At 52.1% G+C, this 56,666-nt stretch carries 58 protein-coding genes and 1 other annotated feature (2 of these 59 running past the window's edge); of the genes, 26 read left to right on the top strand and 32 right to left on the bottom strand.

Translation table 11 applies throughout. The features are described 5' to 3' along the window. The 5 genes from trpB to trpL all read right to left on the bottom strand — a co-directional run. Positions 1 to 512: the 5' portion of a tryptophan synthase subunit beta gene (gene trpB, locus SOM82_RS11405; RefSeq protein WP_320461561.1), read on the bottom strand. The gene continues 682 nt to the left of window position 1, outside the view; only the first 512 of its 1,194 coding nucleotides appear in the window; its start codon is at positions 510 to 512; its stop codon lies beyond the left edge, outside the window. 9 nt (positions 513 to 521) lie between these two features. Continuing rightward, positions 522 to 1,880, bottom strand: a complete 1,359-nt coding sequence (gene trpCF / locus SOM82_RS11400) for a bifunctional indole-3-glycerol-phosphate synthase TrpC/phosphoribosylanthranilate isomerase TrpF (protein WP_320461560.1) — start codon at positions 1,878 to 1,880, stop codon at positions 522 to 524. A 3-nt stretch (positions 1,881 to 1,883) separates the two neighbouring features. Next, positions 1,884 to 3,479: a bifunctional anthranilate synthase glutamate amidotransferase component TrpG/anthranilate phosphoribosyltransferase TrpD gene (gene trpD / locus SOM82_RS11395; RefSeq protein WP_320461559.1), complete on the bottom strand. Its 1,596-nt coding sequence runs from the start codon at positions 3,477 to 3,479 to the stop codon at positions 1,884 to 1,886. After that, a complete protein-coding gene (locus SOM82_RS11390) occupies positions 3,479 to 5,041 on the bottom strand; it encodes an anthranilate synthase component 1 (protein WP_320461569.1) in 1,563 nt (520 codons plus the stop codon). The genes trpD and SOM82_RS11390 overlap by 1 nt, the downstream gene beginning before the upstream one ends. Before the next feature lie 25 nt (positions 5,042 to 5,066). Further along, positions 5,067 to 5,161: a sequence feature (Trp leader region), on the bottom strand. After that, entirely contained in the window at positions 5,138 to 5,182 is a 45-nt protein-coding gene (trpL, locus tag SOM82_RS11385; protein ID WP_154125929.1) for a trp operon leader peptide, read from the bottom strand. (Overlaps the previous feature by 24 nt.) A 139-nt stretch (positions 5,183 to 5,321) precedes the next feature. Between trpL and rnm the strand changes: the two genes are divergently transcribed. From rnm to SOM82_RS11370, 3 genes are all read left to right on the top strand, one after another. After that, complete coding sequence (gene rnm / locus SOM82_RS11380) at positions 5,322 to 6,206, top strand: RNase RNM (protein ID WP_154125650.1); 885 nt, start codon at positions 5,322 to 5,324, stop codon at positions 6,204 to 6,206. Continuing rightward, positions 6,203 to 6,823: an L-threonylcarbamoyladenylate synthase gene (locus SOM82_RS11375; RefSeq protein ID WP_154125649.1), complete on the top strand. Its 621-nt coding sequence runs from the start codon at positions 6,203 to 6,205 to the stop codon at positions 6,821 to 6,823. Before rnm ends, SOM82_RS11375 begins: the two co-directional genes overlap by 4 nt. Positions 6,824 to 7,234: 411 nt before the next feature. Further along, complete coding sequence (locus SOM82_RS11370; protein ID WP_320461558.1) at positions 7,235 to 8,620, top strand: HNH endonuclease; 1,386 nt, start codon at positions 7,235 to 7,237, stop codon at positions 8,618 to 8,620. 15 nt (positions 8,621 to 8,635) lie between these two features. On the opposite strand, the gene SOM82_RS11365 is transcribed toward SOM82_RS11370, so the two are convergent. The 10 genes from SOM82_RS11365 to SOM82_RS11320 form a co-directional block, all read right to left on the bottom strand. Beyond that, positions 8,636 to 9,076, bottom strand: coding sequence for a hypothetical protein (locus SOM82_RS11365; RefSeq protein WP_213327752.1), 441 nt, complete (start codon positions 9,074 to 9,076; stop codon positions 8,636 to 8,638). Between the two features lie 19 nt (positions 9,077 to 9,095). Further along, a complete protein-coding gene (locus SOM82_RS11360; protein WP_290366830.1) occupies positions 9,096 to 9,932 on the bottom strand; it encodes a DUF4393 domain-containing protein in 837 nt (278 codons plus the stop codon). Between the two features lie 282 nt (positions 9,933 to 10,214). Continuing rightward, positions 10,215 to 10,772, bottom strand: a complete 558-nt coding sequence (locus SOM82_RS11355) for a recombinase family protein (protein ID WP_320461557.1) — start codon at positions 10,770 to 10,772, stop codon at positions 10,215 to 10,217. 145 nt (positions 10,773 to 10,917) lie between these two features. Next, a complete protein-coding gene (locus SOM82_RS11350; protein WP_213327749.1) occupies positions 10,918 to 11,310 on the bottom strand; it encodes a hypothetical protein in 393 nt (130 codons plus the stop codon). 385 nt (positions 11,311 to 11,695) lie between these two features. Further along, positions 11,696 to 12,919: a primase-helicase family protein gene (locus SOM82_RS11345; RefSeq protein WP_213327748.1), complete on the bottom strand. Its 1,224-nt coding sequence runs from the start codon at positions 12,917 to 12,919 to the stop codon at positions 11,696 to 11,698. A gap of 117 nt (positions 12,920 to 13,036) precedes the next feature. After that, positions 13,037 to 13,243 carry a hypothetical protein gene (locus tag SOM82_RS11340; RefSeq protein ID WP_043876083.1) on the bottom strand — a complete coding sequence of 69 codons (207 nt, stop codon included), beginning with the start codon at positions 13,241 to 13,243 and terminating at the stop codon, positions 13,037 to 13,039. Next, a complete protein-coding gene (locus SOM82_RS11335; protein ID WP_213327747.1) occupies positions 13,240 to 13,674 on the bottom strand; it encodes a hypothetical protein in 435 nt (144 codons plus the stop codon). Before SOM82_RS11335 ends, SOM82_RS11340 begins: the two co-directional genes overlap by 4 nt. A 7-nt stretch (positions 13,675 to 13,681) precedes the next feature. Further along, positions 13,682 to 14,146 (bottom strand): hypothetical protein, encoded by a 465-nt coding sequence (locus SOM82_RS11330; protein WP_320461556.1) that lies wholly within the window; start codon positions 14,144 to 14,146, stop codon positions 13,682 to 13,684. Next, a complete protein-coding gene (locus SOM82_RS11325; RefSeq protein ID WP_320461555.1) occupies positions 14,139 to 14,513 on the bottom strand; it encodes a hypothetical protein in 375 nt (124 codons plus the stop codon). Before SOM82_RS11325 ends, SOM82_RS11330 begins: the two co-directional genes overlap by 8 nt. A 1,187-nt stretch (positions 14,514 to 15,700) precedes the next feature. Continuing rightward, positions 15,701 to 17,233 carry a tyrosine-type recombinase/integrase gene (locus SOM82_RS11320; protein ID WP_213327744.1) on the bottom strand — a complete coding sequence of 511 codons (1,533 nt, stop codon included), beginning with the start codon at positions 17,231 to 17,233 and terminating at the stop codon, positions 15,701 to 15,703. 254 nt (positions 17,234 to 17,487) lie between these two features. Here SOM82_RS11320 and rluB point away from each other — a divergent pair, with 254 nt between their 5' ends. Next, positions 17,488 to 18,363, top strand: coding sequence for a 23S rRNA pseudouridine(2605) synthase RluB (gene rluB / locus SOM82_RS11315; RefSeq protein ID WP_100779964.1), 876 nt, complete (start codon positions 17,488 to 17,490; stop codon positions 18,361 to 18,363). Positions 18,364 to 18,396: 33 nt separating this feature from the next. Here the strand turns inward: rluB and cobO are convergent, their stop codons facing one another. Further along, on the bottom strand, positions 18,397 to 18,987 hold the full coding sequence (gene cobO / locus SOM82_RS11310) for a cob(I)yrinic acid a,c-diamide adenosyltransferase (protein WP_320461554.1): 591 nt from the start codon (positions 18,985 to 18,987) through the stop codon (positions 18,397 to 18,399). Next, positions 18,984 to 19,745, bottom strand: coding sequence for a YciK family oxidoreductase (locus SOM82_RS11305; protein ID WP_320461553.1), 762 nt, complete (start codon positions 19,743 to 19,745; stop codon positions 18,984 to 18,986). Before SOM82_RS11305 ends, cobO begins: the two co-directional genes overlap by 4 nt. Positions 19,746 to 19,998: 253 nt before the next feature. On the opposite strand from SOM82_RS11305, the gene sohB reads away from it, so the two are divergent. Beyond that, on the top strand, positions 19,999 to 21,042 hold the full coding sequence (gene sohB, locus SOM82_RS11300; RefSeq protein WP_320461552.1) for a protease SohB: 1,044 nt from the start codon (positions 19,999 to 20,001) through the stop codon (positions 21,040 to 21,042). Between the two features lie 34 nt (positions 21,043 to 21,076). On the opposite strand, the gene SOM82_RS11295 is transcribed toward sohB, so the two are convergent. Continuing rightward, on the bottom strand, positions 21,077 to 21,328 hold the full coding sequence (locus tag SOM82_RS11295; RefSeq protein ID WP_154125647.1) for a YciN family protein: 252 nt from the start codon (positions 21,326 to 21,328) through the stop codon (positions 21,077 to 21,079). 398 nt (positions 21,329 to 21,726) lie between these two features. Here SOM82_RS11295 and topA point away from each other — a divergent pair, with 398 nt between their 5' ends. The 6 genes from topA to acnA all read left to right on the top strand — a co-directional run bounded on the left by topA (position 21,727) and on the right by acnA (position 29,211). After that, a complete protein-coding gene (topA, locus tag SOM82_RS11290; protein WP_154125646.1) occupies positions 21,727 to 24,324 on the top strand; it encodes a type I DNA topoisomerase in 2,598 nt (865 codons plus the stop codon). A 186-nt stretch (positions 24,325 to 24,510) separates the two neighbouring features. Further along, positions 24,511 to 25,485, top strand: a complete 975-nt coding sequence (gene cysB / locus SOM82_RS11285) for an HTH-type transcriptional regulator CysB (RefSeq protein ID WP_320461551.1) — start codon at positions 24,511 to 24,513, stop codon at positions 25,483 to 25,485. A 338-nt stretch (positions 25,486 to 25,823) separates the two neighbouring features. Continuing rightward, a complete protein-coding gene (locus SOM82_RS11280; RefSeq protein WP_096168876.1) occupies positions 25,824 to 25,964 on the top strand; it encodes a YmiA family putative membrane protein in 141 nt (46 codons plus the stop codon). A 2-nt stretch (positions 25,965 to 25,966) separates the two neighbouring features. Then, positions 25,967 to 26,137 (top strand): YciX family protein, encoded by a 171-nt coding sequence (locus tag SOM82_RS11275; protein ID WP_320461550.1) that lies wholly within the window; start codon positions 25,967 to 25,969, stop codon positions 26,135 to 26,137. Positions 26,138 to 26,272: 135 nt separating this feature from the next. Beyond that, on the top strand, positions 26,273 to 26,371 hold the full coding sequence (gene ymiC / locus SOM82_RS11270; protein ID WP_320461549.1) for a small membrane protein YmiC: 99 nt from the start codon (positions 26,273 to 26,275) through the stop codon (positions 26,369 to 26,371). Between the two features lie 164 nt (positions 26,372 to 26,535). Further along, complete coding sequence (gene acnA, locus SOM82_RS11265; protein WP_320461548.1) at positions 26,536 to 29,211, top strand: aconitate hydratase AcnA; 2,676 nt, start codon at positions 26,536 to 26,538, stop codon at positions 29,209 to 29,211. Between the two features lie 40 nt (positions 29,212 to 29,251). Here acnA and ribA read toward each other — a convergent pair whose 3' ends face one another. Next, positions 29,252 to 29,842 (bottom strand): GTP cyclohydrolase II, encoded by a 591-nt coding sequence (gene ribA, locus SOM82_RS11260; RefSeq protein WP_320461547.1) that lies wholly within the window; start codon positions 29,840 to 29,842, stop codon positions 29,252 to 29,254. Between the two features lie 195 nt (positions 29,843 to 30,037). Here ribA and pgpB point away from each other — a divergent pair, with 195 nt between their 5' ends. The 5 genes from pgpB (at position 30,038) to yciH (ending at position 33,688) form a co-directional block, all read left to right on the top strand. Continuing rightward, on the top strand, positions 30,038 to 30,805 hold the full coding sequence (gene pgpB / locus SOM82_RS11255; protein ID WP_320461546.1) for a phosphatidylglycerophosphatase B: 768 nt from the start codon (positions 30,038 to 30,040) through the stop codon (positions 30,803 to 30,805). A gap of 148 nt (positions 30,806 to 30,953) precedes the next feature. Beyond that, a complete protein-coding gene (locus SOM82_RS11250) occupies positions 30,954 to 31,262 on the top strand; it encodes a LapA family protein (protein ID WP_320461545.1) in 309 nt (102 codons plus the stop codon). Between the two features lie 6 nt (positions 31,263 to 31,268). Then, complete coding sequence (gene lapB, locus SOM82_RS11245; RefSeq protein ID WP_154125641.1) at positions 31,269 to 32,438, top strand: lipopolysaccharide assembly protein LapB; 1,170 nt, start codon at positions 31,269 to 31,271, stop codon at positions 32,436 to 32,438. A gap of 186 nt (positions 32,439 to 32,624) precedes the next feature. Further along, positions 32,625 to 33,362 carry an orotidine-5'-phosphate decarboxylase gene (gene pyrF / locus SOM82_RS11240; protein WP_320461544.1) on the top strand — a complete coding sequence of 246 codons (738 nt, stop codon included), beginning with the start codon at positions 32,625 to 32,627 and terminating at the stop codon, positions 33,360 to 33,362. Beyond that, entirely contained in the window at positions 33,362 to 33,688 is a 327-nt protein-coding gene (yciH, locus tag SOM82_RS11235) for a stress response translation initiation inhibitor YciH (protein ID WP_154125639.1), read from the top strand. Before pyrF ends, yciH begins: the two co-directional genes overlap by 1 nt. A 100-nt stretch (positions 33,689 to 33,788) precedes the next feature. Here yciH and osmB read toward each other — a convergent pair whose 3' ends face one another. The 3 genes from osmB to SOM82_RS11220 form a co-directional block, all read right to left on the bottom strand. After that, positions 33,789 to 34,007 (bottom strand): osmotically-inducible lipoprotein OsmB, encoded by a 219-nt coding sequence (gene osmB, locus SOM82_RS11230; protein WP_154125925.1) that lies wholly within the window; start codon positions 34,005 to 34,007, stop codon positions 33,789 to 33,791. A gap of 267 nt (positions 34,008 to 34,274) precedes the next feature. Continuing rightward, entirely contained in the window at positions 34,275 to 35,027 is a 753-nt protein-coding gene (gene yciT / locus SOM82_RS11225; protein WP_320461543.1) for a DNA-binding transcriptional regulator YciT, read from the bottom strand. Positions 35,028 to 35,093: 66 nt separating this feature from the next. Beyond that, complete coding sequence (locus SOM82_RS11220; protein ID WP_320461542.1) at positions 35,094 to 35,276, bottom strand: YciZ family protein; 183 nt, start codon at positions 35,274 to 35,276, stop codon at positions 35,094 to 35,096. A 194-nt stretch (positions 35,277 to 35,470) separates the two neighbouring features. Here SOM82_RS11220 and SOM82_RS11215 point away from each other — a divergent pair, with 194 nt between their 5' ends. Continuing rightward, positions 35,471 to 36,340, top strand: a complete 870-nt coding sequence (locus tag SOM82_RS11215) for a crotonase/enoyl-CoA hydratase family protein (RefSeq protein ID WP_154125636.1) — start codon at positions 35,471 to 35,473, stop codon at positions 36,338 to 36,340. On the opposite strand, the gene pdeR is transcribed toward SOM82_RS11215, so the two are convergent. The 10 genes from pdeR to pspF form a co-directional block, all read right to left on the bottom strand. Beyond that, positions 36,337 to 38,328: a cyclic di-GMP phosphodiesterase gene (gene pdeR / locus SOM82_RS11210; RefSeq protein WP_154125635.1), complete on the bottom strand. Its 1,992-nt coding sequence runs from the start codon at positions 38,326 to 38,328 to the stop codon at positions 36,337 to 36,339. The two genes, SOM82_RS11215 and pdeR, sit on opposite strands and share 4 nt — an antisense overlap. Positions 38,329 to 38,648: 320 nt before the next feature. Beyond that, positions 38,649 to 40,583 carry an exoribonuclease II gene (locus SOM82_RS11205; protein ID WP_320461541.1) on the bottom strand — a complete coding sequence of 645 codons (1,935 nt, stop codon included), beginning with the start codon at positions 40,581 to 40,583 and terminating at the stop codon, positions 38,649 to 38,651. 88 nt (positions 40,584 to 40,671) lie between these two features. Then, complete coding sequence (locus tag SOM82_RS11200) at positions 40,672 to 41,673, bottom strand: CMD domain-containing protein (RefSeq protein WP_320461540.1); 1,002 nt, start codon at positions 41,671 to 41,673, stop codon at positions 40,672 to 40,674. Positions 41,674 to 41,845: 172 nt separating this feature from the next. Further along, positions 41,846 to 42,634 carry an enoyl-ACP reductase FabI gene (gene fabI, locus SOM82_RS11195; protein ID WP_012017568.1) on the bottom strand — a complete coding sequence of 263 codons (789 nt, stop codon included), beginning with the start codon at positions 42,632 to 42,634 and terminating at the stop codon, positions 41,846 to 41,848. 124 nt (positions 42,635 to 42,758) lie between these two features. Next, entirely contained in the window at positions 42,759 to 43,565 is an 807-nt protein-coding gene (gene sapF / locus SOM82_RS11190; RefSeq protein ID WP_154125632.1) for a putrescine export ABC transporter ATP-binding protein SapF, read from the bottom strand. A 1-nt stretch (position 43,566) separates the two neighbouring features. Further along, positions 43,567 to 44,559, bottom strand: coding sequence for a putrescine export ABC transporter ATP-binding protein SapD (gene sapD, locus SOM82_RS11185; RefSeq protein ID WP_154125631.1), 993 nt, complete (start codon positions 44,557 to 44,559; stop codon positions 43,567 to 43,569). Then, entirely contained in the window at positions 44,559 to 45,449 is an 891-nt protein-coding gene (gene sapC, locus SOM82_RS11180) for a putrescine export ABC transporter permease SapC (RefSeq protein ID WP_320461539.1), read from the bottom strand. The genes sapD and sapC overlap by 1 nt, the downstream gene beginning before the upstream one ends. Further along, positions 45,436 to 46,401, bottom strand: coding sequence for a putrescine export ABC transporter permease SapB (gene sapB, locus SOM82_RS11175; protein ID WP_154125629.1), 966 nt, complete (start codon positions 46,399 to 46,401; stop codon positions 45,436 to 45,438). Before sapB ends, sapC begins: the two co-directional genes overlap by 14 nt. After that, on the bottom strand, positions 46,398 to 48,038 hold the full coding sequence (gene sapA, locus SOM82_RS11170; RefSeq protein WP_320461538.1) for an ABC transporter substrate-binding protein SapA: 1,641 nt from the start codon (positions 48,036 to 48,038) through the stop codon (positions 46,398 to 46,400). Before sapA ends, sapB begins: the two co-directional genes overlap by 4 nt. An 88-nt stretch (positions 48,039 to 48,126) precedes the next feature. Next, positions 48,127 to 49,104, bottom strand: a complete 978-nt coding sequence (pspF, locus tag SOM82_RS11165; RefSeq protein ID WP_320461537.1) for a phage shock protein operon transcriptional activator — start codon at positions 49,102 to 49,104, stop codon at positions 48,127 to 48,129. A gap of 166 nt (positions 49,105 to 49,270) precedes the next feature. On the opposite strand from pspF, the gene pspA reads away from it, so the two are divergent. The 9 genes from pspA to ycjQ all read left to right on the top strand — a co-directional run. Then, positions 49,271 to 49,939 carry a phage shock protein PspA gene (pspA, locus tag SOM82_RS11160; protein ID WP_154125626.1) on the top strand — a complete coding sequence of 223 codons (669 nt, stop codon included), beginning with the start codon at positions 49,271 to 49,273 and terminating at the stop codon, positions 49,937 to 49,939. Between the two features lie 54 nt (positions 49,940 to 49,993). Then, positions 49,994 to 50,218 carry an envelope stress response membrane protein PspB gene (pspB, locus tag SOM82_RS11155; RefSeq protein ID WP_154125625.1) on the top strand — a complete coding sequence of 75 codons (225 nt, stop codon included), beginning with the start codon at positions 49,994 to 49,996 and terminating at the stop codon, positions 50,216 to 50,218. Then, the gene (gene pspC, locus SOM82_RS11150) at positions 50,218 to 50,577 is read left to right on the top strand and encodes an envelope stress response membrane protein PspC (protein WP_154125624.1); all 360 of its coding nucleotides are present in this window, start codon (positions 50,218 to 50,220) and stop codon (positions 50,575 to 50,577) included. The genes pspB and pspC overlap by 1 nt, the downstream gene beginning before the upstream one ends. Before the next feature lie 15 nt (positions 50,578 to 50,592). After that, complete coding sequence (gene pspD, locus SOM82_RS11145; RefSeq protein WP_320461536.1) at positions 50,593 to 50,814, top strand: phage shock protein PspD; 222 nt, start codon at positions 50,593 to 50,595, stop codon at positions 50,812 to 50,814. A gap of 200 nt (positions 50,815 to 51,014) precedes the next feature. Beyond that, positions 51,015 to 52,712 (top strand): sugar phosphorylase, encoded by a 1,698-nt coding sequence (locus tag SOM82_RS11140; protein ID WP_320461535.1) that lies wholly within the window; start codon positions 51,015 to 51,017, stop codon positions 52,710 to 52,712. Positions 52,713 to 52,725: 13 nt separating this feature from the next. Then, entirely contained in the window at positions 52,726 to 54,018 is a 1,293-nt protein-coding gene (locus SOM82_RS11135; protein WP_320461534.1) for an ABC transporter substrate-binding protein, read from the top strand. A gap of 18 nt (positions 54,019 to 54,036) precedes the next feature. After that, positions 54,037 to 54,918, top strand: a complete 882-nt coding sequence (locus tag SOM82_RS11130; protein ID WP_320461568.1) for a carbohydrate ABC transporter permease — start codon at positions 54,037 to 54,039, stop codon at positions 54,916 to 54,918. Next, positions 54,905 to 55,747, top strand: a complete 843-nt coding sequence (locus SOM82_RS11125) for a carbohydrate ABC transporter permease (protein ID WP_154125619.1) — start codon at positions 54,905 to 54,907, stop codon at positions 55,745 to 55,747. Before SOM82_RS11130 ends, SOM82_RS11125 begins: the two co-directional genes overlap by 14 nt. A gap of 28 nt (positions 55,748 to 55,775) precedes the next feature. Further along, on the top strand, positions 55,776 to 56,666 hold the 5' portion of the coding sequence (ycjQ, locus tag SOM82_RS11120; RefSeq protein WP_320461533.1) for a D-guloside 3-dehydrogenase. 162 nt of this gene lie beyond the right edge of the window; the window shows 891 of its 1,053 coding nt (coding positions 1-891); it begins with the start codon at positions 55,776 to 55,778; its stop codon lies beyond the right edge, outside the window.

Below are 56,666 nucleotides of genomic sequence, written 5' to 3'. Positions count from 1 at the left end.
TTACAGGCATCTTTCAGCGTGGCGGAACCGCTGTGAACCGGTATCACTTCGGCACCCATCAGGCGCATACGGAATACGTTCGGGGATTGACGCTCAACGTCTTTGGCCCCCATGTAAATACGGCATTTCAGGCCGAGCAGGGCGCTGGCGAGCGCTGATGCAACACCGTGCTGACCCGCTCCCGTTTCGGCGATAATTTCGGTCTTGCCCATCCGTTTGGCCAGCAGCGCCTGACCAAGCACCTGGTTGGTTTTATGCGCACCGCCGTGGAGTAAATCTTCACGCTTCAGATACAGCGTGGTTTTTGTCCCTTTGGTCAGATTGCGGCATTTCGTCAGCGCCGTCGGACGACCGGCGTAGTTTTTCAACAGATCGGTAAATTCAGCCTGAAACGTCGGGTCTTTCTGCGCGCTGACAAAAGCTTCTTCCAGCTGGCGCAGAGCAGGCATCAAAATTTGCGGCACGTACATACCACCGAACTCACCAAAATAGGGATTTAATAACGTTGTCATTTTGCTTCCTTAATATGCGCGCAGCGTCTTGAACACCGAGGCCAGCTTACTGGCATCTTTGATACCGGGTTGAGACTCTACGCCTGAATTGAAATCGAGGCCCGCACAGCCTGCTTTCGCGGCTTCTACACAATTATCGGGGCTTAACCCACCTGCAAGCAGGACGTTATCCAGCTTTTGGCCGTTCAGCAGCGACCAGTCAAATCGTACGCCGGTCCCGCCCTGGCCGTTATCCAGGACATATTTGTCGACGTGCAGGAGATCGCGCGCAGGCAGCGCGTCGCCGACGCTTTGTGCTTTCCAGATTTGCACCTGTTCGGGCAGCGTCTGGCGTAGCGTAGTGATGTAGCTCTGATCTTCCTTGCCGTGCAGTTGCACCGCCGTAAGGGACAGGTTTTCGGCTTTGGCGACCACATCGCTGACGGGGGCATCGCGAAACACCCCTACATAGCTCAGGGGGGCCGCGGCAATCACGTCGCGGGCCTGATCTTGCGTAACGAAGCGCGGGGATGACTCGACGAAAATCAATCCACCGTATATCGCGCCGGCTTCAAGGGCGGCGGCGGCGTCCTGTGCGCGGGTCAAGCCGCAGACTTTGTTCTCACCTAATAACACGCGGCGTACAGCAGCGTTCAGGTCGTCATGCGACATCAGGGCCGAACCAATCAAAAAGCCATTGGCAAAGTGACTCAGTTCGCGGACCTGGGCGTAAGTATTGATGCCCGATTCGCTGATCACCGTCACGCCTGCACCCAGTCGCGGGGCCAGCTGACGTGTGCGATCGAGGTCGATGGACAGATCGCGCAGGTCGCGGTTATTAATGCCAACCACTTTGGCTTTCAGCGCAATCGCGCGTTCCAGCTCCTCTTCGTTGCTCACTTCTGTCAATACGCCCATGTTCAGGCTGTGGGCGACGGCAGCCAGCTGGATATACTGCTCATCGTCCAGCACCGACAGCATCAGCAGGCAGGCGTCAGCCTGATAAAAACGCGCCAGCCAGATTTGGTACGCATCAATAATGAAGTCTTTGCACAGAATCGGTTGCGGGGCGATCTGGCTGACAATCGGCAGAAAGTCAAAACTGCCCTGGAAATACTTCTCATCCGTCAGGACCGAAATGGCTGACGCATGATGCTTATAAACCCCGGCAATTCGCGCAGGATCAAAATCGTCACGGATAACACCTTTTGACGGAGACGCCTTTTTGCACTCCAGAATAAATGCGGTACGCGCGCCCTGAAGGGCATCATAAAAACGACGCTGACTGGGCACCACGTCATTCTGGAAGCTGGCCAGCGGCTGCTGCGCTTTACATGCTTCTACCCAGATGGCCTTGTCAGCAACGATTTTTGCTAAAACGGTCTGCATTTTTTACCCTCTCGCCGCAAGTGCGGTAACGCGGTCGTAAGCTGCGCCAGAGCGCAACACGTCCAGAACTTTTTGCGCGTTAGCCTGTAAGTCTTCTTCACCGTGCAAACGCATCAACATCGCGACATTGGCGGCCACGGCGGCCTCATGCGCGGCCTCACCTTTACCTTGTAGCAAGCGTGTCAGAATGTCACGGTTTTCTTCCGGGGTGCCGCCTGCGAGCTGCTCCTGGCGATAAGGCGTCAGGCCAAAGTCAGCGGCGTTGAGCTGATAGCTCTGGATTTCACCGTCGCGCAGCTCGGCAACCAGCGTTGGCGCATGCAGCGAGACTTCGTCCATTCCGCCGCTGTGGACCACCGCTGCGCGCTGATAGCCCAGCACGCGCAGCGTTTCGGCAATCGGCAGCACCAGCTCTGGGCTGTAAACACCGATCAGGGCCAGCGGCGGATGCGCCGGGTTGATCAGCGGGCCTAATACGTTAAACAGCGTGCGGGTTTTCAACTGCTGGCGAACAGGCATCGCGTGGCGGAAACCGGTGTGATACTTCGGGGCAAACAGGAAGCACACCCCCAGATCGTCCAGCGCTTCACGCGAGCGCTCGGCGTTCATCTCAAGATTAATGCCGAAGGCTGCCAGCAGATCGGATGAACCCGAACGGCTCGAGACGCTGCGGTTACCGTGTTTTGCCACTTTCATGCCGCACGCCGCCGCCACAAAGGCGCTGGCCGTCGAAATATTGATACTGTTACTGCCGTCACCGCCGGTGCCCACGATATCGGCAAAGGTGTAATCCGGACGCGGGAACGGGGCGGCATTTTCCAGCAGGGCGGTGGCAGCACCGGCAATCTCCTGTGGCTGCTCCCCGCGGACTTTCATGCTCACCAGCGCGGCGGCCAGCTGTTCTGGTTTCAGTTCACCGCGAACCACTGCCGAGAAAAGCTGATGGCTCTCCTGCTGGGTCATCGTCTGAGCCTGGTAGAGTTTTTCCAGAATTGGCTGCAGGAAGTTAGTCTGCTCAAGCTTTTGCAGCGCCCAGTTCAATGTCTGTTCCAGCAGGCGCGCGCCGTTGGAGGTCAGAATCGATTCCGGGTGGAATTGCAGGCCACACACGCGATCCGCGTCGTGACGAACGGCCATCACCATGCCTTCAAAGGAGGCGTTGATGGTCAGGCCCGCGGGAATGTTACTCCCGACCAGCGAGTGGTAGCGCGCCACTGGCAGCGGGTTTGGCAGCCCGGCGAACATCGCCTGACCGTCGTGTTCAATACTGGATGCCTTCCCGTGCAGGATTTCACCCGCCTGACCCACGTAACCGCCGTAGGCTTCAACAATCGCCTGATGCCCCAGACAGATACCGATAATCGGCAGTTTACCGCGCATGCGGGTCAGCAGCTCAGGCATACAGCCTGCTTCGCTTGGCGCACCCGGGCCCGGAGAGAGCATCAGCACCGGGTTTTGCATGGTTTCCAGACGCTCAATCAGAGTCTGGGCCGGAACGTGGTTACGGTAGATCACCACGTTATGCCCGTTTGCACGCAGCTGGTCTGCCAGGTTGTAAGTAAAGGAGTCGATATTATCGAGCAGCAGAATGTCAGCCATCAGAAAATCTCCTGTGCGTGGTGTGCGGTGGCAATGGCGCGCAAGACCGCGCGAGCTTTACTGCGGGTTTCATCAGCTTCAGACTGCGGAACGGAATCCAGAACGATGCCTGCGCCCGCCTGGACAGTCGCAATGCCGTCTTCGACATAGGCAGAGCGGATAACGATGCAGGTATCCAAATCACCATGTGCGGTGAAGTAACCGACTGCTCCGCCGTAACTGCCGCGCCGACGGCCTTCTGCGCCCGCGATGAGCTGCATCGCACGGACTTTTGGCGCACCGCTCAGGGTGCCCATATTCATGCAGGCGCGATAGGCGTGCAGCGCATCAAGGTCGTTGCGCAGTTCACCTACCACGCGAGACACCAGATGCATTACGAAGGAGTAACGATCCACTTTGGTCAGGTCTGCCACGTAGCGGGTGCCTGGCGTACAGATGCGCGCCAGATCGTTACGTGCCAGGTCAACCAGCATCAGGTGTTCAGAAAGCTCTTTATGATCGGTACGCATCTCCAGCTCAATCCGGCTGTCCAGATCTCTGTCTAATGAACCATCAGCCCGGCGGCCGCGCGGACGCGTCCCGGCAATCGGGTAAATTTCAATCTGGCGGCTGGTGGCGTCATATTTCAGAGAGCTTTCTGGCGATGCGCCAAACAGCGTGAAATCATTATCCTGCATAAAGAACATGTACGGACTTGGATTGCTTTTCTTCAGCACGTCATAAGCGGCCAGCGGGGAGGGGCAAGGCAGCGAGAAGCGACGTGACGGCACCACCTGGAAAATTTCGCCCGCGCGAATCGCTTTTTGCATCTGGCGTACAACGGCGCCGTACTGGTCGTCAGTCTGGTTCGTTTCACACTGCATATGATCGATGCGTTGTACCGGCAGGGCGGTTGGCTCTTCCGTCATCTGCTGTTTTAGCTGTTCAATGCGCTGCTCAAGACGCTGTTTTTCGGCGGCGGAAGGGGTAAAGAGGCTGGCCTGAATTCGGGTGTTCTTTGTCTGATGGTCAATCACCAGCAGTGTTTCTGCGAGGTAGAAGCAGTAATCCGGGCAGCGATTGCCTTGCTCGGTTTCAGGTAAATTTTCAAATCCTGCGACCAGGTCATAAGCGAACAGCCCGCCAAAGAACATGGCTTCGCGCTCGTTCTCCGGGACGTTGACCAGATTTTGCAGCAGGCGGAACGCGTCAAAAACAGAGAGAGAACACAGGCGCGCATCTTCATCCAGCAGCTGGCTGACCGGCGGAAAGTGCAGAATGCGTTTTTCCGGACGCTGTTCATTTTCAATACCTGCCGGCAAAGCGGCATCGAGCAGCGGCAGCAGCGCAGCGCCGTTCTCGGAGAGCGCCTGAATCGTGACGGTGTCACCCAGCGCGGTAATGCGTAATGCGCTGTCCACCAGCAGCAGACTTTTCAGATCGTCTTTGCTGTCGATATCGGCAGATTCCAGCAGCAGTGTTGCCGGACGCGCGCCGCATAGCTGGTGGAACAGTGCGGTAGGGTTGTGGCGGTAGACCGCGTCGCAGGTCAGCAACTCAAGTTGGGTTTTGGCTGTTTGCATGTTGTTGTTCTCATTTATTCTGTTCATAAAAAAACCCGCATCTTAGCGGGCCAGGTATCTGTTTGCGTTTCGCAGACGAGTGACACTGCCCGATATTCAGGAAGTGCGCCACCAACCCCGCAGAGAGAAATGTGCTTTCATTTTCAGATACCTTCTTGAGTGAACTTGCGTACTAGTTAACTAGTTCGATGGGCTATTGTCAACCCCTGATTTCAGAATTTCCTCGTAAGCCGTTATCATAGTGTTTTTGAAATACGTTAAACCTGTAACGGGAACCGCTTTGAGCGAAACAAAATACGCCGTGATTTATGATTTACACAGCCATACGCAGGCCTCTGATGGGCTGTTGACGCCTGAAGCGCTTGTCCACCGTGCCGTAGAGATGAGAGTCGGGACGCTGGCCATTACCGATCACGACACCACCGACGCGATTCCGGCTGCGCGAGCTGAGATCGCCCGCAGCGAATTACCCTTAAACCTGGTTTCTGGCGTTGAAATTTCCACCGTCTGGGAGAACCACGAGATTCATATCGTGGGATTAAATATTGATATTGAAAATCCGGCGCTGTGTGCTTTCCTTGAAGAGCAAAAGGAACGCCGTAACCAGCGCGCGGTGCTGATTGCCGAACGGCTGGATAAATCGCAGATCCCGGGAGCACTGGAAGGGGCCAGACGTCTTGCTAACGGCGGTGCCGTGACGCGCGGACACTTTGCCCGTTTTCTGGTCGAAGCCGGTAAAGCCAACAACTTTGCCGACGTTTTCAAAAAATATCTGGCGCGTGGTAAAACCGGTTACGTTCCGCCACAGTGGTGTACAATAAAACAAGCTATTGATGTCATTCATCATTCTGGCGGTAAGGCGGTGCTGGCCCATCCAGGTCGGTATAACCTTTCGGCTAAGTGGCTGAAAAGACTGCTGGCTCACTTTGCCGAACAAGGCGGTGAAGCGATGGAAGTCGCCCAGTGTCAGCAGGCCCCCAATGAACGCAGTCAGCTGGCGACTTACGCGCGTCAGTATGGTTTGCTTGCTTCGCAAGGTTCTGATTTTCATCAGCCTTGCGCGTGGATTGAACTGGGGCGCAAGCTCTGGTTACCCGCAGGCGTTGAACCCGTCTGGGCGCTTTGGGAACAGCCGCAGCAACAAACTGAAGAGAGGGAAGTATGAGTCAGTTTTTCTATATTCATCCGGACAACCCGCAGGCGCGTCTGGTTAACCAGGCGGTAGAAATTGTTCGTAAGGGCGGAGTGATTGTCTATCCAACCGATTCCGGCTATGCGCTGGGCTGTAAAATTGAAGACAAAGGGGCAATGGAGCGTATCTGCCGCATTCGCCACTTGCCGGATGGACATAACTTCACCCTGATGTGTCGCGATCTCTCGGAGATCTCAACGTATGCTTACGTCGATAACGTTGCGTTTCGTTTAATCAAAAACAACACCCCAGGCAACTATACGTTTATCCTGAAAGGCACGAAGGAAGTGCCGCGCCGTTTGTTGCAGGAAAAACGCAAAACGATTGGTATGCGCGTGCCGTCAAACCCGATTGCGCAGGCGCTGCTTGAGACGCTCGGTGAGCCGATGCTCTCTACCTCGCTGATGCTGCCAGGAAGTGATTTTACCGAATCCGATCCGGAAGAGATTAAAGACCGCCTCGAGAAACAGGTCGATCTGATTATCCACGGCGGTTATCTCGGCCAGCAGCCGACCACGGTTGTCGATCTCACCGAAGATGCGCCAGAAGTGATTCGTGAAGGCGTGGGTGACGTTAAACCTTTCTTGTAAAGGCTTAAGCAGATATACTACGCGGCCATCAAAATAGCGGCTGGCCGCTTTTTTGACCCTAATTCGACGCCTGTGAAGGCGCGCAAGATAAATATTAAATCATGTATAATCAATGAGTTAATGTATTTCGGTTAGTGGTTGTTACCACCATGTGTGACAGCCATTAGCCGCATCTCGACTCTCATCATGCATGTACACCTTTCCCTGCCGTTCATGTCTTCGTTGGTACGGCCCAATACTCGGTATTAATACGGACAGACTTATTGGCTCGTCTTGTCTAAAATCTGTTAGTTGCGCATTGTATGCACCTTGGTTAACCTAAGATTAATCTGATGGCAGTGGTGGAGATGCGTGATGTACGAAGCTCTGTTAGAGGTTTGTATGGTAGATTTCAAGGAAGGGTAACTGCTGATGAAGAATAGTATTCTTGCTGATGCTTTGTTGAATGCTGCAAAAAATAGCGAACCTGAAAGCGCTATCACCAAACTTGTTGCATCAAGTGCTGGAGAACAGCAAAAACAAACCAAAAGAAAACTTCATGCTCAAGAAATGTCTCTACCTGAATTGATCAGGGTAAAAAATGAATACTCTGAAAAAATAAACGATCCGGTAACGTCTAATGAGAAGAAGAAAGAAATTTCAGAAATCATTAAATCACTTAATTACGAGATCAGGAATAGAACTAAGGATACGCCTGCACGAAGCCTAAAGGAACCTCGCTCAATATTTAAGCAGGAAAGGAGAGTTGCCCGCGAAAATTATAGAAAATCTATTCAGGTTAGATCTTTCAAGAAAACTATCCCACCGAATCAGTTTACCATTAGCCATGAAAATCGTAGTTTCCTGCCATTGAATGAGAAGACTTTGGAGCGAGAAAGATTGCGTAAAGAGTTAATAGCCAAAGAAGCTCAGGCTGAGTTGGAGAGAATGGCTTTAATTTCTCGCGTCACGCATACTAAAATTATTCAAGAAGAAAGAGCTGATACGAGGAAAACATCACCTGTAAAGGTAATCACAATATTAGATACCAATTCAATAACCAAAATTGAAGTGCCTGAATTTTATTTTAATAGCGAACTTTACAGTCAGTTGATAAGGACTATCCCTGTCACGCAAGCGTACAAGATCGCAAAAAGCCGTGAACTATCTTCAAAATATTACGAAAGTAAAGTTGAATCAGGTAAGTATACATATTTTAACACGCTCGCTTACTTAATCTCGTTAAGAGGTAAGAACGAAGCAGATGCGCGTGAAATAGCCAAGGGAAAAGGACAGTCTGAGAGGATTTTGTATGATTTTATCACAGTAGGGTATAAAATTTCTCTTGATCAAAAAGATTCTGGCGCGGTAAGAAAGAAACAAGAGAAAATTAGTTCCTATCCTGAGTTGGTGGATCTGAAATTAATTTCGAGTAATGTTCAGCGTACATTGCAGTTAAGAAGAATCAGTGACCAGCAAAATTTCCGAAGGAGAGTTGAGACCAACTTCAAAGGTAGATGTGCAGTCACGGGGCAGTCAATCCAATCTTTACTCCAAGCCTGTCATCTGGAGGATTACAGCTTTTCATGCAACATGGATACGAGTAATGGCATTCTTCTAACCTCAGATTGCCATCGAATGTTTGACAATGGCCAACTTGGAATAAATCCAGATACCCTAACTATACATTTTAATGTCAAATGTATTTATTCACAAATGTTCGAAGGTAAAATTATTGGTGATCATTCGTTATCACTGGATAAAGATAAATTAAGAAAAAAATGGGAACTATTCTTGAATACGAAGAAAGTGGTTTGACTAAACTGCTATGTTTTAGAGAGTGTATGACACAGCCCAGAAAGCAAGCCCAATTATCATGACGATCCCTATTAGGTAAAATGCATTAATCGTATTTTTAGCTGCCTGAGTGTAGCCTTTTCCCTTTCCAACATTAACATGGCACCAATTATTGAAAGCCTGGTGATGCTTAAGTTTTGTCTCTGATGCGGTTTTGGTGAACTGACCACTACGGGGTTTGTATAGCAAAACCATATCTTCCACGATCACTGTAGCATCTGGTGGAAAATCTTGCGGAATGTCCTTCACCTTTTCAGGGTAGAGCTTGCGGAAATCTTCTGCTAATAGTTTCCGTTCTCCGTAGGCGTAAATTTCGTGTTGGCTTCCATACCATAACTCAATGTTGCTGAACCCACGGCGCACCATGTCATCAAGTTTCGGGGCTATCTTCTCGTATGTTTTAGAGATAGTGACCATTTAAAGCCCCTCCACATATTTAATTTGTTATCCCAACAACCGCTGCAAATTGTGCACCAAATGGGGTCCTTTTTATTAAACCTTTGCCAAGGTTTTTGGGGTAATCTGTGCCATATCCCAAATCATCCTTTAAGTATTCGTCCCTTTCTTTTAAGGTATCGTAGACTTGCTCTTGACCATCTAAGTGTAAATCATATTTAACTTCAATAAGCCCTAATCTGATCCAGTTCTCAATATATGATGGAATATTTTTATTATAAAATGGTTTATTATTACTGGTTATTGGCAATATGTGTGTATATCCTGCAATATAAGAAAGAGTGCCTTGTTTTTGATAGACTACTCTACCAATACATTTTGGTGCGTTGTTTGTCAAATATAGTTTTAACAAATGAGCTTCTAAGTTGGTCAGTTGTTTGATAATCTCAACAAATGCAGGATGCGTATCTTCTGCCGTGTCAGAGTTCATAGAAGAACTTATAAGGTTCAGATACATCTCTTTAAGATTAACCTCTTCGTGACAAAATGCTAACCCTTGCAAGGCAGGCCCAGCGATTGATGCCTTAGGTTCAACAATATTTTCTGCGGGAATAGATTGAGTTTTTTCTTCGAGATCTTTCTTAAATGCCTTTTCAAAATAGGCTTTGGCTTTATCAATCCCATAATTAACGGCAGCTAATGGTAACAGGCAATTTTTAACTGTTTTACTAATTATGACCGCCGATTCACCAAAGTTTTTAGAAGCTGTTACTGTATTTTCATCATTTTTAGCAAGTTCCATCAAATCTTTTGCAACCTGAGCTGTGACCGTCAAGGGCTGTGCGGATTGTGGATTTTCAGCTTTTTCATCAGACATTACGCATACCTATATTATGGGTAATCATTTGTGAAAGTATATTATCAAATGTCTTGAAGCATTTGCACTGTTTGTATGGTCAATGTTTCAAGACGTATGGTTGCTTTTCAAGATGCGCGATTGCTGGAGCTGCTTAATGAGGTTTGATATGGCATTCCCGGTTTTTACCCTCGCAATCCCCAAATATCAAGGGCATGGTGGAGGTTGTACGGTAGCGCATCGAGGAGTCACGGGCGCTGGTGGCCCCGGAACTGGTGATGGGTTGGCTACTTTCGCGGTTTGTTAGGCTGTGGCTTGTTCGGTCTTGATACGCTGGACGGTGCTGGTGGACACGTTGAAATCTTTCGCTATGGTTCGGATAGACTGACCAGCGGCAAGCGCAGACATAATCCCTAAGCGGTCAACCGCTGCGCCATTGCCGCGAGCGCCTTTGCGTCCCGCTGCTTTGGCTGCTGCGTATCCTTCTGCCTGACGTTCGAGGAGCTGCTCACGTTCCATTTGTGACATTGCGGCAAAGATGTTTAGCATCAGGTTGCTGGCGGCGTTGGCTTTTGCTCCTGCTGTAATTCCTTCCTTGTGGAACTGCACGGATGCGCCCTTGTCTTTCACCTGCTCGATAATGTCCAAAACATCACGAATGTTTCGCCCTAAGCGGTCGAGGCTGTGAACATGGATCACGTCATCTTCACGAACATAAGCGATCATCTCTTGGATCTGTGAACGGTTGGCATTCTTGCCGCTCACTTTCTCTTCATACTTCTTATCGAGTGTCACGCCGTCGAGCTGGCGCTCTGTGTATTGTTTATCTGTACTCACTCGCACATAACCGATGTTAGCCATTTTGTTCTCCAATCCGTATCGAAATAGTGTGTATCGATTATTGTCGTATCGATTAAATAGATCAAGCTATTTCGCTACGATTTACAAGGGGTTTTGAGGGGGGAACGGCCCAGATCGGGGTGTGTCGAAGTAGTATGCTATTTCGCTACGCCTGATAGAACGTGTATTTGATGGCGTAGTTTTCTAATCGCCAGGGGAAACGGGAGTTGATTACAAAGTGGTTCCACTGATAGGAAATAAGTTCAGGGTCGCTGGTGGTTCGTTCCTCTGTTACGTCAACAACTTTTTCCCCGTCGCGGTGAGCTTCCCACTCACTGCGGTGGATGTAGTAGCCGGGGAGCCATTCGATGATTGGCGTATTAGGAATGATGCGAGGGAAATGGTCTGCGATGCTCTCAGCGCTTCGCGCCTCTGCTTTAAGCTGGTGCTCTTGCTGGATAGCTTCTCCTGCAAGCTGGCGTTCAACTTCGGCTAACCGCTGTGCTTTGCGTCCGTTCTGGAAAAAGTCTTCGTATACTGCGTTTCTGCGTCGTGCCACGTAATGGCCTCCTAAGTAGAAATTGTGATTATTTTTGAAGCCCTGGCGTTGTGCTGGGGCTCGCTGGGCGGGCATGTGTGCGGCTATACTCGCCGCCCGGATGGGGCGCGAGTACAAATTCGCTGTACGACTGATTTTAAGTTTCAGTTTTGAGAACTTGTTCAGCAGATCGCTACACCATGACGAACGTCACGGCGAGCGGCTGAAATGGGGCGGCTAATGCCTTGCGGGAAACTCTGTCTCCTCTCCCAGTTAGAAAACGGTGAAGTTGATAAAGATCTAAGAATACTTGATAAATAGCCCTGTTAGCCTTGTAGCCCTGATCAGGCCAGTGGCGGCGCGGATTTCAAAATACAGGGCTAAAACCATAGCCCTGTAGCCCTGATCACTGGGCCGGGTAATACTTATCAACAAACCAGGAGAGAACACTCTCCGGGATCTTGCTGCTGCCGTCCTGCGGCGCTTGATACCAGACTGATTTAAGCCCTGCGCGAGTGCTCACTCTGGCGCTCATGTACCCGTTATCACGTAGCCATTGACTCGCATCCTGTGGTCGTGGGAATGATGGGCAAGCGTCATGAAATGCCTGGAATGCAAACGCCGGATTTTCTCCGGTGAAGATCTCCGCTTCGTTCTGCTCTTCCGTGATGCTGGCTTGTTTCATACGCTCAAGTGCCAAACTGAACGGTGGGCGATACGGATTGAAGGATTCCAACGGGTAAGCCATTAGCCAGGCGTGTACGGCTTCCAGACCGCCTACGGCGAGCCAATCAGCAAGACGGGCAATAAACTCTGCTGTTTCTTCCCTGTTCGCCCGGTGGCGTATGTAATGGGTGCAGTAATGGCGGCGATCATTCGCCTCCACTTCAATCGGACTCTCACTGTTGCTGAACGTGAAAAACCGGGTGTAAGTGGCTACCTTTCGAGGCTGCTCATACTTCCTGTTAATCTCGATCATCGGTTCAGTCTGGATGCTTTTTAACCGATCTGCCATGTTACGTCTGGCTGGCGGTGGGTCATCGAACAGGATCAGGATTGTACGGGCCATCGCATCATTGTGGACGCCCGTCAGGGTGCCGTAGTTGGAGTAAAGCGTTGTCTGGTGCATCAGGAGCGGCGAGAGGATTTGATTGAACAAAAAACCTTTGCCTGTCCCGGTATCACTCGGAATAACGATGTGCCAGCTTGGGCGCTGTTCCGGGTGCTGGAACATGTGCGCCATGTATGCGCTCACTGTGTCGCGGTCTGCCTGGTCAGGGAAGAGCCTCGCCAGATACTCAAGCCAGAGAGTCAGATCTGCGGCTGGTGTCTTGTCGCTGTGCCAGCGCCTGAACGTATTCAGGGTTCCATTCTGATCGATACCGTATGGCTTAGCCGGGTTGAAATCGTAAACTTTGATGAATGGAATGTGATCCCAAAGAAGGTTTAAATAATCCCGCCGCCACTTTCTACCAGTTGATAAATGGTATTCCCTTTCGAGAATGTCCAGACAGTGATTTGTATTCGTGGGGATGTGGTGGAGGAGTATTTTACCTTGAGCGCTGATAAACGCGTACTTTTCTGCTTGTAAATGGTCAATCAGTGGTCTTATTTGTTGCTTTTCTGTCATCAGTGCCCTCGTTCATAGCATTTCGTAAAGTTTTAATAATGAATGTTGGGCGGCTGTCCTCGCCCTTATTTGCATCAATCCAGCTGAGCACGTCGCGTGCAATAATGAGTTTCAACATTATTTGTTATCCTTAGTTTTGAAGATGTAGCCTTCGGAAAGTAACCACTGATAGAACTGACCAATGGTGATTTTATCTACTGCTTTGTCGAATAACTCTGGCTTGTTCAGTGGTTCGAGCTTGATTTCTGATTTCTGCATGTCCTGTTGCTGGTGGCTCCAATAGTGCTTTAACCAGGCTAAGGATTGTTGCGGGTTTTTGGTCATCGGTAATACTCCAGGTGGTGAAGTTGGTCAAAGCGGACGGCGTAATACACCGCAAACTGTTTTAAGATAATTCCGAAGTCATCTTCTTTGAGAAAGCCGTTCCTGCGGTCGAGCGCTGCGTCGTATAACTCATCGTACAGATCGCTATAATGACCGAAATAAACTTCCCACAAGAGCGGTGTGAAATCTTCACGATAGGCAATACCGGATAAGATCCGATTAAAATCGCCTTCAATGGCATTCGTCACCCGGTTCAGGATAAGGCGGCAATGTCCCGTTCTGTGGTCGTGGTCAATAACTGGATCTGTCAGTGGTGAGCCTGTTATGAAATCTTTCCCACCCTGCTCGGCGGTCATCATTTCGCGGTAGGCGCTGGCACTTTTCTGAGAGAGCTTCGACGGGTTGCGCTTCTGTGCATATTCTTCAAACATCCCCGCCTCACTTCGCATTCTCGGAAAGGGCGACACGGAGACGGCTGGCGAATGTCTGGGCCTCGGCTGCTGCTGCGGCTTGTGCGGCTGCTTCTGCACGTTGACGGCGTTCCTCTTCGGCTACGGCTTGAGCGTAATATTCTTCTGCCTGGGCTGTCAGGGATGCCATTAGCTGGGCTTCTGCCTCTGCGGTGAGAGTGGCACGGTCTGCCTCGATTTCCCCTTGCTTGCGGTTTAGCACAATGCGAATTGCAGGTTCCCCTGCGTTGTAGAACGGCTGGCGGTCATAGTCGGCTATGGTGTATCCGTCGAGGATGGCGGCTTGTAACGTAGTGAGGATCACGGGGTAAAAATCTGAGATGCTGAACACATCAGACAGATGGGATTCGATGAACTCAGATACATACTGGTCACGCTGGGCCTTGAACTCGGTTTTCACTTCACGCATTAATGCGGCTGGAAGTTTAGTCATGCTTCTGTTTTTCCTTGATTTCTAATAAACGTTTGATGTTGATGCGGTTGCAACGTGGGCAATAAAAAGGACTCTTCCCACCGACCAGGTAAGACGTGACGTAATACGTTTTGCCCTGGTAAAATTCCATGCCGATGTAGGCACTCTGCAACCATCGGTTGATTTCGCGGTGGTCGTTGCCATTGCTCCACTCGTTTACGAAGTCCTCGAAGGTGAAGCAATGTTGCATCACTTCCTCAGCCCAATACATAAATGCTACTCGCTGCGGGGTGGTAGGCATCCCGTATTGACGTAGCCTGTCGCGGTAAACGTGGAACTCGAAGCGGGGGAGCCATTCGGCAATGGTTCTTAATTTCTGACTTTTCAACTGTACTGATTTTCCTTATGTTCAAATGCAGGAAAGCCCCCAGGAAGGAATGATCCAAATGTCCAACACAACCACCCAGATCGGGTTCTGGGCTAAGGAGAAAAACATTCGGCAACCTGGAGGCTTTATTCTGCGGAGAGTATGCGACGGTGCGCACGATCATGCTGCTACTATGGGGAATAGCGGCGGGGGAGTAGATTCAACGGGCTGCGATTGACAAGATCGCCGGGTATGCCCTCAACATTGCCTCCCTAATATTAATAATACCACAAATGAGAATTAATTGCAACAACTATTTGTTGACTTTTGTTTTTAAATGTGATTCGTTGATTGTGTTGTCTGGATCTGCATAGTTGAAAGTGGATTGCGGGAATACAGTGAAGCTGTCAGAGAGAACGGCCCGGAGCACTCATTTAGAGCGTAGGCATTTGATGGGGGACTGGTGAGAGGCTTCCGCTGTCAACAACGTCAGGTAGCGCCGCTGGTGGCTCTGGGAATCATCTTCTGGATGTTGCAGGGCGATCCCCTGGTATCGTTATTGCATCAGTGAGAAGGGCGACTGCTTACCGTGGGCTGCACGATGTGCCAGCTTGGGCGCTGTTCTCGCTTCGTCTGCTGCGTTGTGCGCTGCTTTCTCTCAAAGGATGGGTGAACCGTCAGGGAGACAGGCTGTAATGCGTTCAGTAGCTGCTGGTGAACGTGGTTAAATGAAGACGGTAATCATCGAGGCGATTCTCCAGCATACTCTGGAAGATATTCTCATTGAGATGACTCTCTGGTGGTGGTTATCGGTGAGTAACAGGAAGGGATTATTATAAAGGTTAAGTTGATGATAGTTGGATCAGTGCATGACTTCGGATTACTTATACCTACGTAGCTACATCAGGTAGTAACAAGAGCTGATTATTATCAGGGTAGGTTAATGGTTAGTTCAGATCAGAGATAGAGAGTACACTTGAGCAGTGAGTGACACACAGGAACAGGTATACTCTCTTCTTTCATGACTAACATGAAAGATCACTATTGCGCAAAGGTAGCTCTATCCCTTCGGGATAACAAACCTCCCTCGCTTCGCTCGCGAGATTCTTGTTTAGGGTAGCACATCTTCACACGCATTGTCAAGATCTGATGCCATAATAATTAAATAAGGTTTACATTTATTTTACTGCCGATGTTTAACCTAAACCTCATTGTTGAAAGTCAACAACACATAACAAGTCTTTAAGCGGTGGACGGTGCGTATAAATGGAGGTTACACCTAAACTTTGAGTTCGAGAGTGTCCGACAACAAACTGCATCAAAGGTAAGGACGCGCTCCCAGATGCAAGGCAATGGCTTACGAATGTGTGACGAAGACTATGTATGCGCCTTTTTAGCCCAAACTCATCATAATCAGGGACACCTGTTTCATTCATCAACTTAGCCCATTCGACTGTTGCTGTGGTGTAGTTAGGTAAGTCACCGAAAATCAGATCACCATCGTTAAGAGCCTCGGCAAGGCTGAGTAAACCTGACTCTAAAACCGTATGGAGTGGTATCTGACGTTGGGCATGTTCTGTTTTTCCATCTTCTATATATACGTACCAGCGTGAAGTTTCTTCATCTAAACGAATGTCCCGCTTTCTGATGGAGGCAACCTCGCCACGTCGAGCACCAGTATAAATGAGGGTAAGGAAGTACCATTTGCGCCAATCGTTATCTTCCAGTGAGAACAGCTTGGCCTTAAGTTTGCTCAACTCAGCGTTGCTGAAATGGCCTCTCCGGTTTGGCTTCACTTCATATGTGATTCCGTCGGTAGGGGATTTCTCTAATAGGTCTTTGGTGTCAACGAGGTAAGTTCTAAATAGCGACCGCCAGATCTTGAGATGCTTTTCAACATGCTGACTACTGATCAGGTCTTCCTCTGGTACGTCATAATCAATGCATTCAGGCAAAGATAGGCGCTTGTATGGCAGCTTAGTACGAGTAGGTAAGTTTTCGGTCACTTTCAGCGCTTCACGAATATCTTGCTTAGTAACCCAATCAATCGGTTTATCACCAATAACGTAAATCAGCACATCAAAGAAACGCTGGTTCTCGTTAGCGATGCTTGCACGCCATTTTTGACCTTTTTCTTCAACATACTGCGTCCATGCTTCGGAAAGTTTGATTGCCTGGCTTGCGGTTGCTTTAACTTCCGTTGAAAAAGCCTGGCTTGTTTCAACAATACTTTGTGGTGAAGATTTCAGTTTCTGCTCTTCTAACTGATCTTGCAGTGTTGCAATGAGTTGGCGATATCGCAACAAATCTTTCGAATAGAATGCTTCATAGGCTTGCGCGACGGTCGCGCGGCTCATATCAAGTGCAGCACCTACTTGATTCGCAAAGGGCAAATCATCCTTAGAAAGTTCAAGTTTCTTCATGTGAAGACTGGCAAGCACTTCGTTTGCTGTCTGATCGCTACCATTAACCATGCGTTGGAAGTGAGCTTCCGAATAGCCTTGTGCGGCTTCAACCGTATCAGAAACAGATAATGGAGAATCAGGATTTATATTTCTGTGCCACTGTCCTAACTCCGGCAGACGCTCCACTTCGGCAACATCCCTTTCGAGTGCATGTAGAAGATAGTTGTCAAAGTCCTGCTTAGTGGCGGCTCGGTAGCCTTGCATTTTGCGTTTGAACTCTTCGAGGCTCATCGTTCCATTCTGCACAAGGGGAATGAAAGGACGGATCTGATTCATGATCACTTCTGCTTGCTTTCGGCTATCAGTACCGAGACTCAGACGCACAAAACTTGTTGAATCATTTAGTCTAAAGTTAGTGTAGTATGTGCGCCCACGAATCATTGTGTGTGACAGCTTGTGTGACACGTTGTTTGCCATGCTGTGTACCATGAAATAGTTACAGATCAGTGAGTTAAGTTGATGCTTTAGCTAACTCGTTGTTTTAGAAAGTATACCAGACGCCTGTGAAGGCGACACCTGAAGGATGCTCAATGAGCGAAAAATTACAGAAAGTGCTGGCGCGTGCTGGCCACGGTTCACGCCGTGAAATCGAAACGATTATTGAAGCGGGTCGCGTCAGCGTAGACGGCAAAATTGCCAAGCTGGGCGATCGCGTTGAAGTCGTTCCGGGGATGAAGATCCGTCTCGACGGTCATGTGATCTCCGTGAAAGAGTCTGCTGAACAGATTTGTCGCGTGCTGGCTTACTACAAGCCGGAAGGCGAGCTGTGTACCCGTAACGACCCCGAAGGCCGCCCAACCGTGTTTGACCGTCTGCCAAAACTGCGCGGCGCGCGCTGGATTGCGGTGGGGCGTCTGGATGTGAACACCTGCGGTCTGCTGCTGTTCACCACCGACGGTGAACTGGCTAACCGCCTGATGCACCCAAGCCGTGAAGTTGAACGTGAATACGCGGTGCGCGTCTTCGGTCAGGTGGATGAAAATAAACTGCGTGACCTGTCGCGCGGCGTTCAGCTTGAAGATGGTCCTGCGGCATTTAAAACCATTAAATTCACCGGCGGTGAAGGGATCAACCAGTGGTATAACGTCACGCTGACAGAAGGCCGTAACCGCGAGGTGCGTCGTCTGTGGGAAGCGGTTGGCGTGCAGGTGAGTCGTCTGATTCGCGTGCGCTACGGTGACATTCTGCTGCCGAAGGGTATTCCACGCGGTGGTTACACCGAGCTGGATTTAACCCAGACCAACTACCTGCGTGAACTGGTTGAGCTGCAGCCAGAAACCACGACCAAAGTGGCGGTCGAAAAAGACCGTCGCCGCGTGAAAGCGAACCAGATTCGCCGCGCGGTGAAACGCCACAGCCAGGTGAGCACCTCTCGCCGCTCTGGCAGCCGTAACAACAACGGCTAAAAATAAACCCGGCGGCTGCCGGGTTTTTCTTTTCTAGTAGTCGATACCGATTTGCGCTTTTATTCCGGCATCAAACGCATGTTTGACCGGGCGCAGTTCGCTCACCGTATCGGCGTATTCCAGAATATCACGGTGGCAGCCGCGTCCGGTGATCAGCACTGTCTGATGGGCAGGGCGGTTTTTCAGCGCCGCCATCACCTCTTCGAGTGGAAGGTAGTCGTAGGCCACCATGTAGGTGATCTCATCCAGCAGCACCATATTCAGACCCGGATCGGCCAGCATGCGTTTTGCGTGTTGCCAGACCGCCAGACATGCAGCGGTGTCGCTTTCGCGGTTCTGCGTATCCCAGGTGAAACCTGTCGCCATAACCTGAAACTCCACGCCGTGGGACGCCAGCAAATTTCGCTCGCCGTTTGGCCACTCACCTTTAATGAACTGAATGACGCCAACTTTTTGTCCGTGACCCACGGCGCGAGTCGCCGTTCCAAAGGCTGCCGTGGTTTTGCCTTTTCCATTGCCGGTAAAGACGATAACGATGCCACGCTCTTCCTGCGCGGCGGCCACGCGGGCATCTACCTGATCTTTCAGACGCTGCTGACGTTGCTGGTGACGTTCTTCACTCATTGTGAAATTCCTGGCTTACGGCCCGGCTGGGCGTCAAAGGTCATACCGGTTTTACGGCGGCTGTCGTCGCCCATCAACCACAGATAGAGCGGCATAATCTCGGCGGGGGTTTTCAGTTTTTGCGGATCTTCTGTCGGGAACGCGCTGGCACGCATGCTGGTGCGGGTTCCGCCGGGATTGATACAGTTAACGCGCAAATGACGATTCTGATACTCCTCCGCCAGAACCTGCATCATTCCTTCGGTCGCAAATTTCGAAACCGCATAAGCTCCCCAGTTCGCGCGTCCCTGACGGCCTACGCTTGAGGAGGTGAAGACCAGCGATCCTGATTCAGACTTCAGTAATAGAGGAAGCAAAGCCTGGGTGAGGAAGAACGTCCCGTTAATGTTAACTTGCATGACCTGCTGCCAAAGTTCTGGGTCCTGTTCATCCATTGGACGGACTTCGCCCAGCAGACCAGCATTGTGCAGAACGCCATCCAGTCGCGGGTAGTGCGCGGCAATGCGCTGCGCGAGTTCGGCGCAGGACGCGGGTGTACAGCTTTGCAAATCGAGAAGATACCAACGGGCAGGGAGGCCACTTGCGTCGGATATCTCCTCGGCTACGCGGCGAAGTTTATCTTCATTACGGCCAAGCAATATCACGCTTGCGCCATGTCGGGCATAGGTGAGCGCGGCTTCGCGCCCGATACCATCGCTGGCACCAGTAACCAGAATGATGCGGTTTTGCAGTAAATCTTTTTGCGGTTGATAGTGCACGGTGACTCCTGTGGCGCTTGACGGGCTTGCTGCGCCTGCTTTTTTCGCTTTTCGGCTTTATGCCCGAAACGGCGGCTGATTTCAATCAGTCTACAGGAGAGAACGCTTCGAAATTAACAATTTGCAACCATTTCAACCCTAATCAGCGATTCCTGAAAGCGGCTCGCATCTGTATCGTCGCAAGCGAGACAGCCTGGAGAAGGCTGTTGTACACTGGTCCTGAAAGATTCGTGGTTAAATCAAGGTGGAACACGTGGAATTACTTTCTGAATATGGTCTGTTTCTGGCCAAAATCGTAACGGTTGTGATTGCAATTGCCGTGATTGCGGTCCTGATCGTGAACCTGACGCAACGCAAGCGTCAGCGTGGCGAGTTACGTATTACCCGCTTAAGTGAGCAGTATAAGGAGATGCAGGAAGATATGTCGGTGGCGTTGCTGGACTCGCATCAGCAGAAGCAATGGCATAAAGCACAAAAGAAAAAGCTCAAGCTGGAAGCAAAAGCGGCGAAAGCGAAGGCTAAGCAGCAACACGAGGAAGCGATTAAACCACGTGTCTATGTACTCGATTTTAAAGGCAGTATGGATGCCCATGAAGTTGCCTCACTGCGCGAAGAAGTCACCGCCGTGCTGGCGGTTGCAAAACCGCAGGATCAGGTGGTGTTGCGCCTTGAGAGCCCTGGCGGCGTGGTGCATGGCTATGGTCTGGCAGCCTCACAGCTCCAGCGCCTGCGCGAGAAGCAGATCCCGCTGACGATTGCAGTTGATAAAGTCGCCGCCAGCGGAGGCTATATGATGGCTTGTGTGGCAGACAAAATTGTAGCGGCACCGTTCGCGATCCTGGGCTCCATCGGCGTTGTGGCACAGATACCTAACTTTAACCGTTTCCTGAAGAATAAAGAGATCGATATTGAGCTGCACACCGCCGGTCAATATAAGCGTACTCTGACATTGCTTGGCGAGAATACCGAAGAAGGCCGGCAGAAGTTCCGTGAAGATCTGGACGAAACCCATCATCTATTTAAAGATTTCGTCAAGCGTATGCGGCCTTCACTGGATATTGAGCAGGTGGCGACCGGGGAGCACTGGTACGGAATCCAGGCGCAAGAAAAAGGGCTGGTGGATGAAGTGGGGACCAGCGACGATCTGCTTCTTAGCCTGATGGACGGTCGCGACCTGGTCGGCGTGCGCTTCACTCAGCGCAAGAAACTTCTGGATCGCTTTACCAATAGCGCTGCGGACAGTGCCGATCGCCTCCTGTTACGCTGGCTACAGCGCGGGCAAAAGCCGCTGCTGTAAACAAAAACGCGAGGCTTTGGCCTCGCGTTTTTCGTTAATCGACCAGGTGGTACTTCTCGGAGAGAGCATGCGCCAGGTATTTAAACATGTTAAATACGGCTGTGCTTTTCGCGGTGGGTAAACCTTGTTCATCGAGATAGTATTCACCGCTGAACACCAGCACACCATTGCGTTGTTCGACGCCAGTGGCTTCGATACCGGCCAGGGTATCGTCATGTTCACGAATCAGTTTGTTCGCTTCGACAAGTAAAGACTCACGGTCAATCGGTTGGGTCGTTTGCTGCATATTCCACTCCTTTTACAGTGGCTTTAGTCTACGCCGGGCGCGCATGATGGGCAAATTTTCCCTGTATTTCTTAAGGCTACGGTCCAGGGGCAAAGCTGGCGTGATTTGCTTTTGCATGCTAATAAAGTTGCGTAACAGATTTTATCAGGTACAGTGTGCGCTTTCGTCAATCTGGCAACAGAATTGCTTGACATTCGACCAAAAGCTCGTCGCATAGTCATGTTGATGTCAGTAAAATACCCGATAACTCAATCACCTGGGCGTGTTGTTCTGATGTCCGGTAAGAAAAAAGGGGTTGATATCCCCTGGCGTCGTCGCAATATCAAAACGCGTCGCCAGCGGAAGGGAAATCAACATGCGGCGTATTCCTGGAAGAATTAAATTAGGTAAAGGTGAATATGGGTAAAGCTCTCGTCATCGTTGAGTCCCCGGCAAAAGCCAAAACGATCAACAAGTATCTGGGTAATGACTATGTGGTTAAATCCAGCGTTGGTCATATCCGCGATTTGCCGACCAGTGGCTCAGCCAGTAAAAAGAGCGCAGACTCTACCTCCACCAAAGGGGCTAAAAAGCCTAAAAAGGATGAACGTAGCGCGCTCGTCAACCGTATGGGTGTCGATCCATGGCACGAGTGGGAAGCACAGTACGAAGTGCTGCCTGGTAAAGAGAAAGTCGTTAACGAACTGAAGCAGCTCGCTGAAAAAGCTGACCATATCTATCTCGCAACCGACCTTGACCGCGAAGGGGAGGCCATTGCATGGCACCTGCGGGAAATCATCGGTGGTGACGAAACACGCTACAGCCGTGTCGTGTTTAACGAGATTACAAAGAATGCGATTCGTCAGGCATTTGAAAAGCCGGGCGAACTGAATATCGATCGTGTTAACGCTCAACAGGCGCGTCGTTTTATGGACCGCGTCGTGGGTTACATGGTTTCCCCACTGCTGTGGAAGAAAATCGCCCGTGGTCTTTCCGCCGGGCGCGTTCAGTCCGTGGCGGTGCGTCTGGTTGTCGAACGTGAACGCGAAATTAAAGCGTTCGTACCGGAAGAGTTCTGGGAAATTGACGCGAACGTTGCGACGCCGGGTGGTGATGCTCTGCCGCTGCAGGTGACGCATGAGAACGATAAACCGTTCCGTCCGGTCAACCGCGATCAAACCATGGCCGCGGTCGCGCTGCTGGAAAAAGCGCGCTATCAGGTACTGGATCGTGAAGATAAACCGACGAGCAGTAAGCCTTCTGCGCCGTTCATCACCTCAACGCTCCAGCAAGCGGCTAGTACGCGTCTGGGCTTTGGGGTGAAGAAAACCATGATGATGGCACAGCGTCTTTATGAAGCGGGCTACATCACTTATATGCGTACTGACTCAACCAATCTGAGCCAGGATGCCGTCAGCATGGTTCGTGACTATATTAGCGATAACTTCGGCAAAAAATATCTACCGGAAAACGCTATCCAGTACGCGAGCAAAGAGAACTCCCAGGAAGCGCACGAAGCCATTCGTCCTTCAGACGTCTCTGTCGAGTCGGAAGCGCTGAAAGATATGGAAACAGACGCCCAGAAGCTGTATCAGCTGATTTGGCGTCAGTTTGTTGCCTGTCAGATGAACCCGGCTAAGTACGATTCCACCACCCTGACGGTAGGTGCGGGCAATTTCCGCCTGAAAGCGCGCGGTCGTATCCTGCGCTTCGATGGCTGGACAAAAGTGATGCCAGCCCTGCGTAAAGGTGATGAAGATCGTACGCTTCCGGCGGTGAATAAAGGCGACGAACTCTCGTTAACCGAGCTTATTCCGGCGCAACACTTTACCAAGCCGCCTGCGCGTTTTAGCGAAGCATCGCTGGTAAAAGAGCTGGAAAAACGCGGTATCGGACGTCCATCGACCTACGCGTCGATCATTTCGACCATTCAGGATCGTGGTTACGTACGGGCTGAAAACCGTCGTTTCTATGCCGAAAAAATGGGTGAAATCGTCACCGATCGTCTGGAAGATAACTTCCGTGAATTGATGAACTACGACTTCACCGCGCAGATGGAAGACCGCCTGGATCAGGTAGCTAACCATCAGGCTGAGTGGAAGAAGGTGCTCGACAGCTTCTTTGGTGATTTTACTCAGCAGCTGGAAAAGGCGGAGAAAGCCCCGGAAGAAGGGGGCATGCAGCCTAACCAGATGGTGTTGACCAGCATTGAGTGTCCGACGTGCAGCCGTCAAATGGGTATCCGTACCGCGACGACAGGCGTGTTCCTCGGCTGTTCCGGCTATGCGTTATCGCCGAAAGAGCGCTGTAAAACGACCATCAACCTGGTGCCTGAGAATGAAGTTCTCAACGTGCTGGAAGGTGACGACGCTGAAACGAACGCGCTACGCGCCAAACGCCGTTGCCAGAAGTGCGGCACCGCGATGGACAGCTATCTGATTGATCCGAAGCGTAAATTGCATGTGTGCGGTAACAACCCGACCTGCGATGGCTACGAGATTGAAGAAGGCGAATTCCGCATCAAGGGTTACGATGGCCCGATTGTGGAATGTGAAAAATGTGGTTCCGAAATGCACCTGAAAATGGGGCGTTTTGGTAAGTACATGGCGTGTACCAACGACGACTGCAAGAATACGCGTAAAATTCTGCGTAACGGTGAAGTGGCTCCGCCGAAGGAAGATCCGGTTCCGCTGCCTGAATTACCGTGCGAGAAGTCCGACGCCTACTTTGTATTGCGTGACGGTGCTGCCGGGGTGTTCCTCGCGGCGAACACCTTCCCTAAATCGCGCGAAACCCGTGCGCCGCTGGTCGAAGAGTTGTACCGATTCCGTGACCGTTTGCCTGAAAAATTGCGCTACCTGGCGGATGCTCCGCAGCAGGACGCAGATGGCAACAAAACGGTGGTGCGTTTTAGCCGCAAAACGAAGCAGCAATATGTCGCAGCTGAGAAAGAGGGTAAAGCGACGGGTTGGTCTGCATTCTTTGTTGATGGTAAATGGGTTGAAGGCAAGAAATAACCTTTTCTTACCGTAAGTTATCTGTGAAAGGGCCGGAAAACCGGCCCTTTTTTATTGGCCGTTATTATTTTTTGTTCCGTACTATACAGTTGGGATATAAATGATATAGTGGTTATAGTTAACCCCTTTCTTATTATTAAATCGTCTTAAGCATTTGCCCGTATGCGCTAAATCGGATGGTCCGGCATGAAATTACAGCAGCTTCGCTATATCGTTGAGGTGGTCAACCACAACCTTAATGTCTCTTCTACCGCGGAAGGCCTTTATACATCGCAACCTGGTATCAGCAAGCAGGTGCGTATGCTGGAGGATGAACTGGGTATTCAGATATTTGCCCGTAGCGGTAAACATCTGACGCAGGTGACGCCTGCGGGTCAGGAAATTATCCGTATCGCCCGCGAAGTGCTTTCAAAGGTGGACGCGATAAAATCAGTGGCAGGCGAGCACACCTGGCCGGACAAAGGTTCACTCTATATTGCCACCACCCATACCCAGGCGCGTTATGCTCTGCCCGGAGTGATTAAGGGATTTATTGAGCGTTATCCTCGCGTATCACTGCATATGCACCAGGGCTCTCCCACGCAAATCGCCGAGGCGGTTTCAAAGGGCAATGCGGATTTTGCGATTGCGACCGAAGCGCTGCATCTGTATGACGATCTGGTCATGCTTCCTTGCTATCACTGGAATCGTTCGATTGTGGTCACGCCGGATCACCCGCTGGCAGGGAAGGGATCGGTCACGATTGAAGAGCTGGCGCAATATCCGCTGGTGACGTACACCTTTGGCTTTACAGGGCGTTCTGAGCTGGATACGGCGTTTAATCGTGCCGGATTAACACCACGTATTGTCTTTACCGCGACCGATGCTGATGTCATCAAAACCTATGTGCGCCTGGGGTTAGGCGTGGGGGTTATCGCCAGCATGGCCGTAGACCCGATCTCTGACCCGGATTTAGTCCGCCTTGACGCGCACGATGTCTTTAGCCATAGCACGACTAAAATCGGCTTCCGCCGCAGCACCTTCCTGCGTAGCTATATGTATGATTTTATTCAACGCTTCGCCCCGCATTTAACGCGAGATGTGGTGGATACCGCGGTGGCATTACGCTCAAATGAAGATATTGAAGCGATGTTCCAGGACATTAAGCTTCCGGAAAAATAATCACATCCGGTATCTTTCCGCCCTGGAGAGATACCGAAATAATGTCTTAAAGCTAAATTAGAATTATCATCATCCCCATTTCCCGTCGCATATAACCGGATAAACGTTACAACTTTACCGGCAAACTGTCGCAAATTTGCGACAAAAGTAGAAAGTAAATTCCCGCTTCGCAAATTCCACATCTCAATTATTTATTTCTGGTCAAAAGATTAAATAATTCCCTGGAAATCGTTCGTAAATTCACTAGCTTTTCGACTAAAGTTTCTTTAGGATTTATCTCAACTCATGATTAGTTGTACCGATTGTTTGGTATCGAAATGATAAGCGAAGTCGATTGTATGAGGTTAGCAATGCCATCAGGAAGTGAAGAACCGCAAAGGGACCCAGCGCTTAAGCGTAAAGCCTGGCTGGCGGTATTTCTTGGCTCCGCCCTGTTCTGGGTGGTGGTGGCGTTACTGGTCTGGAAATATTGGGGATGATTATGGCTGTTCACATGCGTACTGAACCGGTAAAAAAAATATGTCAGCCAGGTGACAGCAGTCATCCGGCGCGTAAAGAGCCTGTCACCAGCGTGCCAGCGTCCTGGAAACTCTCGGCGCAGCAGCAGGCTTTTATTGATACGTTCGCAGAAGACGAACCAAAAAAACAATAATTCATTAACAAGGTTATCCTGCTAATAACAGGGCAATGACCGTGCACCTTTGTACTCTTTAATAAATACACATCAGCAATACAAAGTGGGGAATACCCCAGCCAATCATATAAATATAATGTCTGGTGTCAGATTATGAATACTCTACAAAACGTGAAGTACTGGTCGTGGATAGGGGCTTTTACCATTTCTATCCTGTTCTGGGGTCAACTCATCTGGCTGACCGTAAACTAAACGCTAAAACCTCGCTCCGGCGGGGTTTTTTGTTTTATCCCCCGCAATGAAGGCCGATTCATTTATCAATTCGGGTTGTTATCAAAACGTTACAGCATCTTTGTGTTATCTTTAATTACAGCCCCGATGATTGTCGGGGTATCCCTGTTATTAAGGAGGAGCTTATGTCGTTAACCCTACGCGAAGCCAGTAAGGACACGTTGCAAGCCGAGAACAAAACTTATCATTACTATAGCTTGCCGCTGGCCGCCAGGACACTTGGGGACATTGCGCGATTACCCAAGTCGCTGAAAGTCTTACTGGAAAATCTCTTGCGCTGGCAGGATGACGAGTCCGTCACTGCCGATGACATTCACGCGCTGGCGGGATGGCTCAAAAATGCCCATGCCGATCGGGAGATAGCGTATCGCCCGGCCAGGGTGCTCATGCAGGACTTCACCGGCGTGCCTGCAGTCGTTGATCTGGCGGCAATGCGTGAAGCCGTGAAACGCCTCGGCGGTGACACCGCCAAAGTCAACCCTCTTTCTCCGGTCGATCTGGTTATCGACCACTCCGTTACTGTTGACCATTTTGGTAATGACGACGCTTTCGAAGAGAACGTGCGTCTGGAGATGGAGCGCAACCACGAGCGTTATGAGTTTTTAAAGTGGGGTCAGCAGGCGTTCAGCCGTTTTAGTGTTGTTCCGCCTGGCACCGGAATTTGTCATCAGGTCAATCTTGAGTATCTGGGCAAAGCGGTCTGGAGTGAATTGCAGGGGCAGGAGTGGATTGCCTATCCGGATACGCTGGTCGGGACCGATTCCCATACCACGATGATTAACGGACTTGGCGTGCTCGGATGGGGTGTGGGGGGGATCGAAGCCGAAGCGGCAATGCTCGGCCAGCCGGTCTCCATGCTTATCCCGGACGTGGTTGGCTTTAAACTGGTGGGGAAATTACGCGAAGGGATCACCGCGACCGATCTGGTGCTGACGGTAACTCAGATGCTGCGTAAACACGGTGTTGTGGGCAAATTTGTTGAGTTTTATGGCGATGGGCTGGATTCGTTGCCTCTCGCTGACCGTGCGACAATTGCCAACATGGCGCCAGAATACGGCGCGACATGCGGCTTCTTCCCGATCGATGGCGTCACGCTGGAGTATATGCGCCTGACCGGGCGTAGCGAAGAGCAGGTCGCGCTGGTGGAGGCTTATTCCAAAGCTCAGGGCATGTGGCGTAATCCGGGCGATGAACCGGTGTTTACCAGCGTGCTTGAACTGGATATGGACGAAGTGGAAGCCAGTCTTGCGGGCCCAAAACGCCCTCAGGACCGCGTTGCGCTTCGCGATGTGCCAAAAGCATTTGCGGCTAGCAATGAGCTTGAACTCAATACAGCGCAAAAAGATCGTCGTCCGGTCGATTATGCTATGAACGGGCATCAGTATCAGCTCCCTGACGGAGCCGTGGTGATCGCGGCCATTACCTCGTGTACCAACACCTCCAACCCAAGCGTACTGATGGCGGCAGGGCTGCTGGCGAAAAAAGCGGTCACGCTGGGGCTGAAACGTCAGCCGTGGGTAAAAGCATCGCTGGCACCTGGCTCAAAAGTGGTTTCCGACTATCTGGCTCAGGCCAAACTCACTCCTTATCTTGACGAACTGGGCTTTAACCTGGTGGGCTACGGCTGTACGACCTGTATTGGTAACTCCGGTCCGTTGCCGGACCCCATCGAGCAGGCTATCAGGCAGGGCGATCTGACGGTGGGCGCCGTGCTTTCAGGAAACCGAAATTTTGAAGGGCGTATTCATCCGCTGGTCAAAACCAACTGGCTGGCTTCGCCGCCGCTGGTGGTGGCCTACGCGCTGGCGGGTAATATGAATATCAACCTGGCGAGCGATCCGCTTGGACACGATCGCAAAGGCGATCCAATCTATCTGAAAGATATCTGGCCGTCCGCGCAGGAAATCGCCCATGCGGTTGAGAAGGTCTCAACAGAGATGTTCCGCAAAGAGTATGCCGAAGTGTTTGAAGGCACACCTGAATGGAAGACCATCAAGGTCGAACGTTCAGATACCTATGGCTGGCAGAGCGATTCAACCTACATCCGTTTGTCGCCATTTTTTGATGATATGGAGGCGCAGCCCAAACCGCTGGTTGATATTCAGGGCGCGCGTATTCTGGCCATGCTGGGTGATTCAGTGACTACCGACCACATCTCTCCGGCGGGGAGTATCAAAGCGGACAGTCCGGCAGGACGTTATCTTCAGGGACGTGGCGTCGAGCGCCGTGACTTTAACTCCTACGGCTCACGGCGCGGTAACCATGAAGTGATGATGCGCGGCACCTTCGCGAATATCCGTATTCGTAACGAAATGGTTCCGGGTGTCGAAGGTGGCATGACGCGTCATCTGCCGGGTACGGAAGCCATTTCTATCTATGATGCGGCGATGAAATACCAGCAGGAGGGCACGCCGTTAGCGGTGATCGCCGGTAAAGAGTATGGCTCCGGTTCCAGCCGCGACTGGGCGGCAAAAGGGCCGCGTTTGCTCGGTGTTCGGGTTGTCATTGCCGAGTCATTTGAACGTATTCACCGTTCAAATCTCATCGGGATGGGGATCTTACCGCTGGAATTCCCGCAAGGTGTGACCCGCAAAACGCTGGGGCTGACCGGGGAGGAGAAAATTGACGTCAGCAATGTGCAAAACCTGCAGCCGGGCGCTACGGTGCCGGTGAAGCTCACCCGCGCCGATGGCAAAACGGAAGTGCTGGATTGCCGTTGTCGTATAGATACGGCTACGGAGCTGACCTATTACCAGAACGACGGCATATTGCACTACGTTATTCGTAATATGTTGAATTGATCGATGGCCCGGCAGAAAGCAAACTGCCGGGCTTTTCCGATTACTTACTGAGCAGATGACCCATCTTGGCGGCTTTTGTATCGAGATAGTGCTCGTTTTTCGGGTTACGGCCAACAATCAGCGGCACGCGTTCCACGATGTTGATGCCGGCTTCGGTCAGTATTTCTACTTTCCGCGGGTTATTCGTCAGCAGACGCACTTCATCCACGCCCAGTAATTTGAACATATCAGCGCACAGCGTAAAGTCACGCTCATCGGCAGCGAACCCGAGCTGATGGTTGGCTTCAACGGTGTCGTACCCCTGATCCTGCAGCGCATAGGCGCGGATTTTATTCAGCAAACCAATATTACGACCTTCCTGGCGATGATACAGCAGTACCCCACGGCCTTCTTCCGCGATATGCGTCAGTGCGGCTTCCAGCTGGAAACCACAATCACAGCGCAGGCTGAAGAGGGCATCACCCGTCAGGCACTCTGAATGGACGCGAGCCAGTACCGGTACCTGTCCTGAGATGTCGCCAAACACTAACGCGACGTGATCCTGCCCGGTTGCCAGTTCTTCAAAACCCACCATCAGGAAATCGCCCCATGGGGTTGGCAGATTGGCTTCTGCCACACGTTTAAGCTGCATGTGATTCTCCAGAGTATGCTGACACGATTCGTGCCTGTCGCCCTTCGGCTTTTGTATCATGCTATTTTGCCACAAGCAGCCAGCGTTCACCTAGCTGAGGCCATGCTATACGGACGTTAAACGCACAATCCGACATTTTCCCGCGCCGGGTTAATTTCGGTTATGATTGTTGAGCTTAGCGAAAAAGGAGACAACATGCTTTCAATTGCCCGCCGTACGGCAGCCGGTGCCGCCATTTTGCTGGTTATGCCTCTCGCCGTATGGATTTCAGGTTGGGTATGGCAACCGGGTCAACACACCGGTTGGCTCAAAACGCTCTACTGGGTGACCGAAACGGTGACCCAGCCGTGGGGCATTATCACTCATAGTCTCCTTTGCCTCTGGTTCTTGTGGTGTCTGCGATTCCGCTTGCGCCCGGCCATCATGCTCTTTGTCATTCTCGGTGGGGCCATTATAACCGGACAGGGTATCAAATCCTGGGTCAAAGACCACGTTCAGGAGCCGCGTCCATTTGTTATCTGGCTTGAAAAAACACATCATATTCCGGTAGATACCTTCTACAATTTAAAGCGTAAAGACCGCGGCCATTTGGTTAAAGACCAGCTTGCAGAAGAGCAGGACATACCGAAGTTTTTGCGTAAGCACTGGCAAAAAGAGACCGGATTTGCCTTCCCTTCTGGCCATACGATGTTTGCTGCCAGTTGGGCGTTATTAGCGGTGGGCTTGCTCTGGCCGCGACGCCGTACTGTGACCATCGCTGTTCTGCTGGTCTGGGCGACAGGCGTGATGGGGAGCCGACTGCTGCTGGGGATGCACTGGCCGCGCGATCTGGTGGTGGCAACGCTGATATCCTGGCTGCTGGTGACGTTTGCGACCTGGCTGGCTCAACGGCTATGTGGACCGCTTACGCCGCCGCCGGAAGAGAGCCAGGAAATTGCTGAAAGACAGCAAGAAGACACCTGATGGTTGAAAATCTGCGTTTAGCCCTCAAATCCAGTGAGGGCCTGTCACTTTTTCCATTTCACGCTTGCGGCTAAAATGGTAGTTTATAAGGCTGATTGCGGTGAATTGAACACACTTTATTCGCTTGAACCACATAACGGGAAGTCATGTGAAATATTTACTCATTTTCTTACTGGTGTTGGCGATTTTTGTCATTTCAGTCACATTGGGTGCGCAAAACGATCAGCTGGTGTCATTCAATTATCTGCTGGCGCAGGGCGAGTATCGTGTATCGAGCTTGCTTGCCGTTCTGTTTGCCGCCGGGTTTGCTATCGGCTGGCTAGTGTGTGGCTTGTTTTGGCTCAAAGTCCGCGTTTCTCTTGCGCGTGCGGAACGCAAAATCAAACGTCTTGAAAATCAAATTGCGCCTGTGACCGACGTTCCGGTAAATCCCGGTGTGCCGGTAGCGAAGGAATAAACGAATATGCTGGAGTTGTTGTTTCTGCTTTTGCCTGTCGCCGCAGCCTATGGCTGGTATATGGGCCGCAGAAGTGCGCAACAAACAAAGCAGGACGAAGCAAACCGCCTTTCCCGCGACTACGTGGCGGGGGTGAACTTCCTTCTGAGCAACCAACAGGATAAAGCGGTAGACCTGTTCCTCGACATGTTAAAAGAGGATACCGGTACCGTTGAGGCGCATCTCACCCTTGGAAACCTGTTCCGCTCTCGTGGCGAGGTCGACCGCGCGATTCGTATCCATCAGACGCTGATGGAAAGTGCCTCTCTGACCTACGATCAGCGACTGCTGGCGGTACAACAGCTTGGCCGCGATTATATGGCCGCGGGTCTCTATGATCGCGCTGAAGACATGTTCAGCCAGCTGGTGGATGAGACTGATTTTCGTATCAGCGCGTTGCAGCAGCTTTTGCAGATTTACCAGGCCACCAGTGAATGGCAAAAGGCCATTGATACGGCAGAACGTCTGGTCAAGCTTGGCAAAGATACCCAGCGTGTCGAAATTGCGCATTTCTACTGCGAGCTGGCGTTACAGCAGATGGGTAGCGATGACATGGAAAAAGCCATGGCATTGCTGAAAAAGGGTGCTTCTGCCGATCGCAACAGCGCGCGTATCTCAATCATGATGGGACGCGTGTTTATGGCGAAAGGCGATTTCGCCAAAGCCGTAGAGTGTTTATTGCGCGTTATCGATCAGGACAAAGAGCTCGTCAGCGAAACGCTTGAGATGCTGCAAACCTGCTATCAGCAGCTTGGCAGACCGGATGAGTGGGTTGCCTTCCTGCGTCGCTGCGTGGAAGAGAATACCGGCGCGACCGCTGAATTAATGCTGGCCGATGTCGTCGAGCAGCACGAGGGGAACGACACCGCGCAGGTCTATATTACCCGACAACTGCAGCGCCATCCGACCATGCGTGTTTTCCATAAGCTAATGGATTACCATCTCAACGATGCAGAAGAAGGGCGCGCGAAAGAGAGCCTGATGGTACTGCGGGAAATGGTTGGCGAGCAGGTTCGCAGCAAGCCGCGCTACCGCTGCCAGAAGTGTGGATTTACCGCCTATACGCTTTACTGGCACTGTCCGTCATGTCGGGCATGGTCGACTATAAAGCCGATTAGAGGGTTAGACGGGCAATAATTTTTTAAAACCCTGTACTTTAGTTACAACATACTTTTGGTTTTTAAAAATAGTCTGGCTCCGTGCAGGGGGCTGGCCTGGCAGGAAAAGAAATGGATTCTGTCAATTTATGCCGCTGGCAGGTAGAATGCTCGCCGTTTATCTATCCCGCGCCACTGCGGCGCCCATAGACGAAAAGGGCTGGTCATGACGTCTGTTGCTTCCTCTTCTTCCCGCGTAGTTACCGATTCTCCTGTTGTTGTCGCACTCGACTATAACAATCGCGACAGCGCGCTCGCCTTTGTTGATCGCATTGACCCACGCGATTGCCGACTGAAGGTCGGTAAAGAAATGTTCACGCTGTTTGGGCCGCAAATTGTCCGGGACCTGCAGCAGCGCGGTTTCGATGTGTTTCTCGACCTTAAATTCCATGATATTCCCAACACAACTGCGCATGCGGTGGCTGCCGCTGCCGAACTGGGAGTCTGGATGGTGAACGTGCACGCCTCGGGCGGGGCGCGAATGATGACCGCAGCCCGCGAAGCGCTCGTGCCTTTCGGCAAAGACGCCCCGCTGTTAATCGCCGTGACGGTGCTGACGAGCATGGAAGCAAGCGACCTGCTGGATCTTGGCGTGACGTTGTCACCTGCGGAACATGCAGAACGTCTGGCTCGTCTGACTCAAAACTGTGGTCTGGATGGGGTTGTCTGCTCGGCGCAAGAAGCCGTACGCTTTAAAACTGAGCTGGGACAGGGCTTTAAACTTGTCACGCCGGGTATTCGCCCACAAGGGAGCGATGCTGGCGACCAGCGCCGTATCATGACCCCGGAGCAGGCGCTGGCCGCTGGCGTCGACTATATGGTGATTGGTCGTCCGGTTACGCAGTCTGCTGACCCGGCGCTCACCTTAAAAGCGATTAATGCATCACTGCAAAAGGGGGCATGATGAAAGATTCTAACAGTCGGCTGGTGTACTCCACGGAGAGCGGTCGTATTGACGAGCCGAAAGCCGTCGCTCAACGCCCGGCAGGCGATGGAATCGTCCGCATCCAGCGGCAAACCAGTGGTCGCAAAGGTAAGGGAGTGTGTCTGGTTACGGGGATTGATGCTGATGATGCCACGCTCGCTAAACTGGCCGCGGAATTAAAAAAGAAATGTGGCTGCGGCGGTTCTGTAAAAGAGGGCGTGATTGAGATTCAGGGCGATAATCGCGATTTAATAAAATCCCTGCTGGAAGCAAAAGGAATGAAGGTAAAACTGGCAGGCGGTTAAAATAATAAGCCACGGCATAAGCCGTGGCTTTTATACTGGTGTATCAGTCTGAATAAAATCATTCTGAATACGTAATATCAACCAGCGAATATTATATATCTTATTTACCGACCTGGTGACCGATGATGCCACCAACAGCAGCGCCACCCAAAGTCCCTAAGGTGCTACCATCGGTTAAGACTGCGCCACCCAGAGCACCAGCACCTGCGCCAATCGCCGTATTTCGGTCACGTTTGGACCAGTTAGAGCATGCGCTCAGAGACATTGCGAGGGTGACTGCCAAAACAGCTGCGGCTAATTTTTTGCTCGTTAAATTCATCATACTTTCTCCTGAATTATTGAATCACAGAAAGAAGTTGTCTTTTAAGTATAGCTAATTTGGCTACTTAAGAGTCTTTTCTGCGAAACCTTGTCGCGCAGGTGTTACAAAATCACGCAGGTGATAGTTACGTCCTGTTATATCGCTAAGAGTAATTTTAAGTTTTTGGTAATGAAACGACAGGTAAATAGTCTTAAAGGTGTGCTCAGAATTGTCTCAGACAGGCGGCATCGCCATGCGCCCGGTTGACCGGGCGGTGGCTGGGGATCAGGCAGAGTTTTTGATGATGTCGACCAGCAGGCCGTCGCGCTGTAACTGGTCACGATAATCATCGCTCAGACGTTCATCGGTAATCACCCGACTGAAGCGCGAAACAGGGCCCATGGTGTAAGGATGAACCGCGCCAAATTTCGAGCTGTCGGTCAGGACAATCGCTTCACAGCCTTTTTCCAGGACAGCATTCACGACGTCAGAACGCATCATATCGCGTCCGGTAAACCCGGTTTCTGGCTGCCAGCCATCGATACCAATGAACGCTTTGCTGAAATGCACCTGCTGAACATACTGGCGCGTCAGCGGACCGACCATGCTTTCGCTTTTCTTCTGATAAATTCCGCCCAGCAGAATCACCTCGCACTGCGTCTCTTTCAGCAAATGCGCAATGTAGCTGCTCACCGTAATAATGGTGATGTCTTTCTGCTCTGCCAGCGTGCGCGCAAGAAGGGCGTTACTGCTTCCGTTCTCAATAAAAACGGTCTCGCCATTATTGACCAGCGAAGCCGCAAACTCGGCCAGTTCACGTTTCAGCGCGAAGTTATTCATCATTCGCGTTTCCACGTCTTCGCTGTCAAGCGGTACGGCATACCCGTGGGCGCGACGCAGGTAACTCTGCTTTTCGAGAAGATTGAGATCCTGGCGGATGGTGACCTCAGACACACCGGTCAGCTTAGCCAGCTCGACGACGCTCACGCGTCCTTTGTCGATCACCATCTGCAAAATGATTTGTTGTCGGGAATTCATAGCATCCATATAAAGGCGACCAGCGCCGCGGGTTAAAAATACAACAAGATGGGCAAGGGGTGAGCGTTACACTTCCCAGGGCGCTTTCGGCTGTGCCGACGCGGGCGGCTGATCCGCACTATTCTGGGCCAGTAATTCAGATTTCAGGATCTCAAGATTACGGATTGCAGAGTGATAGTCACCTGCCACCAGGATATCCAGCACGGTATCAATACGTTGCGCCACTCGCTGTGCGTCAATCTCAGACATAAAATCATCCCCAAAAGTGAAAAGTTAATAATTTCAATGATGCAGAAATTGCTAACAAAAGAGAAGGGAAAAAATGCACTAACTAAATCACATATATGAAAGTGATAATTTTATCGCTTCGCATACAGAGGGGTTGGGGAGTGGATTAGTCTAAATCTGCGCGCAAGGCGCTTTTTTCTATGAGGAATCAGACTATGACAGTCATCAACCAAGTTACCTGCAAACAGTTTACCGATTCTGAACGTTTTACTCAGCTCGCAGGGTATTACGAGGAGGAACGGCGCACCGTCTGGATGATGTTACGCGCCCAGCCGCGTCCTTGTTTTAATCATGCATTAATTGAGGAAATTATGAATCTGTCGTGGCTGGTGCGGCAGTCGGGATTTGCTGTCGACTTTTGGGTAACCGGTTCACTGGTCCCGGAAATGTACAACACCGGAGGCGATCTGCGCTTCTTCGTGGAGTGCATTCAGAATGGCCGCCGTGAAGCGTTACGTGCTTATGCGCGCGCCTGCGTGGATTGTGTTCATGCGGCATCGTGCGGGTTTGAAACCGGAGCCATTACCCTGGCGATGGTGGAGGGCAGTGCGTTAGGTGGCGGCTTCGAGGCGGCACTGGCGCATCATTTTGTGCTGGCACAGCGCGACGCACGCCTGGGCTTTCCGGAAATCGCCTTTAATCTGTTTCCGGGAATGGGCGGCTATTCACTGGTCGCCCGCCGTGCTGGCATGAAGCTGGCGGAGGAGCTGATCTATCGGGGCGAGTCGCATACGGCAGAGTGGCATGAGCAGTATGGTCTTGTGGATGTGCTGTTTGAACCGGGCCAAGGCTACGTGTCGACGCGCACCTTTATTGATACTTTACAGCCAAAGCTGAACGGGGTGAGGGCCATGCTGCGTGCCCGCCAGCGAGTCCTGCAACTTCCACGCAGTGAACTGATGGATATCACTGAGGACTGGGTCGATGCGGCGTTTTGTCTGGAGCCGAAAGACATTGCCTACATGGAACGCCTGGTGATGCTGCAAAACCGGCACAATGCGGTCGGGATGCGTAAAGCCAGCTAGCGCATTTTTTTGGCCTGATAACGTTTAAACCAGCGCTCGAATGCGGCAGCGGGCATCGGCTTAGCAAACAGAAAACCCTGTCGTTCGTTGACGCCGTTCTTGGTCAGAAAGGCGTCTTCTTTCGCACTTTCGACACCCTCGGCAATCACCTGCAAATTCAGCGCCTGAGCAACGGCCACGATGGCGCGCACCAGCGACTGAGAAATCGACTGTTTGTGGATATCGCGAACAAAAGCCTGATCGAGCTTGATGGCGTCTATCGGGAAGCGAGCCAGCTGCGACAGCGAAGAGTAACCCGTGCCAAAATCGTCCAGATGAATTTGTGCGCCTAACTGGCTGAACTGCTGGATAACCGACAACGCCAGCTCTTCGTTTTCGATCAGGCAGCTTTCCGTCAGTTCCACATCAATCGGGCAATACTCGAAATTCAGATCTCTTAGCGCCTGTTTTAAATCGCTGAAAATGGTCTGATCGGCGAGCTGACGGGCCGAGACGTTCACGGCCACGCGCAAATTAATGCCTTTGTCACGCCATTTAGCCACCTGGCGCACCACGTCCAGCATCACCCAGCGCCCCAGCGGGACGATCAGACCCGACTCCTCGGCATAGGAGATAAATTCCAGCGGCGGAATCAGACCCCGCTCCGGAGATTGCCAGCGCACCAACGCTTCCAGACTGCGCACTTCGCCTTTCCAGGTGATTTTCGGCTGATAGTGAATCAAAAGCTGGTCGTTATCCAACGCTTTGCGCAGGTTGGTATCCAGCCACAGATATTCAAAAACGCGCTGATTCATCTCAGGCGAGAACACGCAGAATTTGCCACGCCCACTCTCTTTGGCGGTGTACATGGCGGTATCGGCGTTGCGAATAATACTCTCCCGATCGGTGCCATGCTGTGGCGCAAGGGAGATACCCAACGAGCAGCCGGTATAAATCTCAATCAGGCCGATGCGGAAGGGCTGGCGCAGACGCGTCAGAATACGCGAAGCCATTGCCTCCAGCGTGCTTTGTGAGGTCCCGGTGGCCAGGACGATGAATTCATCGCCTCCCAGACGCGCCAGTACCTGACCCTCTTCGAGACAGCTCAGGATAGCGAGCGCCACCGCCTGTAACAGCTGATCGCCAAACATATGCCCGTAGGCATCATTCACTTTTTTAAAGTTATCAAGGTCGAGATACACCACCCCGACCTGGGTGTCGCCGCGGGTGGAAATCGCGTCGCTGATCAGTTCGTGGATGGCATTTCGGTTAGGCAGGCCGGTGATGGTGTCGGTATTGGCCAGCACCCGCAGCCGCTCCTGCGCCCGCCGTTCCTCGGTAATGTCGGTCCCCGAACAGATGAGAAAAATTTCATTTTTACCGCTGCCGCTATGCACGAATTTATTTCTGAACAGAAACAGGCGTTGTCCTTTTCGCGTTTTGATCCAGCGCTCCACTTCATAGGAGCTGCCGTTACGAAAAAAACCAGAAATATTACGCTTCGAAGCCGCTGCTTCGCTGCGGCTCATAAACAGCTTGAAGACGTTCTGCCCAATCACTTCTTGCTCTTTCATGCCCGTGTATTCTTCACTCAGGCGATTAAAGCGCTGGATATTACCCTGCTGATCGAGAATGACGATCACGGAGTTGGCTTCAGAAACCACCTGCTCAGCGAAGGACAAACCCTGCGCCAGATCGCGAGCAACGGAAGGGGTATCATTCCAGGCGGAAGCCGTACCAGCCCACTCATTTTTGTTAATTTTGCGGCCTACCAGATGGACGGGAACATCCACACCGTACAGAGAAAGTGTCATGGTGATGCTGGAGGTGATCACGGTGAGCTGGCGGATGCATTCAGCCTGATCGTCATTTAACGCAACCACCTGAGTGGTATCGGCATTTTCGCTGGCGGCCAGATGCAGCGCATTACTGTCCGCTGTCAGTCGCCACCACGGGCTGTGCGTCCCCATGTAACGAAACAGTAAATTCTGCTCCAGATCGTCAATCATGCTTTCTCCCGGACCTGCTCAATAGCGCAAAGTTATGCATATGCATTCGACTTTTCCGTCGCGAAACAGCGGCATAACCGAAGTGAACTTATTGTTTTTCCCTGAGTTCTTATATTAGAACGAGAAGTGCACAAAAGGATACTGATGGATAATCATTCCCGTCACCAAAGATAACGGTTTTCTTTTACTGTAGATAAGTGTGATCGTTTTTGCGGGAATGGGGAGGAAAATATTAAGAAAAAGTGATGGAGACGCGATTTAAACAGAAAAGAAAATGTCGGCGTCTCCAGATGAGAAACAGCCGACATTTTAAAAGGTTATCAGGCGACAGGACGCGCGATAATGCTGCGGGTTTCCATACGGACTTCAGCGATATTCACGTCAATCACATCCGTCACTTTATAGACCGTCTCGCCTTTGATTTGCACGGCGCCGTTTTCCTGGCTGCAAACCAACTCATCGCGGACCGCATGCAGGAACGGGGCCGGGATAAACGCGACGGCGCCATTGTCCACCAGACGCACGCGCATGCCGCCACGACTCACATCAATAATCTCAGCCGCAAAACGCACATCCGTATCGGCTTTGTCCTGCAGGAAACGGGCATACAGCCAGTCGCCCACATCACGTTCAGCCATACGGTTCAGGCGACGACGTTCCGCCATCTGCAGGGTGGTCTCATCCTGTGGACGCGCAATGGTTTCACCTTTGACGATAGCTTTAAGCAGACGATGGTTAACCATGTCGCCATATTTACGAATCGGTGAAGTCCAGGTGGCATACGCCTCCAGGCCCAGGCCAAAGTGCGGGCCCGGTTCAGTGCTGATCTCAGCGAAGGACTGGAAGCGACGAATACGGCTGTCGAGGAAACCAGACGGTTGCGCGTCCAGCTCACGACGCAGTTTGCAGAAGCCATTCAGCGTCAACACTTCCTGCGGATCAACGTGAACGTCATGCGTTTTCAGCAGGGCGGCCAGCGCCTCCGTGTTGGCCGGATCAAAACCGGTATGCACGTTATAAATGCCGAAACCTAATTTGTCGCGCAGAACGCGAGCCGCACAAATGTTGGCAGCAATCATCGCTTCTTCAACGATGCGGTTCGCAATACGACGAGGCTCTGCCACGATATCCAGCACTTCGCCTTTTTCACCCAGTACGAAGCGGTAGTCCGGGCGATCTTTAAAGACCAGCGCGTGCGTCTTACGCCATTCGCCACGGCTCAGGCAGACACGCTGCAGCAGACGAATTTGCTGTGCAATAGCATCGCTTTGAGGTGTCCAGTTGCCGGTATTTTCCAGCCAGTCAGACACATCGTCATAGGCCAGTTTCGCTTTTGATTCGATGGTGGCGGCGAAGAATTCGATATCGTCTTCGATGGTGCCGTCAGCCGCGACAGTCATACGGCATGCCAGCACAGGGCGAACCTCATTCGGACGCAGCGAGCAGAGGTCGTCGGAAAGTTCACGCGGCAGCATCGGGATATTAAAGCCCGGCAGATAGTTGGTGAACGCGCGAATTTTGGCAGAGTCGTCCAGCTTGCTTCCTTCGGCAATCCACGCGGTCGGATCGGCAATCGCTACGGTCAAATGCAGTTTGTCGTCACCGGCTTCTTCAACGTACAGCGCATCGTCCATATCCTGGGTGCTGGCGCTATCGATCGTGACGAAGCTCAGGGCAGTCAGATCGCGACGCGTCAGGCCTTCGTCCATCATCTCTGTCGCCACGCCGTTTGGCGCTTCTTTCTCCAGATTATGACGTGCAAGGGTGACCCACCACGGAACGAAATGATCGTCACCGTAAGTAATGAAATGAGTCAGTTCGGCATAAAAGCCGCGATCGCCTTTCAGAGGATGGCGACGCATCTGGGCAACGGCCCAGTCACCTTCTTTGAAATCATGTTCAACGCCACGCTCGGCGCGGCAAGGGATGGCATCTTTCAGCAGAGGATGGTCCGGTACGATGGAAAGACGATCGTCTTTCCTGTGCACTTTACCGACAAAACGGGTCAGAAAAGGTTCGATAAGTTCTTCTGGCTCTGCCGATTCACGATCCTTTTCAGTGTGAATCACCGCTGTGACACGATCGCCGTGCATCACTTTCTTCATCTGCGGAGGCGGGATGAAGTAGCTTTTCTGCGAATCGACTTCAAGGAAGCCAAAGCCCTTTTCCGTGGCTTTTACGACCCCTTCTGCACGCGGCGTCTGGGAATGCAGTTGCTGTTTAAGCTGCGCTAGCAGCGGGTTGTCCTGAAGCATAGTGTTCTATTTTAGTAGCCATTGAGCGGCTGACAGTTTTACGCGATTCTCACTGCTACAGCAAGCGCTCTTTAGATAATGACCCGGGTTATGACCGCTCGCCCAGCGCGATTTTCAGGCGGTCGAGCCAGCCGCAAAACGCGCTCCATGTCAGCAGATAAATCGCCGCAGCGGCGGGGATCCCGTCATCAACAAGTGGCGTAAACTGCGCGGCGCTGAATCGATCGGGAGAGCAGGTCAGCAACGCCCGGGCAACAGGTAACGACCGGGCGGCAGCATCGCGCTGTTTGACGCCGCGATGGAGGCTTTTCAGTATCTCACCCGTACGATCGAGGAGCGTCGGTTCGTGGCAAAGCACCGGCGTCAGTTCGCGCAGCTCCGGTACGGATTGCCAGCGAGAGAGCGATTCGAGCTGTTGCGCAGTGGCGTAGCGCAACTCCACACCCGCGAAAATCGGCTTCCAGTCGCTCACTGTGCAGCCGTCAGTCGGCGCGTGCGGCGGAAGATGGTGCCCGGGCAGCCAGCGAACCGGATGACCCAGTAACGCCTGGAAAGCAGCCACAACCCGCGCCTGAAACCCGACGAAGCCGATAATCTGGTTAATCAAAATAATGTCATAGGTCGACAGACCCACTTCATCCAGCTGCCGTTGCGCTTTGTCGTCAATAACATCAGGTGAGCTGGCCAGCTGACGGGCGTACTGGGTGATCTGGGCGAGGCGTTGATTGCTTTCCCGGGAAGAGTCGGGACCGGGCAGCGGAGCGAGCAGGGCAGCGTAGTGGTTGCATAGCCGCTGTACGCCACAGGCCTGGGCTACCGTCAGCGCGGTACTCAACCGATCGTACGCACTGAGCGTGTGCAATCGGTTGACCGGAACATGCAGCGGAAAAAGGAGATCGCATAACGCCCGGGCTGGCGTCAGCCAGCTTTCACACGGGGTGACTATCTCATCAGGCAGCGCTAAATCGAGCAAAAAACGGTCGTCGACATGCGCGGCCTCGGGAACCAGTGGCAGAACCTCATCCGGACAGTGATTTGTCTGGGTTTCGTGATACCAGTGGCCTTTGCCGGAAAAACGGCGTTGTTCCATGTGCGTTCCTTGATCTCAAATGGCGATCAATATCCTGGCGTATGGCTTTCAGTGCGAAAAATATTGTTAGGTGATAACAAATAGCAGAACGGAATAACGAGGAGGAAAACGTGACGGGCAGAAGGCAGAGTGGGGGAGAAACTCTCTTCCCGCGAGGGAAGAGAGTGACAGCTTATTTGATTTCCAGCTCGTTCATTGCAGCGATGTTGAAACCGCCGTCAACGTGAACCACTTCGCCGGAGATACCCGCAGAGAGGTCAGAGCACAGGAATGCTGCGGAGTTACCCACATCTTCGATGGTAACGGTGCGACGAATTGGCGTAACCGCTTCGCAATGCGCCAGCATTTTGCGGAAGTCTTTGATACCGGATGCGGCCAGAGTACGGATTGGGCCAGCAGAGATACCGTTAACACGCACACCTTCAGGACCCATTGCGTTCGCCATGTAGCGCACGTTAGCTTCCAGAGATGCCTTCGCCAGACCCATCACGTTGTAGTTAGGGATAGCGCGCTCAGCACCCAGATAGGACAGCGTCAACAGAGCAGAGCCTGGGTTCAGCATGGTGCGGCAAGCTTTTGCCATTGCAACGAAGCTGTAGGAGCTGATGTCGTGAGCAATTTTGAAGCCTTCACGGGTTACCGCATTCACGTAGTCGCCGTCCAGCTGATCGCCTGGTGCAAAGCCGATTGAGTGAACGAAACCGTCGAATTTCGGCCATACTTTTGCCAGTTCAGCGAACATGCCATCAATGCTTTCATCTTGAGCAACATCGCATTCCAGAATGATGCTGGAACCCAGCTGCGCGGCAAACTCTTCAACACGGCCTTTCAGCTTGTCGTTCTGGTAGGTGAACGCCAGCTCAGCGCCTTCGCGGTGCATAGCCTGTGCAATGCCGTATGCGATGGACAGTTTGCTGGCGACGCCAGTTACCAGAATGCGCTTACCGGAAAGAAAACCCATAGCTTTGATCCTTATATTCATTGTTATGGCGAACGCCCTCTCATCGTGGCGATCGTCGTTAAAACGCGGCGATAATATCACGTGTCGCGTCCAGAGTTAATCCGACCACTTTACAGGTCAGCGGTCATTTATCTTTTCGCCATGCATCGGCGGTTAACGCTTCGCCAAAATGCCCGGCAATCAGGCGTTTAGTCAGATCATGCAGCGGAGAAGCCAGCACGTCTGCGGTGCTGCCACGCTCGACCACTTCACCCTGATGCATCACCAGCACCTGATCGCTAATGTGTTTCATCATGCCTAAATGCTGAGTGACATAGATATAAGAGATACCCTGTTTCTCCTGTAATTCCAGCATCAGGTTGATTAACTGCGAACGCATCGACATATCCAGCGACGCCAGCGCTTCGTCGGCGATAATCACCTTTGGCCGCAGGATCAGGGCGCGCGCCAGCCCCAGACGCTGTTTCTGCCCCGGGGCCAGCATGTGCGGATAATAGCTGACGTGATCAGGCAGCAAACCGACCAGACGCAGTGTCTCGATGATACGTTTCCTGCGCGCCTCCGGTTCCAGATCGGTATTCAGACGCAGCGGAAAATCCAGTATTTGGGAGATACGCTGACGCGGGTTGAGCGACGTTGACGGATCCTGGAAAATCATACGAATACGCTGGCTTCTGAACGAGTAATCGCCGTACGCCAGGAAATGATCGTCGATCAGGACATCTCCCGACGTTGGCTCGACCATTCCCGCCAGCATCTTCGCCAGCGTGGATTTACCGGAGCCGTTCTCACCAATAATCGCCAGCGTCTGTTTTTCGCGCAGGGTAAAACTGAGCGGTTTTACCGCTTCGACCGTCTGACGATGGAACAGGCCCGTCCGGTAGCGAAAGGTCTTACTCAGATTACGAACTTCCAGCAGAGTTTCGACCATCTCACTCTCTCTCCATGTTCAGCGGGAAATGACAGGCGTACAGGTGATTTTTGGCACCGGTGAGTCGTGGCGTTTCAATGCATTTGCGCTGCGCGTAAGGGCAGCGAGGCCCAAGACGGCAGCCAATCGGGAGTGACTCCAGTAGCGGAATCGCGCCCGGCAAGGTATTCAGGCGACTTTTATGCGGCATCGCGCTGCCGAAATCGGGGATAGCCCTGATCAGCGCCTGGGTATACGGGTGGTGCGGCGCGGTGACCAGATCTTCGCTGAAGGCGGTTTCCACGGTCTGACCGCAATACATCACGTCGATTTTATCGGCCCATTTGCTCAACATTTGCAGGTCGTGGCTGATGAGCAAAATGGTGGTGTTGTTGTTCTGGTTAAGGCGGGTCAGCAGGCGGAATATCTGCGCCTGCGTGGTAGGTTCCATGGCGTTCGTCGGTTCATCGGCGATCAACAGCCGCGGCTGATTGGCCAGCGCGATAGCGATCATCACTTTCTGGCACTCGCCATCCGTCAGCTCATAGGGAAAGCTGCGCATTGCGTCTTTGTGATCTTTAATACCCACGCGATGCAAAAGCTCGATGGCGCGACGTTTCCGCCAGCCAAAAAGCTGCCACCAGCGGCCTTTATAGGTCCAGCCGGGGATATTTTGCATCAGCTGTTTGCCCACCCGTTCGGACGGATCAAGACAGGATTGCGGCTCCTGGAAGATCATTGACACGTTGTGACCGACCAGCTTGCGTCGCTCGCGGGGGGAGAGGCGCAATAAATCAATATCGTCAAACCGCATACGGTCAGCGGTAACGCGCCAGTTATCTTTAGCCACGCCGCAGATGGCCTTTGCGATCAGACTCTTACCCGAGCCAGACTCGCCCACCAGCCCGCGAATCTCGCCTTCCGCAAGCGTAATACTGATGCGATCGACCGCTTTCACCCAGCCTTCGCCGGTTTTAAATTCAATGGTCAGGTTGCGGATATCAAGTAACGGCATTATTGCACCCCCGCATTAATTGCACGGCGAATACCGTCGCCCAGCAGGTTGATCAGCAGAACGCTCACCATAATTGCAGCACCGGGGAGCATCACTGTCCACGGCGCAACGTAAATTAACTCCAGCGCATCGCCGAGCATCGCGCCCCATTCAGGGGAGGGCAGCTGCGCGCCAAGATCGAGAAAACCAAGGGCGGCAATATCCAGAATTGCCATCGACAGGGCGCGGGTCACTTCCGTCACCAGCCCCGAGGCGATGTTGGGCATCACGGCAAACCATAAAATATTCAGGGTAGTCGCACCGTCCAGACGCGCGGCGACCACATACTCTTTTTCCAGCTCATCATGCACCATGCTATACACCGAACGCACCATGCGCGGTAACAGCGCCAGCCATACGGCAAACATTGCATGCGAAAGATGCGGCCCGGCGAAGGCCACCACAATAATGGCCAGCAGCAACGACGGGATAGAGAGCAGCGTATCCAGAATATGATTCAGCACGGCGGAACGCAGACCATGCGTCGCCCCGGCAAAGACGCCGAGCACCACCCCAAAAAAGGTGGCCGCAAAGGTCACCACGAACGCGCCGCCCACGGTCGGCGCCGCGCCGCTTAACAGACGGCTCAGGACATCACGCCCCAGGTCGTCAGTCCCCAGGAAGAAAGAAACCTCGCCGTAGCGCGACCACGAAGGCGGTAACAACTGGTAGCCGAGGAACTGTTGATCGAGACCATAGGGGGCAAACCAGCCGCCAAAAATACACAGCAACGCCAGGCCGCCGCAGCCATAAAGGCCGATCATCGCCGTGGTGTCGCCATAGAATTTTCGCCACACGGTGCGCACCACGCCCGGGGTGCGCTTTTCCCTGTATACGCTATCGTAAGGCATACGATTCCTTATGTTTCAGCGGGTTGGCCATAGCACCTACAATATCGGAAATCACGTTTACGATGATGACCAGCGACCCAATCACCATCACCCCTGCGGAGATCGCCGCGTAGTCCTGCTGGCGAATCGCATTGATCATCCAGCGGCCCAGACCCGGCCAGCTAAAGACCATCTCGGTGATCATCGCCAGCGTCAGCATGGTGGAAAATTGTAACCCCAGACGCGGAATCACCGGCGGAAGCGCGTTATGCAGAACATGACGGCGCAGAATGGTCAGACGCGACAAACCGCGCGTGGCGGCGGCTTTCACATAGTTCTGATCAAAGACTTCAATCGTGCTGGTGCGCATCAGACGAATCACTTCCGTCGTCGGCGCCACGGCCAGCGTCAGCACCGGCAACACCATATGGCGAAGAGTGCTGATGATCATCTCATCTCGCCAGACGGAGTCCGACAGCCAGGCATCAACGATCGCGAATCCGGTGACAGTCTTAACCGTGTAGAGCAGATCGAAACGTCCCGAGACCGGCAGCCAGCCGAGCGTCAATGAGAAGAACAGCGTCAGCAGAAGCGCCAGCCAGAACACCGGAATCGAGAAGCCGAGCAGGGCAATGGCGCTGATCAGCTTATCCTGCCATTTGTTGCGGGTGATGCCCGCGAGCATCCCCACCGGGATCCCAACGATCAGGGCAAAACCAAACGCCAGAATGCACAGCTCCATGGTCGCCGGAAAAACTTCTTTCAATTGCTGCGAGATCAGCTGGCCGTTGATACTGGAGACACCAAAATCCCAGTGCAGCACACCGTTAAACCAGAACAGCCAGGCGTCCCATAGCGACGAGCCCTGTAGCGGCGCGTGCGGGGTAAAATAGCTCAGGCTAAACCCGATAAACGTCAGAAAAAACAGCGTGATCGCCAGCAAAAGCAGGCGTCGTAAGGTAAAAATAATCATGGTTTTTTCACCTCATCTTGTTTCTCACGCGACACGCCTGCGAACGAGGCATTGCCAAACGGGCTCAGAACAAGGCCTTTAATATCATAGCGATAGGCCTGCAGACGCAGTGAAGAGGCTAACGGCAGCACCGGAAGCTCTCTGGCGAGGATATTTTGCGCCTCGTCGTAGGCCTCAATACGCGATGCCAGCTGTTGAGAAGAGAGCGCTTTTTGCAACACGGTATCGAATTCACGGTGACACCAGTGAGCGTAGTTGGTTTGCGAGCGGATCGCGGCGCAGCTCAGGAGCGGACGGAAGAAACTGTCGGGATCGTTACTGTCCGTGGACCAGCCAGACAGGGTAAGATCATGATTCATGTCCATCAGCCGCGCCTCCTGGAAACGCCCCTCGACCGGCACAATCACCACTTTGACGCCAACCTGCGCCATATCGGCCTGGATCAGTTCCGCGGTTTTTAGTGGGCTGGGGTTCCAGGCCTGCGAGCTGGTCGGAACCCAGAGTTGTAGCGTGAGATTACTCGCGCCCAGCGCCGCGAGTTGTTTCCGCGCTTTTGCCGGATCGTATTCGGTGATTTTGGCCTCATTGTCATAGGCCCATGACGCGCGTGGCAGAATCGACGCCGCCGTTTCAGCCGTGCCGTAATAAATAGATTGCATCAGACGCTGGTTATTGATCGCCAGTGCCAGGGCATGACGAACGGCGGGATTGTTCAGCGGCGGTTTATCGGTATTAAAGGCCAGATAGGCGATGTTCATTCCGGGGCGCAGCGTCAGACGCAGGCGCGGGTCGTCGCGCAGGATGGTCAACTGGCTGGCGGCTGGCCAGGCCAGAACATCGCACTCTCCGGTGAGCAGCTTGGACAGTCGGCCTGTGCCGCCAGAACCAAGATCAACCACCACCTGCGGCATCAGCGGCGTGCCGCGCCAGAAATGTTCGTGGCGCTGCAGGCGAATATACTGCCCGGCGCGATATTCTGCCATCTGGAACGGCCCCGTTCCGACCGGCTGACGATCGAGTAATTCCTGGCGATCCTTTTTGGTTAGCTGGGCGGCATATTCCGCCGACATAACCGATGCATAGTGTGTCGCCAGATGCCACAAGAAGGAGGCATCGGGGCGCGTCAGACTGAATTCCACCGTCCGGCTGTCGAGCTTGCGCACGCTTTTGACCGTATCCGCAAACTGCAGGCTGTCGAAATAGGGGAAACTGCTGCCGTTAACGTTATGCCACGGATGATGACGATTAAAAATGCGCTGGAACGTAAAGACCACGTCATCAGCGTTCAGTTTACGCGTGGGTTTAAACCACGGCGTGGATTGAAAAGCGACGTCATCGCGCAGATGAAAACGGTAGGTTGCGCCGTTATCCAGCACTTCCCAGCTTGCGGCCAGCTCCGGCACCAGTCGATAGGTATAGGGATCGACATCCAGCAGGCGGTCGTAAAGCTGTGCAGCGAGAGTGTCGACAATCAGGCCACTGCCTGCTTTTTGTGGATTGAGGGTGTCGACTTGCCCGTTCACGCAATAGACAAAGCCACTGTCGCGAATATCAGGAAGCGCAGTCTGTTCGGGCGCAGCAAAGACCAGGCGGCTAAACAGACCGATTGCAATCAGGGACGAGAAAACCAGACGCATAATTTTTAAGGTTTTTAGATTCGATCTGCAAAGTGTATCGCACTTACACCTGCTTCGTAAAAATGTCTGCGGGTAAGTGCTGATAATGTCAGCGCATTTGATGCTTTTTAAGCAACGCCCTTAATTGATGGTAGGTCAGACCCAGCCGTTCAGCCGCCTGCTTCTGGTTATATTTCGCCTCTTTCAGACTCATTTCCAGCAATTGCTGTTCCTGATGGTGCTGAAACTGGCGTAAATCCAGCGGCAGAGAGGGAATATCGGCGCGGGCATCAGGCTGCGATTTTACAGGGGTTGAGCGATGGAAAGGGTCGATAATAATCGTATCCAGCTCCGTTTCGCTGCTGGCGTGACGATAAACGGATCGCTCCACCACGTTTTTCAGTTCACGAATATTGCCTGGCCAGCGGTAATCCAGCAGCGTTTGGCGCGCGTAGTCGCTAAACCCCGGGAAAAGGGGCATGCCCAGCTCGCGACACATCTGAATGGCGAATTGTTCTGCCAGCAACATAATATCGCTACGGCGTTCGCGCAGCGGCGGTAACTGCACCACGTCAAAAGCCAGACGATCGAGGAGATCCGCGCGGAATTTTTCGGCGGCCACCATTTCCGGCAGGTTAGCGTTCGTGGCGCAGACCAGACGCACGTTCACCTGCAACGGCTGGCTGCCGCCCACGCGCTCCAGTTCGCCATATTCGATCACCCGCAATAGCTTTTCCTGCACCAGCATCGGCGCGGTGGCAAGCTCATCGAGGAACAACGTCCCGCCATCCGCACGCTCAAAGCGCCCGGGGTGGCGCTTTTGGGCACCGGTAAACGCGCCAGCCTCATGACCGAACAGCTCGGTATCCAGCAGATTTTCATTGAGCGCCGCGCAGTTAAGCGAAATAAATGGCCCGTCCCAGCGGCCGGACAAAAAATGCAGCCGGTTGGCGATCAACTCTTTCCCGGTACCCCGTTCACCGATAATCAAAACCGGTTTGTTGAGCGGTGCCAGGCGAGAAACCTGCTCCAGCACCTCAAGAAAACTGTTGGCCTCGCCCAGTAAATTATCTTTATATTCAGCCATGATGAAATTAACCACTCGTTAGCGATATTCACCAGGTCAGAGTAGATTCTCCCTGCTGTAAAATCAACCACAATCATATAAATCAATAAGATAAAAAATTGGCACGCGTTTTGTATTAGCTAAACAGCAGGGCATCGCCCGATAACAGAACTATGAGGATTGAATTATGGGTATTTTTTCTCGTTTTGCCGACATCGTGAACGCCAATATCAACTCACTGCTGGAGAAAGCGGAAGACCCGCAGAAGCTGGTGCGTCTGATGATTCAGGAAATGGAAGACACGCTGGTGGAAGTTCGTTCCACTTCAGCACGTGCGCTGGCAGAAAAGAAACAGCTGTCGCGCCGTATCGAGCAGGCGACCGCACAGCAAAATGAATGGCAAGATAAAGCCGAGCTGGCGTTACGCAAAGAAAAAGACGATCTGGCCCGTTCCGCGCTGATTGAAAAGCAGAAGCTCACCGACATCGTGGCCACGCTGGAACATGAAGTCACGCTGGTTGACGAAACATTAACCCGCATGAAAAAAGAGATCGCTGAGCTGGAAAACAAACTGAGCGAAACCCGTGCCCGCCAGCAGGCACTGACGCTGCGTCATCAGGCCGCCAGCTCGTCTCGCGATGTGCGTCGCCAGTTGGATAGCGGTAAGCTGGATGAAGCAATGGCGCGCTTCGAATCGTTTGAACGTCGCATCGATCATATGGAAGCAGAAGCTGAAAGCCACAGCTTTGGTAAACAGCAAACGCTGGATCAGCAATTTGCCGAGCTGAAAGCCGATGATGAAATCAGCGAACAGCTGGCCGCGCTGAAAGCCAAAATGAAGCAAGACAACCAATAATAATTGAAGCGGCACCCTGGTGTGCCGCCACGCATCGTAAGACAAGGAGACCCTATGAGTGCGCTTTTTCTGGCTATTCCGCTGACCATTTTCGTGCTTTTCGTCCTGCCGATCTGGTTATGGCTGCATTACAGCAACCGTTCTTCACGGGGTGAGTTGTCGCAAAGCGAACAGCAGCGCCTGGTGCAACTCACCGACGACGCGAAAAAAATGCGCGAACGTATTCAGGCACTGGAATCCATTCTGGATGCTGAACACCCGAACTGGAGGGAGAGCTAATGACCGGACTCAACCTGAATAAAAAATTGTGGCGTATCCCTCAGCAGGGGATGGTGCGCGGAGTGTGCGCCGGCCTGGCGCGCTATCTGGACGTTCCGGTCAAGCTGGTACGCGTCGTTACCGTACTTTCCGTATTTTTTGGTCTGGCATTCTTTACCTTACTGGCCTACGTCATTTTGTCGTTTGTGCTCGACCCGATGCCGGATAGTGCAATGTCGTCCGAAGACGCGCCCACCAGCAGCGATCTGCTGGATTCGGTAGACGCCGAACTGGCCGCCGGAGAAAAACGTCTGCGTGAAATGGAACGCTATGTCACGTCCGACACCTTTACGCTAAGAAGTCGTTTTCGTCAGCTTTAACTGAGAGGAACCGCAATGAATCGTCACTGGCAACAGGCCGGTCAGAAAGTGAAACCCGGTTTGAAAATAGCAGGAAAGTTCATACTACTGACCGCGTTGCGCTATGGCCCGGCAGGTGTGGCGGGTTGGGCGGTGAAGTCTGTTGCCCGGAAACCGATCAGAATGTTACTGGCTGTGGCGCTGGAGCCGCTGCTCAAGAAGATTGCAGGCCGCTTTTCCCGCCGCTATTTCTCCTGATAAATAGCGTTTGCGCTGCCTTCTCTCTTTTTGAGAGAGGGCATGAGTTCATTAATGAATGACGTTGTAATAATTTCATCCTTTCTTTGCGGCAGCTCACATTACTGATTCGAGCTGCGCTTCATTTGTGTTTTTCCTCCTTTGACTTCGTTGACAGATTTTTTTCATGAGAGTAGATTGCCTTTCGTGGGACCGCTACCATGGAAAGTAATGTGAACGTAAAAATAAAGAAACTGATCGCTCTTGTTTATGGCAAAGATTTTTCTGACGCGCAGTTAAGTGTACTCAAGGAAAAGATAGGAAACGCCGCCAGGGTTATTCACACCCGCCGCAAAGCAAAATGGGATGAACAAGATGTCGTATTAATTACCTATGCCGATCAATTTATCGAGAACGGCCAAAAATCCTTGCCGATATTAACCCGGTTCTTTAACCGATGGTTGGGAACGTCTTTTTCACATGTCCATTTATTACCATTTTACCCGTGGTCTTCTGATGATGGCTTTTCGGTGATTGATTATCATCGTGTTGCGCCGGAAGCAGGGGAGTGGAGTGATGTTGCTGAATTAAAAAAATCGGCAAATTTGATGTTTGATTTTGTCTGTAATCATATGTCGGCAAGAAGCCCGTGGTTTAAACGGTATTTAAATCAGGAGTCAGAGTTTGCCGATTTCTTTATTGCCGTTGATCCAGATACAGATTTATCGGCCGTCACGCGTCCCAGGGCTTTACCGCTTTTAACGCCCTTTACAATGACGGACGGCTCCGTTCGCCATTTGTGGACCACTTTTAGCGACGACCAAATTGATTTGAACTTCGCCAGTCCGCAGGTCTTGATCGCGATGGTCGATGTTCTGCTCCACTATCTGATGGAGGGAGCTGATTACATTCGTCTCGATGCGGTGGGGTTCATGTGGAAAGCGCCCGGCACAACCTGTATTCATCAGGAGAATACGCATCGGCTGATCCAGATTTTCCGTGCTATCACTGATGAGGTGGCGCCTGGCACCGTGCTGATTACGGAAACCAATGTCCCGCATAAAGACAATATCGCGTATTTCGGTGATGGTACAAATGAAGCGCAGATGGTGTATCAATTCTCACTGCCACCGCTGGTTCTCCATAGCATTCATAGCCGCAATGTTATGGCGTTATGTCAGTGGGCGCAAAAGCTGACCCTACCATCTTCCAGTACCACCTGGTTTAACTTTCTTGCTTCCCATGATGGCATTGGTCTCAACCCGCTGCGCGGTATTTTACCTGAGCAAGATATTCTGGCTTTGGTTGAAAAACTGCAAAGTGAGGGCGCGCTGGTTAACTGGAAAAATAATCCCGATGGCACGCGCAGTCCATACGAACTCAATGTGACCTATCTGGATGCATTAAGCCATAAAAACAGCAGCGATAGTGAGCGGCAAGCCCGATTCCTCCTGGCGCATGCGCTATTATTAAGTTTTCCAGGTGTGCCCGCTATTTATATTCAGAGTATTATTGGTTCGCGTAATGATTACGATGGCGTAGAAAAACTGGGCTATAATCGGGCAATTAACCGGCGTAAATATCGCGAAGGTGAAATTGACGCAGAATTGAATGATGAAGGTACGCTGCGTAACCGTATATATCGTTCATTGACCAAAATGATTGCCATTCGCCGCCAGCAAAACGCTTTCCACCCTGACAGTGACGCTATTTTTGATGCGCCTGATGAGCATGTTCTTAAAATTATCCGCATTGCTGAAAATGGCGAGAGAATAACAGCGCTATTTAATTTCGATGAGCAACCACAAACAATTTATGTTGGTATTAACGATGGAAGAGAACTGCTAACGGATAGCTGTATTCGTGGAGAAACGATAACCCTTAATCCGTGGCAGGTTATGTGGATTAAAGACATCTAAAAGGACAATAAAAATGAAAGTACCAAAAGTTGTGCTGATCTCAGCACTGGTTGCGTGCGCCCTGTTGTCAGGCTGTCGGGATGACAAAAAATCGGTGGTCACGATTGAATTTATGCACTCCTCGGTAGAACAGGAACGACAGGCGGTTATTACCCAATTAATTTCACGATTTGAGAAAGATAACCCGACGATCAAGGTCAAGCAGGTTCCCGTCGAAGAGGATGCCTACAACACGAAAGTTATCACGCTTGCCCGGACGGGGGCGCTACCGGAGGTGATTGAAGTGAGCCATGACTATGCCAAGGTCATGGACAAAGAACAGCTCCTCGATCGCAATGCCATCGCAAAATCCATTATGGCGGTCGGTGAAGGGACGTTCTACGACGGTATTCTGCGTATTGTTCGCACCGAAGACGGCAAAGCGTGGACCGGCGTTCCTGTCAGCGCCTGGCTATCGGGGGTCTGGTATCACAAAGACATTTTGGCCGCCGCGGGTATTCAGGAACCTCACACCTGGGCACAGCTGCTGAAGGCCAGCCAGGCTCTGAGCAATCCGGCCATCAAACACTACGGCATCGCCTTACCCACTGCCGAAAGTGTCATGACCGAACAGGCATTTTCGCAGTTTGCGCTTTCAGGCGGCGCGAACGTGTTTAATGCGCAAGGCGAAGTGGACATCAATACGCCAGAGATGGCAAAAGCGCTGGCATTTTATCGGTCGCTCGCTGCGACAACAATGCCGGGGTCGAATGATGTTATGGAGATCAAAGACGCCTTTATGAACGGCTCCGCACCGATGGCGATCTACTCCACCTATATTCTGCCAGCCGTTTACAAAGAGGGCGAACCGGCCAATCTCGGTTTTGTCGTGCCAACGGAAAAAACCTCCGCCATCTACGGCATGGTGACATCGCTGACGATCACCACCGGCCAAACGGAAGATGAAACCCACGCTGCACAGACGTTTGTCACCTGGATGGAGCAGGCTCAAAACGCGGCTGACTGGGTGATGATGTCGCCCGGTGCAGCGTTACCGGTGAACAAGCGGGTAGTTGAAACCGCCTCCTGGAAAGATAACGACGTCATTCGTGCCTTCGGTCAGCTTCCGTATGAGTTGATCGCGCAATTCCCTAACGTACAGGTGTTCGGCGCGGTAGGAGATAAAAACTTCACGCTGATGGGGGATGTCACTGGCTCTGGAGTGATCAGCTCCATGGTCCACGACGTTACGGTTGGCAACAAAGATCTCACCGCCACGTTAAACGACAGCCAGAAGCGTCTGGCCGATCTTGTCACGCAACGATAGGGGCGCATTGCGAAGGGAATAATGAGAATCTTTTCTGGCCGTTCAGATATGCCTTTTGCCATGCTGCTATTGGCCCCCAGCCTGATTTTGCTGGGAGGCCTGGTTGCCTGGCCCATGATATCTAATATCGAAATCAGCTTCCTGCGCTTGCCGCTGAACCCGCGCATCAGCGCCACCTTTGTGGGAGTCGATAACTACATTCGCATTCTGGGAGACGCCGCATTCTGGCACTCACTGTGGATGACCTTTTGGTATACGGCCCTGGTTGTGCTCGGGAGTACCGCTCTGGGGCTGGCGGTGGCCATCTTCTTTAACCGCGAGTTTCGCCTGCGTAAAACCGCGCGTTCGCTGGTGATTCTCTCTTATGTTACGCCGTCGATATCACTGGTCTTCGCCTGGAAATACATGTTCAACAACGGCTATGGCATCGTGAATTATCTGGGTGTCGATCTGTTGCACCTGTACGACCAGGCTCCGCTGTGGTTCGACAATCCTGGCAGCAGCTTTGTACTGGTGGTGCTCTTTGCAATCTGGCGCTATTTCCCTTACGCGTTTATCTCCTTCCTGGCGATTTTACAGACCATCGACAAGTCACTGTACGAAGCCGCAGAAATGGACGGCGCGAACGCCTGGCAGCGTTTTCGCATCGTGACGCTGCCTGCCATCATGCCCGTGCTGGCAACGGTCATAACGCTAAGAACGATCTGGATGTTCTACATGTTCGCCGACGTTTATCTGCTGACCACTAAAGTCGATATCCTGGGCGTCTATCTCTACAAAACAGCCTTCGCTTTTAACGATCTCGGGAAAGCGGCCGCCATTTCGGTGGTGCTGTTTGTAATTATCTTCGCCGTTATCCTGCTGACCAGAAAAAGGGTAAACCTCAATGGCAACAAATAAACGCACTCTCAGCCGAACAGGGTTTTATATCGGGCTGGCGCTATTTCTGATTGTGACGCTGTTTCCTTTTTTCGTCATGCTGATGACCTCGTTTAAAAGTGCCAAAGAGGCCATTTCACTGCATCCGACGATTTTGCCCCAGGCGTGGACGTTTCAGCATTACATCGACATTTTTAATCCGCTGATCTTCCCGTTTGTGGACTATTTCAGAAACAGTCTGGTGGTCTCGCTGATCTCATCAGTGATTGCGGTTTTCCTCGGGACGCTGGGAGCATACGCGCTTTCAAAGCTTCGCTTTAAAGGACGAGCGACCATCAATGCCAGTTTTTATACCGTCTATATGTTCTCGGGCATTTTACTGGTCGTGCCGCTGTTCAAAATCATCACCACATTGGGTATTTATGATACCGAGCTGGCGTTGATTATTACCATGGTGACGCAGACATTGCCGACCGCCGTTTTCATGCTCAGAAGCTACTTCGACACTATTCCGGATGAGATTGAAGAAGCGGCGATGATGGATGGTCTGAATCGTCTGCAAATCATCTTTCGCATTACCGTTCCGCTCGCCATTTCTGGCCTGGTATCGGTCTTTGTCTACTGCTTTATGGTGGCCTGGAACGACTACCTTTTTGCCTCGATTTTCCTCTCCAGTGCCAGCAACTTCACCTTGCCGGTCGGGCTGAACACGCTGTTTAGCACCCCTGACTATATCTGGGGCCGCATGATGGCGGCGTCGCTGGTGACGGCACTGCCGGTAGTCATCATGTATGCGCTTTCAGAACGTTTCATTAAAAGTGGTTTGACCGCCGGTGGCGTTAAGGGCTAAGGCGGCCTGGTTTAACAAGGAGTGATTCATGAAAAAGTTAGTTGCAATAGCACCACGCGTAGCCGCGTTAATGCCATATGAAGACCGCCCGGTGGCGGCAAATGAAGTGAAAATCCACGCCCGTTTCGGCGCGCCAAAGCATGGCACCGAAGTGGTCGATTTTCGGGCAGCAAGTCCGTTTATTGATGAAGAGTTCAACGCTGAGTGGCAGATGTTCACCCCGCGCGAAGAGGGCGCTGCTCGCGGTATTGAGTTTGGTAAATTCCAGCTCGGAAACATGATCGTCGGCGACATCATTGAATGCGGTGCGGAGGTCACGGATTATCAGCCCGGTGATTCGGTCTGCTGTTATGGCCCGCTGCAGGAGACGGTAATCGTCAATGCAGTCAACAACTACAAACTGCGCAAAATGCCTCAGGGCGCCTCCTGGAAGAATGCGGTCTGCTATGACCCGGCCCAGTTTGCGATGAGCGGGGTGCGCGATGCCAACGTCCGCGTCGGCGATTTTGTTGTGGTAGTAGGGCTAGGGGCGATTGGGCAGATTGCTATCCAGCTGGCGAAGAAAGCGGGCGCATCCATTGTGATTGGCGTAGACCCTATCGCACACCGCTGTGAAATCGCTCGCCGTCATGGGGCAGATTTTTGTATTAACCCGGTTGGCAATGATGTCGGGCTGGAGGTGAAAAAACTCACCGGGAAGCAAGGCGCAGATATCATCATTGAAACCAGTGGCTTCGCCGATGCGCTGCAATCCGCATTGCGCGGGCTCGCTTACGGTGGAACGATCGCCTATGTCGCCTTTGCGAAACCATTTGCAGAGGGATTCAACCTGGGCCGCGAAGCGCATTTCAATAACGCGAAGATTGTCTTTTCGCGCGCCTGCAGCGAGCCGAACCCGGATTACCCGCGCTGGAGCCGC

This window comes from Lelliottia sp. CFBP8978 (assembly GCF_034046055.2).
Classification (GTDB): Bacteria; Pseudomonadota; Gammaproteobacteria; order Enterobacterales; family Enterobacteriaceae; genus Enterobacter.
The sequence above is the reverse complement of the archived record's forward strand: the minus strand, read 5'-3'. Positions and strand labels throughout refer to the sequence as shown.

What these genes read in the sequence shown, in the direction of transcription:
- trpCF (WP_320461560.1), bottom strand. Translation starts at nt 1,880, where the DNA reads ATGCAGACCGTTTTAGCAAAAATCGTTGCTGACAAGGCCATCTGGGTA.
- trpD (WP_320461559.1), bottom strand. Translation starts at nt 3,479, where the DNA reads ATGGCTGACATTCTGCTGCTCGATAATATCGACTCCTTTACTTACAAC.
- SOM82_RS11390 (WP_320461569.1), bottom strand. Translation starts at nt 5,041, where the DNA reads ATGCAAACAGCCAAAACCCAACTTGAGTTGCTGACCTGCGACGCGGTC.
- SOM82_RS11375 (WP_154125649.1), top strand. Translation starts at nt 6,203, where the DNA reads ATGAGTCAGTTTTTCTATATTCATCCGGACAACCCGCAGGCGCGTCTG.
- SOM82_RS11370 (WP_320461558.1), top strand. Translation starts at nt 7,235, where the DNA reads ATGAAGAATAGTATTCTTGCTGATGCTTTGTTGAATGCTGCAAAAAAT.
- SOM82_RS11365 (WP_213327752.1), bottom strand. Translation starts at nt 9,076, where the DNA reads ATGGTCACTATCTCTAAAACATACGAGAAGATAGCCCCGAAACTTGAT.
- SOM82_RS11360 (WP_290366830.1), bottom strand. Translation starts at nt 9,932, where the DNA reads ATGTCTGATGAAAAAGCTGAAAATCCACAATCCGCACAGCCCTTGACG.
- SOM82_RS11355 (WP_320461557.1), bottom strand. Translation starts at nt 10,772, where the DNA reads ATGGCTAACATCGGTTATGTGCGAGTGAGTACAGATAAACAATACACA.
- SOM82_RS11345 (WP_213327748.1), bottom strand. Translation starts at nt 12,919, where the DNA reads ATGACAGAAAAGCAACAAATAAGACCACTGATTGACCATTTACAAGCA.
- SOM82_RS11340 (WP_043876083.1), bottom strand. Translation starts at nt 13,243, where the DNA reads ATGACCAAAAACCCGCAACAATCCTTAGCCTGGTTAAAGCACTATTGG.
- SOM82_RS11335 (WP_213327747.1), bottom strand. Translation starts at nt 13,674, where the DNA reads ATGTTTGAAGAATATGCACAGAAGCGCAACCCGTCGAAGCTCTCTCAG.
- SOM82_RS11330 (WP_320461556.1), bottom strand. Translation starts at nt 14,146, where the DNA reads ATGACTAAACTTCCAGCCGCATTAATGCGTGAAGTGAAAACCGAGTTC.
- SOM82_RS11320 (WP_213327744.1), bottom strand. Translation starts at nt 17,233, where the DNA reads ATGAATCAGATCCGTCCTTTCATTCCCCTTGTGCAGAATGGAACGATG.
- rluB (WP_100779964.1), top strand. Translation starts at nt 17,488, where the DNA reads ATGAGCGAAAAATTACAGAAAGTGCTGGCGCGTGCTGGCCACGGTTCA.
- cobO (WP_320461554.1), bottom strand. Translation starts at nt 18,987, where the DNA reads ATGAGTGAAGAACGTCACCAGCAACGTCAGCAGCGTCTGAAAGATCAG.
- SOM82_RS11295 (WP_154125647.1), bottom strand. Translation starts at nt 21,328, where the DNA reads ATGCAGCAAACGACCCAACCGATTGACCGTGAGTCTTTACTTGTCGAA.
- topA (WP_154125646.1), top strand. Translation starts at nt 21,727, where the DNA reads ATGGGTAAAGCTCTCGTCATCGTTGAGTCCCCGGCAAAAGCCAAAACG.
- cysB (WP_320461551.1), top strand. Translation starts at nt 24,511, where the DNA reads ATGAAATTACAGCAGCTTCGCTATATCGTTGAGGTGGTCAACCACAAC.
- SOM82_RS11280 (WP_096168876.1), top strand. Translation starts at nt 25,824, where the DNA reads ATGAGGTTAGCAATGCCATCAGGAAGTGAAGAACCGCAAAGGGACCCA.
- SOM82_RS11275 (WP_320461550.1), top strand. Translation starts at nt 25,967, where the DNA reads ATGGCTGTTCACATGCGTACTGAACCGGTAAAAAAAATATGTCAGCCA.
- ymiC (WP_320461549.1), top strand. Translation starts at nt 26,273, where the DNA reads ATGAATACTCTACAAAACGTGAAGTACTGGTCGTGGATAGGGGCTTTT.
- acnA (WP_320461548.1), top strand. Translation starts at nt 26,536, where the DNA reads ATGTCGTTAACCCTACGCGAAGCCAGTAAGGACACGTTGCAAGCCGAG.
- ribA (WP_320461547.1), bottom strand. Translation starts at nt 29,842, where the DNA reads ATGCAGCTTAAACGTGTGGCAGAAGCCAATCTGCCAACCCCATGGGGC.
- pgpB (WP_320461546.1), top strand. Translation starts at nt 30,038, where the DNA reads ATGCTTTCAATTGCCCGCCGTACGGCAGCCGGTGCCGCCATTTTGCTG.
- lapB (WP_154125641.1), top strand. Translation starts at nt 31,269, where the DNA reads ATGCTGGAGTTGTTGTTTCTGCTTTTGCCTGTCGCCGCAGCCTATGGC.
- pyrF (WP_320461544.1), top strand. Translation starts at nt 32,625, where the DNA reads ATGACGTCTGTTGCTTCCTCTTCTTCCCGCGTAGTTACCGATTCTCCT.
- yciH (WP_154125639.1), top strand. Translation starts at nt 33,362, where the DNA reads ATGAAAGATTCTAACAGTCGGCTGGTGTACTCCACGGAGAGCGGTCGT.
- osmB (WP_154125925.1), bottom strand. Translation starts at nt 34,007, where the DNA reads ATGAATTTAACGAGCAAAAAATTAGCCGCAGCTGTTTTGGCAGTCACC.
- yciT (WP_320461543.1), bottom strand. Translation starts at nt 35,027, where the DNA reads ATGAATTCCCGACAACAAATCATTTTGCAGATGGTGATCGACAAAGGA.
- SOM82_RS11220 (WP_320461542.1), bottom strand. Translation starts at nt 35,276, where the DNA reads ATGTCTGAGATTGACGCACAGCGAGTGGCGCAACGTATTGATACCGTG.
- SOM82_RS11215 (WP_154125636.1), top strand. Translation starts at nt 35,471, where the DNA reads ATGACAGTCATCAACCAAGTTACCTGCAAACAGTTTACCGATTCTGAA.
- pdeR (WP_154125635.1), bottom strand. Translation starts at nt 38,328, where the DNA reads ATGATTGACGATCTGGAGCAGAATTTACTGTTTCGTTACATGGGGACG.
- SOM82_RS11205 (WP_320461541.1), bottom strand. Translation starts at nt 40,583, where the DNA reads ATGCTTCAGGACAACCCGCTGCTAGCGCAGCTTAAACAGCAACTGCAT.
- SOM82_RS11200 (WP_320461540.1), bottom strand. Translation starts at nt 41,673, where the DNA reads ATGGAACAACGCCGTTTTTCCGGCAAAGGCCACTGGTATCACGAAACC.
- fabI (WP_012017568.1), bottom strand. Translation starts at nt 42,634, where the DNA reads ATGGGTTTTCTTTCCGGTAAGCGCATTCTGGTAACTGGCGTCGCCAGC.
- sapF (WP_154125632.1), bottom strand. Translation starts at nt 43,565, where the DNA reads ATGGTCGAAACTCTGCTGGAAGTTCGTAATCTGAGTAAGACCTTTCGC.
- sapD (WP_154125631.1), bottom strand. Translation starts at nt 44,559, where the DNA reads ATGCCGTTACTTGATATCCGCAACCTGACCATTGAATTTAAAACCGGC.
- sapC (WP_320461539.1), bottom strand. Translation starts at nt 45,449, where the DNA reads ATGCCTTACGATAGCGTATACAGGGAAAAGCGCACCCCGGGCGTGGTG.
- sapB (WP_154125629.1), bottom strand. Translation starts at nt 46,401, where the DNA reads ATGATTATTTTTACCTTACGACGCCTGCTTTTGCTGGCGATCACGCTG.
- sapA (WP_320461538.1), bottom strand. Translation starts at nt 48,038, where the DNA reads ATGCGTCTGGTTTTCTCGTCCCTGATTGCAATCGGTCTGTTTAGCCGC.
- pspF (WP_320461537.1), bottom strand. Translation starts at nt 49,104, where the DNA reads ATGGCTGAATATAAAGATAATTTACTGGGCGAGGCCAACAGTTTTCTT.
- pspA (WP_154125626.1), top strand. Translation starts at nt 49,271, where the DNA reads ATGGGTATTTTTTCTCGTTTTGCCGACATCGTGAACGCCAATATCAAC.
- pspB (WP_154125625.1), top strand. Translation starts at nt 49,994, where the DNA reads ATGAGTGCGCTTTTTCTGGCTATTCCGCTGACCATTTTCGTGCTTTTC.
- pspC (WP_154125624.1), top strand. Translation starts at nt 50,218, where the DNA reads ATGACCGGACTCAACCTGAATAAAAAATTGTGGCGTATCCCTCAGCAG.
- pspD (WP_320461536.1), top strand. Translation starts at nt 50,593, where the DNA reads ATGAATCGTCACTGGCAACAGGCCGGTCAGAAAGTGAAACCCGGTTTG.
- SOM82_RS11140 (WP_320461535.1), top strand. Translation starts at nt 51,015, where the DNA reads ATGGAAAGTAATGTGAACGTAAAAATAAAGAAACTGATCGCTCTTGTT.
- SOM82_RS11135 (WP_320461534.1), top strand. Translation starts at nt 52,726, where the DNA reads ATGAAAGTACCAAAAGTTGTGCTGATCTCAGCACTGGTTGCGTGCGCC.
- SOM82_RS11125 (WP_154125619.1), top strand. Translation starts at nt 54,905, where the DNA reads ATGGCAACAAATAAACGCACTCTCAGCCGAACAGGGTTTTATATCGGG.